At 70.9% G+C, this 57,671-nt stretch carries 47 protein-coding genes and 1 tRNA gene (2 of these 48 cut by a window edge); 33 read left to right on the top strand and 15 right to left on the bottom strand.

Annotated features, from left to right (window positions below; genetic code table 11):
* Positions 1–403, top strand: partial view of a bifunctional helix-turn-helix transcriptional regulator/GNAT family N-acetyltransferase gene (locus ACY34M_RS01250; protein WP_462719157.1) — the 3' end only. 533 nt of this gene lie to the left of the window's left edge; only the last 403 of its 936 coding nucleotides appear in the window; its start codon lies beyond the left edge, outside the window; its stop codon occupies positions 401–403.
* Between the two features lie 17 nt (positions 404–420).
* Complete coding sequence (locus tag ACY34M_RS01245; RefSeq protein WP_462719156.1) at positions 421–1,221, top strand: sugar phosphate isomerase/epimerase family protein; 801 nt, start codon at positions 421–423, stop codon at positions 1,219–1,221.
* Here the strand turns inward: ACY34M_RS01245 and ACY34M_RS01240 are convergent.
* On the bottom strand, positions 1,218–2,207 hold the full coding sequence (locus ACY34M_RS01240) for an EamA family transporter (RefSeq protein ID WP_462719155.1): 990 nt from the start codon (positions 2,205–2,207) through the stop codon (positions 1,218–1,220). The genes ACY34M_RS01245 and ACY34M_RS01240 overlap by 4 nt on opposite strands.
* Before the next feature lie 98 nt (positions 2,208–2,305).
* On the opposite strand from ACY34M_RS01240, the gene ACY34M_RS01235 reads away from it, so the two are divergent.
* The 3 genes from ACY34M_RS01235 to ACY34M_RS01225 all read left to right on the top strand — a co-directional run bounded on the left by ACY34M_RS01235 (position 2,306) and on the right by ACY34M_RS01225 (position 6,129).
* A complete protein-coding gene (locus ACY34M_RS01235) occupies positions 2,306–3,229 on the top strand; it encodes a LysR family transcriptional regulator (RefSeq protein ID WP_462719154.1) in 924 nt (307 codons plus the stop codon).
* 415 nt (positions 3,230–3,644) lie between these two features.
* Positions 3,645–5,396 carry a glycoside hydrolase family 3 protein gene (locus ACY34M_RS01230; RefSeq protein WP_462719219.1) on the top strand — a complete coding sequence of 584 codons (1,752 nt, stop codon included), beginning with the start codon at positions 3,645–3,647 and terminating at the stop codon, positions 5,394–5,396.
* 127 nt (positions 5,397–5,523) lie between these two features.
* A complete protein-coding gene (locus ACY34M_RS01225; protein ID WP_462719153.1) occupies positions 5,524–6,129 on the top strand; it encodes a hypothetical protein in 606 nt (201 codons plus the stop codon).
* Positions 6,130–6,197: 68 nt separating this feature from the next.
* Here ACY34M_RS01225 and ACY34M_RS01220 read toward each other — a convergent pair whose 3' ends face one another.
* Positions 6,198–6,623 (bottom strand): hypothetical protein, encoded by a 426-nt coding sequence (locus tag ACY34M_RS01220; protein WP_462719152.1) that lies wholly within the window; start codon positions 6,621–6,623, stop codon positions 6,198–6,200.
* A 101-nt stretch (positions 6,624–6,724) separates the two neighbouring features.
* On the opposite strand from ACY34M_RS01220, the gene ACY34M_RS01215 reads away from it, so the two are divergent.
* Positions 6,725–7,204: a hypothetical protein gene (locus ACY34M_RS01215; protein ID WP_462719151.1), complete on the top strand. Its 480-nt coding sequence runs from the start codon at positions 6,725–6,727 to the stop codon at positions 7,202–7,204.
* Here ACY34M_RS01215 and ACY34M_RS01210 read toward each other — a convergent pair.
* Positions 7,188–10,904, bottom strand: coding sequence for an ABC transporter ATP-binding protein (locus tag ACY34M_RS01210; protein ID WP_462719150.1), 3,717 nt, complete (start codon positions 10,902–10,904; stop codon positions 7,188–7,190). The genes ACY34M_RS01215 and ACY34M_RS01210 overlap by 17 nt on opposite strands.
* A 74-nt stretch (positions 10,905–10,978) precedes the next feature.
* Positions 10,979–12,013: an esterase-like activity of phytase family protein gene (locus tag ACY34M_RS01205; protein ID WP_462719149.1), complete on the bottom strand. Its 1,035-nt coding sequence runs from the start codon at positions 12,011–12,013 to the stop codon at positions 10,979–10,981.
* A gap of 159 nt (positions 12,014–12,172) precedes the next feature.
* On the opposite strand from ACY34M_RS01205, the gene ACY34M_RS01200 reads away from it, so the two are divergent.
* The 3 genes from ACY34M_RS01200 to ACY34M_RS01190 all read left to right on the top strand — a co-directional run bounded on the left by ACY34M_RS01200 (position 12,173) and on the right by ACY34M_RS01190 (position 16,141).
* Positions 12,173–14,458, top strand: coding sequence for an ArnT family glycosyltransferase (locus ACY34M_RS01200; RefSeq protein WP_462719148.1), 2,286 nt, complete (start codon positions 12,173–12,175; stop codon positions 14,456–14,458).
* Between the two features lie 152 nt (positions 14,459–14,610).
* Positions 14,611–15,405, top strand: coding sequence for an endonuclease I family protein (locus ACY34M_RS01195; RefSeq protein WP_462719147.1), 795 nt, complete (start codon positions 14,611–14,613; stop codon positions 15,403–15,405).
* A gap of 265 nt (positions 15,406–15,670) precedes the next feature.
* Complete coding sequence (locus ACY34M_RS01190; RefSeq protein ID WP_462719146.1) at positions 15,671–16,141, top strand: hypothetical protein; 471 nt, start codon at positions 15,671–15,673, stop codon at positions 16,139–16,141.
* A gap of 90 nt (positions 16,142–16,231) precedes the next feature.
* Here ACY34M_RS01190 and ACY34M_RS01185 read toward each other — a convergent pair whose 3' ends face one another.
* The 3 genes from ACY34M_RS01185 to ACY34M_RS01175 all read right to left on the bottom strand — a co-directional run bounded on the left by ACY34M_RS01185 (position 16,232) and on the right by ACY34M_RS01175 (position 20,492).
* Positions 16,232–17,911: a thiamine pyrophosphate-binding protein gene (locus ACY34M_RS01185; protein ID WP_462719145.1), complete on the bottom strand. Its 1,680-nt coding sequence runs from the start codon at positions 17,909–17,911 to the stop codon at positions 16,232–16,234.
* Between the two features lie 32 nt (positions 17,912–17,943).
* Positions 17,944–18,936 (bottom strand): agmatinase, encoded by a 993-nt coding sequence (speB, locus tag ACY34M_RS01180; protein WP_462719144.1) that lies wholly within the window; start codon positions 18,934–18,936, stop codon positions 17,944–17,946.
* Positions 18,937–19,016: 80 nt separating this feature from the next.
* Entirely contained in the window at positions 19,017–20,492 is a 1,476-nt protein-coding gene (locus ACY34M_RS01175; RefSeq protein ID WP_462719143.1) for a sodium:solute symporter family protein, read from the bottom strand.
* 204 nt (positions 20,493–20,696) lie between these two features.
* Here ACY34M_RS01175 and ACY34M_RS01170 point away from each other — a divergent pair, with 204 nt between their 5' ends.
* Together ACY34M_RS01170 and ACY34M_RS01165 are read left to right on the top strand one after the other, a co-directional pair.
* On the top strand, positions 20,697–22,109 hold the full coding sequence (locus tag ACY34M_RS01170; RefSeq protein WP_462719142.1) for a PucR family transcriptional regulator: 1,413 nt from the start codon (positions 20,697–20,699) through the stop codon (positions 22,107–22,109).
* A gap of 70 nt (positions 22,110–22,179) precedes the next feature.
* A complete protein-coding gene (locus ACY34M_RS01165; RefSeq protein ID WP_462719141.1) occupies positions 22,180–22,980 on the top strand; it encodes a phosphatase in 801 nt (266 codons plus the stop codon).
* Positions 22,981–23,078: 98 nt separating this feature from the next.
* On the opposite strand, the gene ACY34M_RS01160 is transcribed toward ACY34M_RS01165, so the two are convergent.
* The 4 genes from ACY34M_RS01160 to ACY34M_RS01145 form a co-directional block, all read right to left on the bottom strand.
* Entirely contained in the window at positions 23,079–24,065 is a 987-nt protein-coding gene (locus ACY34M_RS01160; RefSeq protein ID WP_462719140.1) for a cation diffusion facilitator family transporter, read from the bottom strand.
* A 20-nt stretch (positions 24,066–24,085) separates the two neighbouring features.
* On the bottom strand, positions 24,086–24,958 hold the full coding sequence (locus ACY34M_RS01155) for an acyl-CoA thioesterase (protein ID WP_462719139.1): 873 nt from the start codon (positions 24,956–24,958) through the stop codon (positions 24,086–24,088).
* Between the two features lie 35 nt (positions 24,959–24,993).
* Complete coding sequence (locus tag ACY34M_RS01150) at positions 24,994–26,151, bottom strand: acyl-CoA dehydrogenase family protein (protein WP_462719138.1); 1,158 nt, start codon at positions 26,149–26,151, stop codon at positions 24,994–24,996.
* Between the two features lie 128 nt (positions 26,152–26,279).
* Complete coding sequence (locus ACY34M_RS01145) at positions 26,280–26,873, bottom strand: SACE_7040 family transcriptional regulator (RefSeq protein ID WP_462719137.1); 594 nt, start codon at positions 26,871–26,873, stop codon at positions 26,280–26,282.
* Positions 26,874–26,958: 85 nt separating this feature from the next.
* Here ACY34M_RS01145 and ACY34M_RS01140 point away from each other — a divergent pair, with 85 nt between their 5' ends.
* The 11 genes from ACY34M_RS01140 to ACY34M_RS01090 all read left to right on the top strand — a co-directional run bounded on the left by ACY34M_RS01140 (position 26,959) and on the right by ACY34M_RS01090 (position 40,922).
* Entirely contained in the window at positions 26,959–28,581 is a 1,623-nt protein-coding gene (locus tag ACY34M_RS01140) for a carboxyl transferase domain-containing protein (RefSeq protein ID WP_462719136.1), read from the top strand.
* Between the two features lie 15 nt (positions 28,582–28,596).
* The gene (locus ACY34M_RS01135; protein ID WP_462719135.1) at positions 28,597–30,531 is read left to right on the top strand and encodes an acetyl/propionyl/methylcrotonyl-CoA carboxylase subunit alpha; all 1,935 of its coding nucleotides are present in this window, start codon (positions 28,597–28,599) and stop codon (positions 30,529–30,531) included.
* Complete coding sequence (locus tag ACY34M_RS01130) at positions 30,528–31,487, top strand: hydroxymethylglutaryl-CoA lyase (protein WP_462719134.1); 960 nt, start codon at positions 30,528–30,530, stop codon at positions 31,485–31,487. Before ACY34M_RS01135 ends, ACY34M_RS01130 begins: the two co-directional genes overlap by 4 nt.
* Before the next feature lie 7 nt (positions 31,488–31,494).
* Entirely contained in the window at positions 31,495–32,655 is a 1,161-nt protein-coding gene (locus ACY34M_RS01125) for an acyl-CoA dehydrogenase family protein (RefSeq protein WP_462719133.1), read from the top strand.
* A gap of 167 nt (positions 32,656–32,822) precedes the next feature.
* A complete protein-coding gene (locus ACY34M_RS01120; RefSeq protein WP_462719132.1) occupies positions 32,823–33,869 on the top strand; it encodes an ABC transporter substrate-binding protein in 1,047 nt (348 codons plus the stop codon).
* Positions 33,870–33,873: 4 nt separating this feature from the next.
* Positions 33,874–34,734 carry a siderophore-interacting protein gene (locus ACY34M_RS01115; protein WP_462719131.1) on the top strand — a complete coding sequence of 287 codons (861 nt, stop codon included), beginning with the start codon at positions 33,874–33,876 and terminating at the stop codon, positions 34,732–34,734.
* Between the two features lie 180 nt (positions 34,735–34,914).
* Positions 34,915–36,357 (top strand): lysine decarboxylase DesA, encoded by a 1,443-nt coding sequence (gene desA / locus ACY34M_RS01110; RefSeq protein WP_462719130.1) that lies wholly within the window; start codon positions 34,915–34,917, stop codon positions 36,355–36,357.
* Positions 36,341–37,615, top strand: coding sequence for a lysine N(6)-hydroxylase/L-ornithine N(5)-oxygenase family protein (locus ACY34M_RS01105; RefSeq protein ID WP_462719129.1), 1,275 nt, complete (start codon positions 36,341–36,343; stop codon positions 37,613–37,615). Before desA ends, ACY34M_RS01105 begins: the two co-directional genes overlap by 17 nt.
* Positions 37,612–38,181 carry a GNAT family N-acetyltransferase gene (locus ACY34M_RS01100; protein WP_462719128.1) on the top strand — a complete coding sequence of 190 codons (570 nt, stop codon included), beginning with the start codon at positions 37,612–37,614 and terminating at the stop codon, positions 38,179–38,181. Before ACY34M_RS01105 ends, ACY34M_RS01100 begins: the two co-directional genes overlap by 4 nt.
* Positions 38,178–39,953, top strand: a complete 1,776-nt coding sequence (locus tag ACY34M_RS01095; RefSeq protein ID WP_462719127.1) for an IucA/IucC family protein — start codon at positions 38,178–38,180, stop codon at positions 39,951–39,953. The genes ACY34M_RS01100 and ACY34M_RS01095 overlap by 4 nt, the downstream gene beginning before the upstream one ends.
* A gap of 78 nt (positions 39,954–40,031) precedes the next feature.
* Positions 40,032–40,922, top strand: coding sequence for a DUF4429 domain-containing protein (locus tag ACY34M_RS01090; RefSeq protein ID WP_462719126.1), 891 nt, complete (start codon positions 40,032–40,034; stop codon positions 40,920–40,922).
* A gap of 38 nt (positions 40,923–40,960) precedes the next feature.
* Here ACY34M_RS01090 and ACY34M_RS01085 read toward each other — a convergent pair whose 3' ends face one another.
* Positions 40,961–42,553 carry a purple acid phosphatase family protein gene (locus tag ACY34M_RS01085; RefSeq protein ID WP_462719125.1) on the bottom strand — a complete coding sequence of 531 codons (1,593 nt, stop codon included), beginning with the start codon at positions 42,551–42,553 and terminating at the stop codon, positions 40,961–40,963.
* A 219-nt stretch (positions 42,554–42,772) separates the two neighbouring features.
* On the opposite strand from ACY34M_RS01085, the gene ACY34M_RS01080 reads away from it, so the two are divergent.
* Together ACY34M_RS01080 and glmS are read left to right on the top strand one after the other, a co-directional pair.
* Positions 42,773–43,030, top strand: coding sequence for a hypothetical protein (locus ACY34M_RS01080; protein ID WP_462719124.1), 258 nt, complete (start codon positions 42,773–42,775; stop codon positions 43,028–43,030).
* 36 nt (positions 43,031–43,066) lie between these two features.
* Positions 43,067–44,884 carry a glutamine--fructose-6-phosphate transaminase (isomerizing) gene (glmS, locus tag ACY34M_RS01075; protein ID WP_462719123.1) on the top strand — a complete coding sequence of 606 codons (1,818 nt, stop codon included), beginning with the start codon at positions 43,067–43,069 and terminating at the stop codon, positions 44,882–44,884.
* Positions 44,885–45,368: 484 nt separating this feature from the next.
* On the opposite strand, the gene ACY34M_RS01070 is transcribed toward glmS, so the two are convergent.
* A complete protein-coding gene (locus ACY34M_RS01070; protein ID WP_462719122.1) occupies positions 45,369–45,941 on the bottom strand; it encodes a GPR1/FUN34/YaaH family transporter in 573 nt (190 codons plus the stop codon).
* A gap of 142 nt (positions 45,942–46,083) precedes the next feature.
* The gene (locus ACY34M_RS01065; RefSeq protein ID WP_462719121.1) at positions 46,084–46,608 is read right to left on the bottom strand and encodes a universal stress protein; all 525 of its coding nucleotides are present in this window, start codon (positions 46,606–46,608) and stop codon (positions 46,084–46,086) included.
* 344 nt (positions 46,609–46,952) lie between these two features.
* Between ACY34M_RS01065 and ACY34M_RS01060 the strand changes: the two genes are divergently transcribed.
* From ACY34M_RS01060 to ACY34M_RS01045, 4 genes are all read left to right on the top strand, one after another.
* Complete coding sequence (locus ACY34M_RS01060; protein WP_462719120.1) at positions 46,953–47,345, top strand: hypothetical protein; 393 nt, start codon at positions 46,953–46,955, stop codon at positions 47,343–47,345.
* A 399-nt stretch (positions 47,346–47,744) separates the two neighbouring features.
* Entirely contained in the window at positions 47,745–48,953 is a 1,209-nt protein-coding gene (locus tag ACY34M_RS01055) for a GlxA family transcriptional regulator (RefSeq protein ID WP_462719119.1), read from the top strand.
* A 79-nt stretch (positions 48,954–49,032) separates the two neighbouring features.
* Positions 49,033–49,635, top strand: a complete 603-nt coding sequence (gene orn, locus ACY34M_RS01050) for an oligoribonuclease (protein ID WP_462719118.1) — start codon at positions 49,033–49,035, stop codon at positions 49,633–49,635.
* Positions 49,636–49,757: 122 nt separating this feature from the next.
* Positions 49,758–49,830, top strand: a tRNA-His gene (locus tag ACY34M_RS01045).
* A 67-nt stretch (positions 49,831–49,897) separates the two neighbouring features.
* Here ACY34M_RS01045 and ACY34M_RS01040 read toward each other — a convergent pair.
* On the bottom strand, positions 49,898–50,953 hold the full coding sequence (locus ACY34M_RS01040) for a LacI family DNA-binding transcriptional regulator (RefSeq protein WP_462719117.1): 1,056 nt from the start codon (positions 50,951–50,953) through the stop codon (positions 49,898–49,900).
* A gap of 357 nt (positions 50,954–51,310) precedes the next feature.
* Between ACY34M_RS01040 and ACY34M_RS01035 the strand changes: the two genes are divergently transcribed.
* From ACY34M_RS01035 to aspT, 5 genes are all read left to right on the top strand, one after another.
* Complete coding sequence (locus ACY34M_RS01035; protein ID WP_462719116.1) at positions 51,311–52,663, top strand: ABC transporter substrate-binding protein; 1,353 nt, start codon at positions 51,311–51,313, stop codon at positions 52,661–52,663.
* 110 nt (positions 52,664–52,773) lie between these two features.
* A complete protein-coding gene (locus ACY34M_RS01030; RefSeq protein ID WP_462719115.1) occupies positions 52,774–53,775 on the top strand; it encodes a carbohydrate ABC transporter permease in 1,002 nt (333 codons plus the stop codon).
* A 3-nt stretch (positions 53,776–53,778) separates the two neighbouring features.
* The gene (locus ACY34M_RS01025; protein ID WP_462719114.1) at positions 53,779–54,663 is read left to right on the top strand and encodes a carbohydrate ABC transporter permease; all 885 of its coding nucleotides are present in this window, start codon (positions 53,779–53,781) and stop codon (positions 54,661–54,663) included.
* A 124-nt stretch (positions 54,664–54,787) separates the two neighbouring features.
* Positions 54,788–56,224 (top strand): GH1 family beta-glucosidase, encoded by a 1,437-nt coding sequence (locus tag ACY34M_RS01020; protein ID WP_462719113.1) that lies wholly within the window; start codon positions 54,788–54,790, stop codon positions 56,222–56,224.
* Between the two features lie 162 nt (positions 56,225–56,386).
* Positions 56,387–57,671, top strand: partial view of an aspartate-alanine antiporter gene (gene aspT / locus ACY34M_RS01015; RefSeq protein ID WP_462719112.1) — the 5' portion only. 392 nt of this gene lie beyond the right edge of the window; 1,285 of the gene's 1,677 nt are visible here — the first part of the coding sequence; the start codon lies at positions 56,387–56,389; its stop codon lies off the right edge, out of view.

Genomic DNA, 57,671 nt, shown 5'->3' with positions numbered 1-57,671 from the left:
CGACTACGAAGGCCTGGTCGCGCGCATCGTCGCCGACTTCGCCGAGGACCACGACCCGCACCTGGAGCGGGTGTGGATCGCCGAGCTGGACGGCCGCCCCGTGGGCTGCGTGATGTGCGTACGCGACGAGGCTCCGGGCACCGCGCGCCTGCGGCTGCTCCTGGTGGAACCGGAGGCACGCGGCCTGGGCATCGGCGACCGGCTCGTGCGGGCCTGCATCGACTTCGCGCGGGGCGTCGGGTACCGGGAGATGACGCTGTGGACGAACGACGTGCTGAAGGCGGCCCGTTCCCTCTACCAGCGCCACGGCTTCGTCCTGGTCGGCGAGAAACCGCACCGCTCCTTCGGCGCGGACCTGCTCGGCCAGGACTGGAAACTCGCCCTCCATAGGACGGCCGAGTGACGGGTAGGGTCCCGCCCATGAAGCTGGCGTTCTCCACCCTTGGTGTCCCCGGTCTCCCGCTCGACGACGTGCTCGCGCTCGCCACCGCGCACGGCTATCACGGTGTGGAGCTGCGCGCCCACCCCGAGGAGCCGGTGCATCCGGGGATCGGGAGAGATCAAAGGGCCGATGTCGTGGCCCAGTTCAAGAAGGCCGGGGTGGAGGTCCTCGGCGTGGCCGGGTACGCGCGCGTGGCGGCGCCCGGCGAGGACGGTCCGGTGCTCGACGACGTGCGTGCCCTGGTGGACCTGGCCCGCGACCTCGGCGCCCCGTACGTGCGGGTCTTCCCCGGCGGAGGCGAGGAGCAGGGCCCCGAGGAGGCGGACGCGACCGCGGCGCGGCGGCTCGGCGTCGCCGCCGAGTACGCGGCCGACCGTGGGGTGCGGGTGCTGCTGGAGACGCACGACTCGCATCGCACCGGGGCGGCGGCGTCCCGCATCCTCGGTCTCGTCGGGCACCGCAGCGTGGGGGCGCTGTGGGACGTGATGCACACGTGGCTCGGCGGCGAGCAGCCCGTGGTGTCGTACGCGGCGCTTTCTCCGTACCTCGGCTACGTACAGGTCAAGGACATCGCCGGGGCCGATGACACCACGCCGCTCGGGCTCGGCGACGGGGTGCTGCCGCTGGCGGACTGCGTGGAGGTGCTCAGCCGGGAGGGCTGGGACGGGTGGCTGTGCTGGGAGTACGAAGCCCGTTGGTATGAGGCCGCGGTTCCGTTGCCGGAGGTGCTCGGGGCGGGGCGGGAGCACCTGGGGCGGCTGCTGAACGAGTCGGCCTAGCCCGCGGTTTCCGTTGCGGCGACCGTGCCCGACGCCTCGGGGCTCCGCCCCGGACCCCGCGCCTCCATCGCCGGCGGGGCTTGAATTGGCCACCCACGATGAAGCCCCTGCGGCGATTGAGTAGCGGGGGCCGGGGCGGAGCCCCGTGACGTCAACGCCACTCCGGCCACCAGGAGCGTCGCCGCGCACCACCTGAGCGGGCTCACCGGTTCGCCGAGGAACAGGGCGGCCGACGACATCCCGAAGACCGGGACCAGCAGGGAGTACGGGGCCACCGTCGACGCGTCGTAGCGGCGCAGGAGGCGGCTCCACGCGGTGAAGCCGAAGAGGGTGGTGACCAGCGCCACGTAGAGGATCGCGCCCGCGCCCGGGAGGTCGAGGGACGTCAGCGCCTCGGCGTCGCGCCGCGGGCCCTCGAACACGAACGACAGGGCCAGGAGCGGGAGTACCGGGACCGCGCTCGACCAGACCATGAACGCGAAGGGGGCCTCGGGCGACGCCTTGCGGGTCAGGACGTTCGACACGCCCCAGAAGGCCGCCGCGACCAGGACGAGCGCGAACGCGCCGAGCGGACCCGAGCCGCCCTCGTCGACCGCCGCCACGGCGATGCCCGCGAGCGCGACCGCCATGCCCAGGACCTTGACGGGGCCGGGGCGTTCGCGCAGGAACGCGAAGGCGATGCCCGCGGTGAAGACCGCCTGGACCTGGAGGACCAGGGAGGACAGGCCCGCCGGCATCCCCGCGTTCATGCCGACGAAGAGCAGCCCGAACTTGCCGACGCCGAGCGCGAGCCCCACCCCCACGACCCAGCGCCACGCCACCCGCGGCCGTCCCACGAGGAAGATCGCGGGCAGCGCCGCGAGCAGAAAGCGCAGGGCGCAGAAGAGGAGCGGCGGGAAGTGGGCGAGGCCGATGTCGATGACGACGAAGTTGACGCCCCAGAGAGCCGCCACGAGTACGGCGAGGGCGGTGTGCGTGGGTTTCATGCGTCGAGGATCACCGGCCGCGACCATGTAGCACCAGCGATGATTGCTGCATGGTTGGATGAAGCTCTGCTAATGGGAGACGCGGGGAGGACCGGGCGATGTTGGATCTTCAGCGGTTGCGTGCCCTGCACGCCGTCTCCGTGCACGGCACCGTCGGCGCCGCCGCGACGGCGCTCGGTTACACGCCGTCCGCCGTCTCGCAGCAGATCGCGAAGCTGGAGCGGGAGACCCGCACGGTGCTGCTCGAACGGGAGGGGCGGGGCGTCCGGCTCACCGACGAGGCGCTGCAACTCGCCGACACCGCTCATGAGTTGATGGCCATCATGGAGCGCGCCGAGACCGGCCTGGAGGAGCGGCGCGGGGTACCGGCGGGGCGGCTGACGATCGCCGCGTTCGCCTCGGCTGCGCGGGGGCTGCTGCCCGGCGCGCTCGCCGATCTGGCCGTGCGGCATCCCGCGCTCGACACCCGGCTCTCCGAGGTCGATCCGCATCTGTCGGTGGACCTCGTGGCGAAGGGCGCCGTCGACCTCGTCGTCGCGCACGACTGGGACATCGCGCCGCTGCCGGCTCCCGTCGGGGTCGAACAGGCGGTCATCGGGGACGACTTGTGCGATCTGGTGGTGCCCGCGGGGCATCCGCTGGCCGGGCGGGCATCGGTGCGCCGCGAGGAGCTCGGGGGCGAGCGGTGGGTCTCGCAGCCGCCGGGCCGGGTCTGTCACGACTGGCTGCTGCGGACGATGCGCTCCGCGGGCCACGAGCCGCTCATCGCGCATCAGGCCGAGGAGAATCCGACGCTGGCCGCGCTCGTGGCGGCGGGTCTCGGCATCGCGGTGCTCCCCCGGCTCGGCCGCGGCCAACTGCCCGGGGGCGTGGTGGCGGTGCGGCTCGATCCGGTACCGCGGCGGCGGTTGTACGTGCTGTGGCGTGCCGGGACGTCGCGCCGCCCCGCGGTCCGGGCGGTCGTCGAGGCGCTGCGCGTACAGGGTGACGCCTGCCTGGTGTCGGCGACGGCGGGAGAGTGAGGCGGACCCACCACGGCCGCCACGTTCACCACTTGCGCACCGATTTCACGAAATCCTCGAATTCCGGGAACCCCTGCCAGCATGCTTCCGTCAGAAGGACACGCTGCCGGAGAGTCACCGCAGCGCGGTGTCGGCATCGCTGCTGGCTGCGAAGGCTGACAAACCCTCTCCGCCGCCTGCGGCCGGCAGCGTCGCCGTCACCGGTGCGCCCCCTCCAAAGTGCCGGTGACGGCCCCTCTCCCCGATGCGCGCACTCCAACTCCCTTCGCTGCGCGGACTCTTGACCGGCAGAAATTTTCCGGATATCCGTTGCGCTCGGAAGTTATTTTCAGGCTCCGCACCTCCTCCGGAAGGAGCGAACGTGCCACTGTCCAGACGTTCCGTGCTCGCCGCCGCCACGGTCGGCGCCACCGCGATGGGACTGAGTGCCCCCGCCGCGAGGGCCGTGGGCGCCCCCGCGTCCGACCGGTCCCTGAAGCGGATCATCTCCGGGATGTCCCTGGAGGAGAAGGTCGGCCAGCTCTTCGTCATGCGGGTGTACGGCCACTCGGCCACCGACCCCGACCAGGCCGACATCGACGCCAACCTCAAGGAGATCGGCGTCCGCACCGCCGCCGAGCTGATCGACACGTACAAGCTCGGCGGGATCATCTATTTCGCGTGGGCGCACAACGTGCGCAATCCGCACCAGATCGCCGACCTGAGCAATGGGATTCAGCGGGCCGGGCTCCAACAGCCTTCCCGCATACCCCTGTTGATATCCACCGACCAGGAGCACGGCATCGTCGCGCGGGTCGGCAAGCCCGCGACCCTGTTCCCCGGCGCGATGGCCCTCGGCGCGGGCCGCTCCCGCGACGACGCACGCAGGGCGGGCCAGATCGCCGGGGCCGAGCTGCGCGCCCTCGGCATCCGGCAGGACTACGCGCCCGACGCCGACGTCAACGTCAACCCGGCCAACCCCGTGATCGGCGTACGGTCCTTCGGCGCGGACCCGCAGGCCGTCGCCGGGATGGTGGCGGCAGAGGTCAAGGGCTACCAGTCCTCGCACATCGCCTCGACGGCCAAGCACTTCCCGGGGCACGGCGACACCGCCACGGACAGCCACACCGGGATCCCGTACATCAGCCACACCCGCGAGCAGTGGGAGCAGTTGGACGCGCCGCCGTTCAAGGCGGCGATCGCGGCCGGCATCGACTCGATCATGACGGCCCACATCGTCGTCCCGGCCCTGGACCCGTCCGAGGACCCGGCGACCCTCTCCCGCCCCATCCTCACCGGCATCCTGCGCGAGCAGCTCGGCTACGACGGCGTCGTGGTCACCGACTCGCTCGGCATGGAGGGCGTTCGCACGAAGTACGGCGACGACCGGGTGCCGGTGCTCGCCCTGAAGGCGGGTGTCGACCAGCTGCTCAACCCCCCGGACCTGTCGGTCTCCTGGAAAGCGGTGCTCGCGGCCGTGCGCGCCGGGGAGCTGACCGAGGCGCGGCTGGACGAGTCGATCCTGCGCATCCTGCGCCTGAAGTCGAAGCTGGGGCTCCTCAAGGATCCGTACGTCTCCTCTTCCGGGGTCGACCGGACCGTCGGCACGGCCGCGCACCTGGCCGCCGCCGACCGGATCGCCGAGCGCACGACGACGCTGCTGGTCAACAAGGACCGGCTGCTGCCGCTGTCCCGCCGCACGCACAGGAACGTGCTCGTGCTTGGCGCCAATCCGGCTTCCCCGTCCCTCAGCGACGGCCCGCCGACCACCGTGATCGGCGCGGCGCTCACCGAACTCGGCTTCACCGCCACGGTGCTCGCGACCGGCACGGCGCCCACGCAGGCGACGATCGCGCAGGCGGTGGCGGCGGCGAAGGGCAAGGACGCCGTGGTCGTCGGCACGTACAACGTCACGGCGGGCAGCGCGCAGCAGGCTCTGGTGAACGCGGTGGCCGAGACCGGGGTGCCGGTCGTCACGCTGTCCATGCGCAACCCGTACGACGTGGCCCAACTGCCCGCCGCCGACGCGCACGTGGCGGCGTACTCGTGGATCGACGTCGAACTGCGGGCGGCCGTGCGGGTGCTGGCCGGGAGGGCGGAGCCGCGCGGGAAGCTGCCGGTGCCCGTGCAGCGGGCCGACGATCCGGCGCGAGTCCTCTACCCGATCGGCTACGGGCTGTCGTACTGACCCGTCCGTAGGGGGGCGTACGCCGTGTTCCGCGCACGCCGTCACCAACTGACGCAAAGCCCCCGGCACACCTGGCGTGCGCCCGCCGCCACGGGCCACGCTTGAGCGGTATGCCGGGGGGATTGCCATGGTCGCGCGGTGGGTCGAAGCGGTGTGCGCGGTGCCGCTGCTGGCGCTCGCGCTCGCCGGGTGCCAGGGGGCGCCCGGCTCCTCGGACGACCGCCCCTCCAGTCGCGCGTCCTCCGGGTACGGGGCGGTGTTCCTGGCGGTGGGCGAGTGCAGTTCGCGGGGGCGCACGTCGTTCAACGAGGTGCCCTGCCGCAGCGAGCGGGCCGTCGCCCGCGTCCTCGCCCGGCACGACGGGGAGTCGACGGGCGGCCCCGCCTGCCCGGCCCACACCGACTTCGTGCTGCACATCAGCGAAAAGCGGCCCGCGGCCGACGAGAACGGCGACGGGTCCGTGGCGCGCGGCTACGCCTGCATGCGCAATCTGGATCCCCCGCACCCCGGCGATCCGGGCGGCGGTGGCGGCCCCAGCACGATCGTCGGCGACTGCGTCACGGCCGTGGGCCGGGGCCAGGTCCGGGAGACGGCGTGCGCCGGGACGGGCAGCCGCGCCCCGCGGTACCGGGTGGTGAAGGCCGTGCGGACGCGCTCCGCGTGCCCGCCGGCCACCTCGCTCTACGTGGCCCTGGGCGGCAGCAGGCCGGTGGGATGCGCGGTCACGGTGTAACGGGTGGCGGCGCCGCGCTCAGCGCCTGTGCCGCCGCGGCGCAGACGGGGGGTGTTGTGCACAGGCTTTCAGCACAGGATCCAGCCGGTGTGCACCGAGTCCGAGCCCACGGCGCCCTTTATCCGCACACAGCGGTGTCCCGCGTGCACGGTGACCGGGCCCGCGTGCCGCGTGTAGCGGCCCTTGTCCACGACGGCCCGGTTGCCGCGTGCCTGGACACTCACCGACATGGTGCGGCGGGCACCCGGTCGTTTGGCGTAGGTGACGGCGCAGACGTAGCCGCTCTTCTTGTAGAGGACCGTGCGGCCCGTGTCGAAGTGCAGGGTGCGGGCCTGGTGGCCGCCGCACAGCGGGGCGGCCTGCACACCGGTGACCGTGGGGCCGCCGAGGACCAGCAGGGCCGCCGCGACCAGGACGGACAGCGTCGGCGCGAGCACCCGACGGGGCCCGCGCGGCGTGGGTATGCCGCCCTCACCGAGCCCTTGTCCGCGCACCGCAGCCCCTCCCGTCACATCGGCACCAGCGTACTGTTGAACTGACGCGACAGACCGGCCGGGCGGTTGCGCGCCGGCCCGGCCCGAAAGGCGGGTCCGTCATGACATCCATGCACCGCACCGCACGCTACGTCCTCGGGGCGGGACTGCTCACCGTCGCCCTCGCGGTCCCCAGCGCCGCCGCGCCCCGCACCACCGACAACCCCTCGGGCGCCCCCGCCCGCAGCGGAGATCCGGCCGCCGTCTACGACCGGGTCGCGCACTTCTACGGCGCGTACATCGACGTCGCGAACGATCCCGGCGACAACGCGCTCGCCGCGCAGCTTCGGCAGTTCTACCTGACCTCCGATCTGCGCTCCCGTCTCACGAACTGGGAGAAGCAGCACGACGCCGACGGTGTGCTGCGCGCGCAGAACGTGCCGAACGCCTGGAGGGTGACGGCGGGCGACAGCGGCATGGGCAAGACGTACTCCACGGTGCGCCTCACCTGGGGCACCGGGAAGCACGTCTCGTACACCTATCTGACGGTCCAGTCGGAGCTGGCGACCAAGAAGATCTCCGACATCACGTCGAAGAGCTGACCTCCACGGGCTCGCCGAGGAACGTCCGCCACAACGCGGCGTACTTCCCGTCCAGTTCCAGCAGCTCGTCGTGCGTGCCGTCCTCCGCGACCCGGCCGTGGTCCATCACGATCACCCGGTCCGCGCGGGCCGCCGTCGTGAGGCGGTGGGCGACGACGAGGGTGGTGCGCTTTCCGGAGATGCGGTCCGTGGCCTGGTTGACCTGGGCCTCGGTGGCGAGGTCGAGGGCGGCCGTCGCCTCGTCGAGCAGCAGGATGTCCGGGTCGACGAGTTCGGCGCGGGCCAGGGCGATCAACTGGCGCTGTCCCGCGGAGAGGTTGCGGCCTCGCTCGGCGACCTCGTGGAGGTAGCCGCCGTCGAGCGTCGCGATCATCTCGTGCGCGCCGACCGCGCGGGCCGCCGCCTCCACCTCGGCGTCGCTCGCGTCGGGGCGGCCGTACGCGATGGCGTCCCGGACGGTGCCGGGGAAGAGGTAGGCCTCCTGCGGGACGACGCCGAGCCGGTGCCGGTACTCGGTGAGGTCGAGTTCGCGCAGGTCGATGCCGTCCACGGCGACCCGGCCGCCCGTCGGGTCGTAGAACCGGGCGACGAGCTTGACGAGGGTCGACTTGCCCGCGCCGGTCTCCCCGACGAAGGCGACGGTCTGGCCCGCGGGTATGTGGAGCCGTACGTCGCTCAGTGCCACCTCGTCGGTCCCGTACGCGAAGTCCACGTCCTCGAAGGCGATCTCGCCGCGCAGCGACGGCACCTCGCGGGGCCGCTCCGCGTTCTTCGTCGACGTCGGCTCGCGCAGCAGCTCCTGGATGCGGCCGAGCGAGACGGTGGCCTGCTGGTAGCCGTCGAAGACCTGGGAGAGCTGCTGCACGGGCGCGAAGAACAGGTCGATGTAGAGCAGGTACGCGACGAGCGCGCCGGTCGTCAGGGTGCCCGCGTCGACCCGGTGCGCGCCCACGGCCAGCACGGCCGCGGTCGCCACCGCCGAGAGCAGCTGCACGAACGGGAAGTACACGGAGATCAGCCACTGGCCGCGGATGCGCGCCTTGCGGTAACTGGCGCTGCCCGCGGCGAACTTCTCGGCGCCGTCCCGCTCGCGCCGGAACGCCTGCACGATCCGCAGCCCCGCGACCGTCTCCTGAAGGTCGGCGTTGACGACGGAGATCCGCTCGCGCGCCAGCTCGTACGCCTTGACGCTGGAGCGCCGGAAGAAGAACGTCCCGATGATCAGCGGCGGCAGCGTCGCGAAGACGACGAGCGCGAGCTGTACGTCGATGACGAGCAGCGCGGCCATGATGCCGAAGAACGTGACGAGGGAGACGAACGCGGTGACGAGCCCGGTCTGCAGGAACGTCGACAGGGCGTCCACGTCGGTCGTCATCCGGGTCATGATGCGCCCCGTCAACTCCCGCTCGTAGTAGTCGAGCCCGAGCCGCTGGAGCTGGGAGAAGATCTTCAGCCGGAGCGAGTAGAGCACCCGCTCGCCGGTCCGGCCCGTCATCCGCGTCTCGCCGAACTGCGCGGCCCACTGCACGAGTACGGCGACCAGCGCGAGCGCGGACGCCGACCACACCGCGCCGATCGCGAGCTGTGTGACGCCCTCGTCGATGCCGTGCCGGATCAGGATCGGCAGCAGCAGGCCGACGCCCGCGTCGACGGCGACCAGGGCGAGGCTGATCAGCAGCGCCGCCCCGAATCCGCGCAGCAGCCTGCGCAGGCCGTACGACTCCTCGGCCGTGACGGCCCGCGCCTCGTCGATGTCCGGGGTGTCGGTGGCCGGCGGCAGCGCGTCGACCCGGGCGAGGAGTCCGGGCGACGCGGGCATCCCGGCGAGCGCGGTGTCGCGCGGCTCGCGGTCGCCCGTCCACAGGCTGGGGGTGACGCCCCGCTCGGCGTCGAACTCGGCGTCGAGCTCCGCGCGCACGGAGGTGTCCTCCGCCGGCTCCCCTGCGGGGGCGGTGTGGCCGGGCGAGACGCCGCCCAGCTCGTCGGGGTCGGTGAGCAGGCGCCGGTACAGCGGCGAGTCCGCCTCCAGCTCCGCGTGCGTGCCGATCGCGGCGAGCCGCCCGCCGTCGAGGACGGCGATCCGGTCGGCGAGGCCGAGCGTGGAGCGGCGGTGCGCGATCAGCAGCGTCGTACGGCCCGCCATCACCTGTGCGAGGGCCTCGTGGATCTCGTGCTCGACGCGGGCGTCCACGGCGGACGTCGCGTCGTCGAGGACGAGCAGGCGCGGGTCGGTGAGGATGGCGCGGGCGAGCGCGACGCGCTGGCGCTGGCCGCCGGAGAGGGTGAGGCCGTGCTCGCCGACCCTGGTGTCGTAGCCCTCGGGCAGCGCCTTGATGAATCCGTCGGCCTGCGCGGCGCGCGCGGCCTGCTCGATCTGCTCCTGCGTCGCCTCCGGGAAGCCGTACGCGATGTTGGCGCCCACGGTGTCGGAGAACAGGAAGGAGTCCTCGGGCACGAGCCCGATCGCGGAGCGCAGCGACGCCGTGGTCAGCTCGCGCACGTCGTGGCCGCCGACGAGGACGGCGCCGTGCGTGACGTCGTAGAAGCGCGGCAGCAGCAGCGAAACGGTGGACTTGCCGGAGCCGGAGGAGCCGACGACGGCGAGGGTCTCACCGGCCCGGATCTCGAAGGAGAGGCCGTCGAGGACGGAGTGCTCGGCGTCCGCGTACGTGAAGCTCACGTCGTCGAACTCGACGGTCGCGGGGGCGTCGGCCGGCAGTTCCTTGGTGCCGTCGACGAGGCTCGGCTCGGTGTCGATCAGTTCGAGGACGCGCTCCACACCGGCGCGGGCCTGCTGCCCGACGGTGAGGACGACCGCGAGCATCCGGACGGGGCCGACGAGCTGGGCGAGGTACGAGGAGAACGCGACGAACGTGCCGAGCGTGACCTGCCCGCGCACCGCGAGCCAGCCGCCCAGCGCCAGCATGGCGACCTGCCCGAGAGCGGGCACGGCCTGGAGCGCGGGGGTGTACTTCGCGTTCATCCGGATGGTGCGCAGGCGGCCCGCGAAGAGCCGGCGGCCGACCGTCTTGAGCTTGCCGGTCTCCTGCTCCTCCTGCCCGAAGCCCTTCACGACCCGGACCCCGCTGACCGCCCCGTCGACGACCCCGGCCACCGCGGCGGCCTGCGCCTGCGCGTACCAGGTGGCGGGGTGCAGCCGGGAGCGGCTGCGCTTGGCGATGAACCAGATGGCGGGGGCGACGGCCAGCGCGACCAGGGTGAGCGGCGGCGAGAGCCACGCCATGATCACCAGGGACATGAGGAACAGCAGGACGTTCCCGATGGTCATCGGGAGCATGAACAGCAGGCTCTGGATCAGCTGAAGGTCACTGGTGGCGCGGCCCACGACCTGCCCCGTCGACAGCTCGTCCTGGCGCCGGCCGTCGAGCCGGGTGATCGAATCGAACATCCCGGTGCGCAGATCGTGCTGGACGTCGAGGGCGAGCCGCCCGCCGTAGTAGCGGCGGACGAACGCCATGACGTACACGACGACGGCCGCGCCTATGAGCGCGCCCGCCCACACGGCCATGGACCGGGAGTGGTTCCCGATCACGTCGTCGATGATCACCTTCGTGATCAGCGGGACGAGCGCCATGACGCCCATTCCGCCGAGCGAGGCCCCGAGTGCGAGCACGACGTCCTTGGGATGCCGCCATGCGTACCCCCCTAGACGCTTCGCCCAGCCCCGTTTCTCCGCCACGCCCTGCCCGCCTCCCGCTCACTCGGCCCTCTCGCCCTGACCTGCCGAAGGGCCAACGCGAGCGGGGTCGGATTTCATCCCGTCGTAACAATCCGCAGCGAGTAGAAGCGGGTGATCTGGTTCGCGCTCTGGTTGTCGTCGCTCGCGAGGAGCAGCCGGAGCGTGCCGTGCGGGCCGCGGCCCGTGACCGTCATCGCCTCGATGTTGTCGAGCAGCGGATTCGGCTGCGGCTGGTGGGCCGGGGCGCCGAGCGACGGGCAGTCGCCCAGGTCGGCGAGGAGCCTCTTGTGGGCGAGGCGGACACCGGTCTCGGAGCCGGTGAGGGTGGCGCGCCCCGAGGTGTCGGTGGCGCCGCGCAGCTCGGCGGCGTACAGCCGGATCGTGTTGCCCACGCCGCTGGTGAAGCCGCGCTCCAGGACGAGGAGGCGGCCGTCGGGGGCCGCGGTGACCTCGGAGATCCCGAGGTTCGCGTCGGCGCGGTAGCCGTACTGGGCGGCGGGCGCGAAGGAGCCCGTGGGCGTGCGCCGCCAGGTCTGGAGCCGGTCGACCTGATCGCCTGTGAGCGGGGACTCCATGGAGGCGAGCAGGGTGCGGCCGCCGGGCAGCAGCGTCAGGCCCTCGAAGGAGGCGTTGTCGCGGGCCCGGTCCTGAAGCATCGCCGGGACGGGGAGCCGGTCGCGGATGCGGGCGCCCGAGCGGTCGTAGCGGCGGATGGAGGGCTCGGTCTCCGACGTGACGAGGTACGTACCGTCGCGGTCGACGACCAGGCCCTCGGAGTCGAGCGCGGCCCCCTTCTCGTCGGCGAGCGGCGCCACGGAGCGGGGCGCGAGCGTGCTCCCGTCCAGGCCGAACAGGGACGAGCGGTCGGAGAGCGCGGCGATCCGGCCGCCCCGGTCCGTGGCGAGCGCGGAGATGTTCCCGACGAACGTGCCGTCGTACGTCGTCTTGTCGAGGGCGTCCGAGTAGCCGGTGATCGAGACCGCCGGGGAGCAGCGTCCGGGGGCGCCGGTGTCGGCGGCGGTGGCCTGCTGCGCCGGAACCGAGACCGTCAGGCAGGCGGCGGTCAGGGCGACGGTGGCGAGCACGGAGCGTACGGGTCTGCGCGACATGGAGTCACCGTAGAGCGCGACCCGTGACGCCCGCGCGGACTTTCCCTTTCCATGAACGACGCACGCCACCGGCCGGTATACCGGTGTCCCGTCGGCATCCACAGGTGGCACCCAGCTTCGCCACAGCGCGCGCCCACCGTGGCCGTGCACGGTGCACTGGTGACCACTGCGACCGAACCGCTCTCCCCCGCTCCCGCGCCGCCGCCCCCGGCGGACCCGCCGACGGCGCACCGCGCGCCCCGCTGGTCCCTGCCGGCGCTGCTGGCGATCCTCGTGCTCGCCGGAGCGCTGTACGCCTGGAACCTGTCCTCGTCCGGCCTCAACAGCTTCTACAGCGCCGCCGTCTACAGCGGCACGCAGAGCTGGAAGGCCTGGTTCTTCGGCTCCATCGACGCGGGCAACTTCCTGACCGTGGACAAGCCGCCGCTCTCGCTGATGACGATGGGCCTGTCCTGCCGGATCTTCGGCTTCGGCACCTGGCAGATGATGCTGCCGCAGATCGCCGCCGCGCTCGGCACGATCTGGATCCTGCACTCCTCCGTGAAGCGGGTGTGGGGCCACGCGGCCGCGGCGGTCGCCGCGCTGGTGCTCGCACTGACCCCGATCACCGTCGCCATCAACCGGGACAACAACCCGGACACCCTCCTGGTGCTGCTGATGGTGGGCGGCGCGGCCCTCGCGCTGCGCGCCACCCGCGACGGCAGGCTGCTGCCGCTGCTCGCGTCGGCGGCGTGCTTCGGTCTCGCCTTCAACACGAAGATGCTCCAGGGCTACATCGCGCTGCCGGTGGTCTTCGCCGTGTACGTGTACGCGTCGCGGCTCGGCTGGGCGAAGAAGGTCCGCAACCTGGTGCTCGCCGCCGTGGTGCTCGCGGTCTCCAGCTTCTGGTGGGCCACGGCCGTCTCCCTCGTCCCGGCCGACGAGCGCCCGTACATCGGCGGCTCGACGGACGGTTCCGCCTGGGACCTGATCATGGGCTACAACGGCCTGGGCCGGATCCTCGGCGGCGAGGGCAACGGCGGGGGCGGTGGCGGCGGAGGCGGCGGCTTCTCCGGCACGGCGGGCCTCGGCCGGCTCTTCAACGACACGCTCGGCGGCCAGATCTCCTGGCTCATCCCGTTCGCGGTGATCGCTCTCATCGGCGGCCTGGTGCTGCGCGGCCGCGCCCCGCGCACCGACGTCACGCGCGCCGCGCTGGTGCTGTGGGGCGGCTGGCTGGTGCTGCACTACGTCACGTTCGCGACGGCCGAGGGCACCATGCACCCGTACTACACGACCGCGGTCGCCCCCGGTATCGCGGCGCTGTGCGGGGGCGGCGGCGTGATGCTGCTGCGCGCCTTCCGCACGGACAAGCGGTGGGCGTGGGTGCTGCCCGTGGCGCTCGGCGTCACCGGGATCTGGTCGGTCGTGCTGCTGCGCCGCGCCTCCGGCTGGAACGGATGGCTGTGGCCGGTGGTCGCGCTCGTCATGGCGGCGGCCCTCGTGGGTCTGCTGGTCCTCCGTACGGCGTCGGGCCGCAGGCTGCGGTTGTTCGCGGTGGCCGTCGCGGCGGCGGTCGTCGCGTCGGTGGCGGGCCCTGCGGCCTACTCCTTCTCCGAACCGCTCTCCTCCGGCGGGGGCGGCGGCATGGGCGGTACGAACCCGACGGCCGGTCCCTCGACGGGCGGGGGCATGGGCGGTCCCGGTGGGGGCGGTGGCGGTGGCCGCGGCGGGTTCCCCGGTGGGGGCGAGATGCCGGGGGGCGGTTCGCAGCAGGGCGGGGGCTCCCAGCAGGGCGGCGGCTCGATGCCCGGCGGGGGCGAGATGCCCGGTGGCGGCGAGATGCCCGGTGGCGGCGAGGCGCCCGAGGGCGGCTTCCCCGGCGGCGGCTCCCAGCAGGGCGGCGGCATGCCGGGCGGCGGCGAGATTCCCGGCGGCCAGGGCGACGGCAACCAGGGCTCGGGCTCCGGCTCCGGCTCCGGTCGGCAGGAGAGCGGCCGGCAGGGCGGCGGCATGGGTGGTGGTCCCGGTGGCATGGGCGGCGTCGACAGCGACCTGATCTCGTACCTGGAGAAGCACCAGGACGGCGCCAAGTGGCTGCTCGCGGTGTCCAATTCGCAGTCCGCCGCGCAGACCATCCTGAGCACGAAGAAGCCCGTCATCTCGATGTACGGCTTCACCGGCTCCGACAAGGGCATGACCGTCGCCAAGCTCAAGAAGCTGGTCAAGAGCGGCCAGCTGCACTACATCCAGGTCGGCGAAGGCGGCATGGGCGGCCCCATGGGCGGCGGCAACGACGTCAGCTCCGCGGTCACCAAGTGGGTCAAGAAGCACGGCACGGCGGTGAAGGAGAGCGAGTACAGCAAGAGCAAGAACAGCAAGAGCAAGTCCTCCGACTCTGCCGGCTCCTCCGACTCCTCCACCTCGCAGTCGATCTACCGACTGGACCCGTCCGACGTGAACTGATCCCGTAACTCCACCCGCGACAAGGGCCCCTGACAACCAGTCAGGGGCCCTTGTCGTCACACGATCGACGCCCCGCATTCACCCAATCCATACGTGTTCATGTCACGCTCCGTTCCACCAGTCAACCCGCGTAGAACGGACGGACACCCCACATGCCCGGAATCCACATACGCACCGTCGCCCTCACCACCGCGGCCGTACTCGCCGCCTTCGCCCTCCCCACGGCGACAGCGACGGCCACGGCGAACCCGACCGCCGCGTACGACGACACGTACTACCAGGACGCCGAGGGCAAGACCGGCACCGAGCTGAAGAGCGCGCTGCACACGATCATCAGCGACCAGACGAAGCTCTCCTACGACGCGGTCTGGGACGCCCTGAAGGCCACCGACCAGGACCCGGCGAACAGTTCCAACGTGATCCTGCTGTACAGCGGCGTCTCCCGCGCCAAGTCGGCCAACGGCGGCGACAGCGGCGACTGGAACCGCGAGCACGTCTGGGCCAAGTCGCACGGCGACTTCGGCACCGCGACCGGTCCCGGCACGGACCTGCACCACCTGCGCCCCGAGGACGTCACGGTCAACTCGATCCGCGGCAACAAGGACTTCGACAACGGCGGCAGCGCGGTCGACAACGGCGGCGGCAGCCTCACCGACGACGACTCGTTCGAACCGCGCGACGCCGTCAAGGGCGACGTCGCACGGATGATCCTCTACATGGCGGTCCGCTACGAGGGCGACGACTCCTTCGCCGACCTGGAGCCCAACGACTCGGTGGACAACGGCAGCGCGCCGAACATCGGCAAGCTCTCGGTCCTGAAGACGTGGAGCGCCGAGGACCCGCCGGACGCCTTCGAGAAGAACCGCAACGACGTCATCTACGACACCTACCAACACAACCGCAACCCGTTCATCGACCACCCGGAGTGGGTCGACTCGATCTGGTAGACGCCCGGCCAGTGCGCCGCTGCTCCGCTCGCACGGGAGCAGCGGCGCACTGCTCAAGATGAGGCGACTTTCGGCCATGGCCGCGGACCACATCCCGAGAGCACGTACGCGTACTCCTGACCCGCCCTACACTCGGCGACCGCAGTGCTGATGACGATCATCGGAAGCGGGGGCTTCGCACATGCTCACGGGCTCATCGGTTGGACATCGCCTTGCCCGCAGGGCGGTTGCTCTGTGCGCCGTGCTGCTGATGACTGGAGGGTGCGTGTCCCAAGACGACGGCCGGAACGACCCACTGCCGCGCATGGAGCAGGATGCGGCCCTGAAGCGGGCCAAGGAGTACACCACTCATCTGGCCAAGGCGGCCGGGGTCGAAACCATCGCATCCACCGCCAAAACACACTTCGAGGCGTGCATAGGGGCGAATGACGAGGTGGCAGAGGACGGCCGGTACAGCCTCTTCTACTACATCTACTCGTCGGCTCCGTCGACGGATCACACCCGTATCGTGCGTACCCTGCGGTCCAAACTCACCAAGCAAGGATACGAGATCACCTCGTATCGGGAATTCAAGAGCGCTTACGAATCGTCGATACTGAGCGCCCGGAACAAGAAGAACGATTACGTGGTGGAGGCGGACACCGTAGGTTCCGGAAAGACGAAGCCCCAACGCTTCTCCTTCGCGGTGCGCACTCCCTGCATGCTCCCGCCCGGCGCAAAGCAGCAGCAGTTCTGAAAGCCCTGGCCGGCTGGCAAGGCTTTCAAGGAGGCTGATACGGCGGGGATTTCACTCATCGGCATGCCTCCGGCACCCCGCTACGCGGGGTCAGTCCTCACCCAGGTGGGTCGGCGCGAACATCCTGAGCAGCGCCGGGAGCACGACCACGTGCGGCCCCGGCGCGGCCAGCGCCTTCGCCAGGTCGTCGCGGAGCGTCTCCGGCGTCGTACGCACACCGGGGACGCCGAAGGACTCGGCGAGTGCCACGAAGTCGGGGCGGGCCAGCTCGGTCGCGGTGGCCTCGCCGAAGGCGTCCGTCATGTACTCGCGGAGGATGCCGTAGCCGCCGTCGTCGACGATGAGCCAGGTGACGTTCAGGTCGTACTGCTTCGCCGTGGCCAGTTCGGCGATGGAGTACATGGCGCCGCCGTCGCCGGAGACCGCGAGGACGGGGGTGGTCGGGTCGGCCGCCGCCGCGCCCAGCGCCGCCGGGAAGCCGTAGCCGAGGCCGCCCGCGCCCTGCGCCGAGTGCATGGCGCCGGGCCACGCGGACCACGCCCAGTAGGCGAGGATCGTCATGTCCCAGAAGGACGGGGCGCCGGCCGGCAGGGCCGCGCGCACGGACGCCAACACGTCCTGTTCCAGGGTGAGTTCCTGCGCGTCGATCCGGTCCCGTACAGCCTTCAGGACCGCGGCGACGCGGGCGGGCGCCCCGTCGTCGGGGCGTTCGGCGACCGTCTCGGCCAGCGCCTGGAGCGCGAGGCGGGCGTCCGCGTGGATGCCGAGCGCCGGGTGGTTGGACTCCAGCTTGCCGGCGTCGGCCTCGATCTGGACGACCCGGCCGCGCGGCGTGAACGTGTGGTAGTTCGAGGAGAGTTCACCGAGTCCTGAACCGACGACCAGCAGGACATCGGCGTCCTCAAGGAAGTCCGTCGTGTGCCGGTCCTCCATCCAGGACTGGAGCGACAGCGGGTGCTCCCAGGGGAAGGCGCCCTTGCCGCCGAAGGTGGAGACGACCGGCGCGTTGATCCGCTCGGCGAGCGCGCGCAGCTTGCCCGCCGCGTCCGCGCGGACGACACCGCCGCCCGCGATGATCGCCGGACGCTCGGCGCGCGCGAGCAGGTCGGCTGCCACAGCCGTCAGTTCGGGGCGCGGCACCAGCTCGTGCGGCGTCGCGTCCACCCCCGTGACGACCGGCAGGACCGTCTCGGCGAGCAGCACGTCCTGCGGGATCTCCACCCACACCGGGCCGTGCGGGGCGCTGAGCGCCGACTCCCAGGCCGCGGCGATCGCCGACGGGATCTGGGACTGCGTACGGACCACGTGGACGGACTTGACCACGTCCCGGAACGAGGCCTGCTGGTCGCGCAGCTCGTGCAGATAGCCGTGGCGTCCGCCGCCGAGCCCCGCGACCGGGATCTGGCTGCCGATCGCGAGGACGGGAGCCGAAGCGGCCGCCGCCTCCTGGAGCGCGGCGAGGGACATGAGCGAGCCGGGCCCGGTGGAGAGCAGCAGCGGGGCCACCTCTCCCGTGACCCGGCCGTACGCGTCCGCCGCGAACCCGGCGTTGTTCTCGACTCGCAGCCCCACGTACCTGAGCGACGACCGGCGCAGCGCGTCGAACATGCCGAGCGCGTGCTGCCCCGGCAGTCCGAACACGGTGGACGCGCCGAGCCCGTGCAGGGTCTCGACGACCAGATCGCCGCCGGTGCGCCCGGCAGGCGGGTTGAGCGCCGCCTCCGTCTGCGCGGGCGTGGGCGTCAGTTCAAGGTCGTGGTCGTGCGTCACTTTGTGCCCGTCTCCTTCTCGGCGCGTACCTCTCAGGCGCGCGCTTCGGCGATCTGGCGGGACATGATCGTCGTCAGCTCGTACGCGGTGTGCGAGGCGGCGACGGACGTGATCTCCGCGTGGTCGTACGCGGGCGCCACCTCGACGACGTCCGCGGACACCAGGTTGCACGAAGAAAGGCCGCGGAGGATCTCCAGGAGCTCGCGGGAGGTCATGCCGCCCGCCTCCGGGGTGCCGGTGCCGGGCGCGTGCGCCGGGTCGAGGCAGTCGATGTCGATGGAGATGTACAGCGGGCGGTCGCCGATGCGCTGGCGGAGCTGGTCGGCGACCTCGTCGGCGCCGCGCCGGTAGACGTCGGCCGAGGTGACGATGCCGAAGCCGAGCTTCTCGTCCTCCGTCAGGTCGGAGCGGCCGTAGAGCGGGCCGCGGGTGCCGACGTGGGAGAGGGCGGAGGTGTCGAGGATGCCCTCCTCGACGGCGCGGCGGAACGGGGTGCCGTGCGTGTACTCGGCGCCGAAGTACGTGTCCCAGGTGTCGAGGTGCGCGTCGAAGTGCAGCAGCGCGACCGGGCCGTGCTTCTTCGCGACCGAGCGCAGGAGCGGCAGCGCGATGGTGTGGTCGCCGCCGAGCGTCATCATGCGGGCGCCGGAGCCGAGCAGGTCGTCGGCGGCGGCCTCGATGGTGTCGACGGCCTCGTTGATGTTGAACGGGTTGGCGGCGATGTCACCGGCGTCCGCGACCTGGGCGAGCGCGAACGGGGAGGCGTCCTGCGCCGGGTTGTAGGGGCGCAGGAGGCGGGAGGCCTCGCGGATCGCGTTGCCGCCGAAGCGGGCGCCGGGCCGGTAGGAGACTCCGGTGTCGAAGGGGACGCCGACGACCGCCACGTCGGCGGCGTCCACCTCGTCGAGCCGGGGCAGGCGGGCGAACGTCGCCGGACCCGCGTAGCGCGGGACCCGGGAGGAGTCGACCGGTCCGACGGCTCCCGTGGGGCCGACCGGAACGCGGGGCGTCTCGTTGCTGTTCATAGCGCGCATGCCTTCTTTCCTGCGAGGTTTACTGCGGTGCTGCGGTACTGCGTTGCTGCTGTCTGCCGCGGTGCTGCGGCTTACTGCGCCGCGACGGCGGGAGCCGGCTCGGGCTCCTCGGCGCCGCGCCCGGCGAGCCGCTCGCGCCAGTTGGCGAGGACGGCTGCGTCGGTCGGCCTGGTGGCCAGGGACACGATCACGTAGACGACGAGTGACGCGACCAGGCCGTAGTACACGGGCTCGTTGGCGAGGATGCCGTAGCGCCACATCGCGCCGATGACGGTGAGGCCGCCGACGGCGACGGAGGCGAGGGCGCCCGCGCCGGTGCCGCGCTTCCAGATCAGCCCGCCGAGGATGGGCACGAGGAGCCCGCCGACGAGCAGGTTGTAGGCGACGGTCAGCGCCTCGACGACGTTGTTGAGGAGGATCGAGATGACGATCGCGACGATGCCGAGGCCCAGGATGAACATCCGGTTGCCCTTGACCTCGTCGTGCTCGCTCTCCCCCGCGTCCTCGGGCTTGATGCCGCGCAGCCGCTTCCAGATGTCGTTGTTGGCGACGGTCGCGCAGGCGATGAGCGCTCCGGAGGACGTCGACATGACGGCGGCGAGGGCGGCGGCGAGCACGAGCCCGCGGATGCCGACGGGCAGCTCGTCCTTGACGATCTGCGCGAACGCCTCGTCGGCCTGGCCGAGCCCCTTGGGGTAGAGGACCTTGGCGGCGGTGCCGATGACCGCGCCGCCGATCGCGTAGAGCAGGCAGTAGACACCGGAGACGGTGCCGCCCCAGCGGGCCACCTTGTCGTTGCGGGCGGTGAAGACGCGCTGCCAGATGTCCTGACCGATGAGCATGCCGAACGTGTAGATCAGCACGTACGTGAAGATCGTCTCGCCGCCGATGCCCAGCGGGTCGAAGTACGAGGTCGGCAGCGCGGCCTTCATCTCGCTGAAGCCACCGGCCTTGATGACCGCGACGGGCAGCAGAATGATCAGCACGCCGATGGTCTTCACGACGAACTGGACCATGTCGGTGATGGTGATCGACCACATGCCGCCGAGCGTCGAGTAGGCGACGACGATGGTGCCGCCGACGACGATCGCGAGCGTGCGCGGCACGTCGAAGAGGACGTCGAAGATCGTCGCGTACGCGATGGTGGACGTGACGACGAGCATCAGCGTGTACGCCCACATCACGATGCCGGAGATCATCCCGGCCCGGCCGCCGCCGTAGCGCAGGTCGAGCATCTCGGAGACCGTGTAGACCTTCAGACGGGCGATGCGCGCCGAGAAGAAGACCGACAGGGCGAGGATGCCGAGGCCGATGGTGAAGACCATCCAGGCGCCGGAGAGCCCGTACTGGTAGCCGAGGCCGACGCCTCCGATGGTGGAGGCGCCACCGAGCACGACGGCAGCCATCGTCCCGGAGTACATGGCGGGGCCGAGCCGCCGTCCCGCGACCAGGAAGTCGCTCTTGGACTTGGCGCGGCGCATGCCCCACCAGCCCATTGCCAGCATTCCGGCCAGGTAGACGACGATCACGATGTAGTCGACGGCCATGGGGCGTCCTCCTTGGTCCACCTCGGTGGCGTGTCGTGCAAAGGGAGTGTCCGGCTGCGAAACCTCTGAGGGGCCTCTGGGGTGTCGGGGACATCCGCCCGTACCCGCACCCACCGGTCGCAAGAAATCTAGGTGGCCGAAAAGCAGCACTGAAGTGTACGTTTCATCCACTCATCGGAAATTGAGCAGAGGAATCGTCCACAGGTGACCGTGACCGCACCGCCCACCCAGGGCGTTCCGCTCTCCGCGGTGCTCGCCCGCGCCGACCTCGGCCTGCGCCGGATCGCGGGCCCCGACGCGGCGGCCGTCCTCGTGCACGGGGCGCACACGTCGGAGCTGACGGACCCGGAGCCGTTCCTGCTGGGCGGCGAGCTGCTCCTGACGGCGGGCGTGCACGCGCCCGCGGCGCCGCCCGACGACTACTTCGAGGAGTACGCGGAGCGGGTCGCGCGGGGCGGGGCGGTGGCACTCGGCTTCGGTGTGACGCCGGTCTTCGACACGGTGCCGCCGGAGCTGGTCGCGGCCTGCGAGCGGCGCGGCATCCCGCTCATCGAGGTGCCGCCGCGGACCACGTTCAGCGGGATCGCGCGGGCCGTGTGGGAGCTGATGGCCCAGGCGAGGAACGCGGAGCTGCGCCGGGTGACGGAGGCCCAGCAGGCGCTGGCCTCGGCGGCGGCGCGCCCCGACCCCCTGCCGTCCGTCCTGCGTCAACTCGCCCAGCGCACCGGCGGGTTCGCGGTGGCCGTCACCCCGGAGGGCGACGAGCCGCACCACGCGGGGACCCGTCCGCCGCGCGCGGTGAGCGAGGCGCTCGCCGAGCTGACGGCGGTGGTCCGCCCGCACGCCACGCACCTCTTCCCCACCCCGTCGTCGGCGGCGGACACGGTGGGCGGCACGCATCTGTCGGCGTACGCCCTGAGCACGGGCGGCGCGCTCGGCCTCGCGACGCAGGCCCGCTCGCCGGGCGACCACACGATCGCGGGCGCCGCGGTCGTCCTGCTCTCCCTCCTCACGGGCGAACACCGCTCGACGGGCGACACGCGCCGCGCCGCGACCCTGGTGGACCTCCTCCTCGGCGCGGACCGCGCGCAGACGGCGACGGAGCTCCTGGGCGCCGACACCACGTGGCGGGTCGTCCACGCCCGCCCCGTCACCCCCCGCCCGGCCCCCGACCTGGCGACGCCCCTGACCGCGACCGCCACCGACGGCTCGCTCACCCGCGCCCTGATCCCGTCCGACCAGGACGTCACGGCGCACACGGGCCATGTGCTCGGCGTCAGCGCGCCCGTGCTGCCGCGCGACCTGCCGCTCGCCGACGCCCAGGCGGCCCACGCCCTGACCCGCGCACGGGCGACCCGCACCCCGCTGGCCCACCACCGCCCGGACGACGCCTCCGCGCCGACACCGGCCGCCCTGGCGGACAAGCCGGCCCTCCTGGACACCCTGCGCACCTGGCTCTCCCTGCACGGCAGTTGGGAGGGCACGGCCCTCGCCCTGGGCATCCACCGCAACACGGTCCGCCAGCGCATCGCCCGCTGCGCCACGCTCCTGGACACCGACCTCGACGACCCGGACACCCGCATGGAACTCTGGTTCGCACTCCGCCATCGGCCCTGACGCGGGCGGCCGCGGGTCCACTCCCCGGAACCGATCAACGCCCCGCCGCGGCCACCGGCACAATGGGCACATGCCGATACCCGGAATCCCCAGCGATGTTCCGACCCGCGCCGCCCTGATCGACCACCTCGTCCGCACGCGCATCGCGGGCGACGTGGCCACCCCGCGCGAGAACAACCTTTCGCACTACCAAAGGCTCGCGAACGGCGACCGCCACTACTGGCTGGGCCTGGAACTCGGCGACCGCTGGACCGACGAGCGCGATGTGCTCGCGGTCATGGCCGAGCGCTGCGGAGTCGTGGCCGACCCCGACCACCGCTCGGGCCAGGACACCATCGACGCGGAACTGACGGTCGACGCCCTGGACCGCACGGCGGCGCGGCTGCGCAAGGCGGCGGAGGACAACCAGCGGGTCCTGTTCGCCACGGGCCACCCCGGCGGCCTCCTCGACGTCCACCGGGCGACGGCGGCGGCGCTGCGCGCGGCGGGCTGCGAGATCGTGGTGATCCCCGAGGGTCTGGCCACGGACGAGGGCATGGTCTTCCAGTTCGCGGACGTCGCGATGCTGGAGCGGGGCGCGACACTGTGGCACACCCACTCCCCCGACCCGATGGCGGCGATCCTCGACGGTCTGGCCCGCGAAGGCCGCCCGCTGCCGGACCTGGTGGTGGCCGACCACGGCTGGGCGGGCTGCGCGGCCCAGCGCGGCCTGGACTCCGTCGGCTACGCGGACTGCAACGACCCGGCCCTGTTCGTGGGCGAGTCCGAAGGCACGATGCAGGTGACGATCCCCCTGGACGACCACGTAACAAGCCCCAGGCACTACGACCCGATGACGGCCTACCTGCTGGACGCGGCGGGCCTCCTCTAGCCCTCAGCGCCGGTCGAGCACATCAAGCCCCTGCGGCGATTGAGCAGCGGGGCCCGGGGCAGAGCCCCGCGACCGCACCCCCGGGGTGCCGCAAGCAACTACCAAGGGTTGAGCCCCTCCGTACGACGCGCGGCGAACCCCGGGGTCGGGTCGAGAAAAACCCGCCGCACCGCAGGAAACCGCTCCCGAATCCGCCGCGACGCATCCTCACAGGCCCACTCGATCTGCGCCGCGGTGGACGCATCCCGGAAATCGACCTTCGCCGCGACGAGCGCCTCCCGCGGCCCCTGCACGAGCGTCGTCAGTTCAAGCACGGCCTCGACGTGCGCGACACCGAGCACGATCGTGCGGATCTCGTCCCGGAAGGGCTTCGGCAAGGGCCGCCCCACCAACAGCTCCGCGTTGGACCGCCCGAGCACCCACGCCACCCACAGCAGCAGCAGACCGATGCACAGGGACGCCGCCGCGTCCCACGCCGCCGCCCCGGTGAGCTGCGAGCCGAGCAGCCCGCCGGCCGCGAGCAGCAGACCGGCGAGGGCCGCGCTGTCCTCCAGGACGACCGCCTTCACCGCCGTGTCGGGCGTGTGCCGCAGATACGTGCCGAAGGGCGCCCGCAACCGCGTCGCCTCGCCCCGCGCCTGCTTGAGGGCGGTACGCAGCGAGAACCCCTCCAGCACGAAGGCGACACCCAGCACCACGTACGACACCACGGGGTTGCCCAGCTCCTCGCCCGCGACGAGCGTGTGGATCCCGTCGTACAGGGAGAAGACGGCGCCGCCCACGAACGTGGCGACGGCCGCGAGCAGCGCCCATACGTACCGCTCGCCTCCGTAGCCGAGCGGATGGTCCTCGTCGGCGGGCTTGTCGCTGCGCTTCAGGGAGGTGAGCAGCAGCAGCTCCGTCACGGTGTCGGCGAAGGAGTGCGCGGCCTCGGAGAGCATCGCGCTGGAACCGCTGATGACACCGGCGACGGCCTTCGCGAGGGCGATGCCCAGATTGGCCGCCGCGGCGACGAGCACCGTGAAGACGCTCTCCCCGCCCGCTTCTTCCTTGCCACGCGCACCGTCGTCCACCCGTACATCCATGTACGTGACGGTATGTCCGATCAACGCGGAACGCGAACGACACCCTCCTGGATGACGGTGATCGCGAGCCGTCCGTCCTGCGTGTAGATCCGGGCCTGCCCGAGCCCGCGTCCGCCGGACGTGGACGGCGACTCCTGGTCGTACAGCAGCCATTCGTCGGCCCGGAACGGCCGGTGGAACCACATCGCGTGGTCGAGGGACGCACCCACGACGTCGCCGACGGCCCAGCCGCCCCGCCCGTGGGCGAGCAGCACGGAGTCGAGCAGCGTCATGTCGGAGACGTACGTCGCGAGGCAGACGTGCAGCAGCGGGTCGTCCGCGAGCTTGTCCCGCGCCCGGAACCAGACCTGGGACCGCGGGGGCTGCGGGTCGCCGACGAAGGCGAACGGCGGGGCGTCCACGTACCGCAGGTCGACGGCCTCGCGCGCTTCGAGGAGCCGCTGGACGACGTCGGGCTTCAGCACGTCGTCGACGTAGCGCGGCAGCATCTCCTCCGCGGTCGGCAGCGACTCCGGGTCCGGCGCGGGCGGCATGTCCGCCTGGTGGTCGAGCCCGTCCTCGTACGTCTGGAAGGACGCGGAGAGGTGGAAGATCGGCTGGCCGTGCTGGACGGCGACGACGCGGCGCGTGGTGAAGGAGCGGCCGTCGCGGATCCGGTCGACGGTGTAGACGATGGGCGCGCCCGGGTCCCCCGCGACGAGGAAGTACGCGTGCAGGGAGTGGGCGTGCCGGTCGGCCGGGACGGTGCGCCCGGCCGCGACCAGCGCCTGGGCCGCCACCTGCCCGCCGAAGACGCGCGGGACGACGGAGGACCGGGACTGGCCGCGGAAGATGTCCTCCTCGATCTGCTCGAGGTCGAGCAGATCGAGGAGGGATTCGAGTGCCTGATGCATGGGATCAGTTGTACCGAGCAAAGATTCTCTGCTGGTTACAGGCCCATGTTCTTCGCGATGATCGACTTCATGATCTCGCTGGTGCCGCCGTAGATGCGGTTCACGCGGTTGTCCGCGTACAGGCGGGCGATCGGGTACTCGTTCATGAACCCGTAGCCGCCGTGCAGCTGGAGGCAGCGGTCGATCACGCGGTGCGCGACCTCGGTGCAGAACAGCTTCGCGGAGGCGGCCTCCGCGGCGCTCAGCTCACCGGCGTCGAGGGCCTCCAGGGCGCGGTCGGCGACGGCCTCGGCGGCGTCCACCTCGGCCTGGCAGGCGGCCAGCTCGAACTTGGTGTTCTGGAACGACGCGACGGTCTTGCCGAAGACGGTGCGGTCCTGGACGTACTCCTTGGCGAACCGCACGGCGGCCTTGGCCTGCGCGTACGCGCCGTAGGCGATGCCCCAGCGCTCGGAGGGGAGGTTCTTGCCGAGGTAGTAGAAGCCCTTGTTCTCCTCACCGAGCAGGTCCTCGACCGGGACCTTCACGTCGACGAAGGCCAGCTCGGCGGTGTCGGACGTCTTCAGGCCGAGCTTGTCGAGCTTGCGGCCGATCGAGTAGCCCTCGAGCTTGGTGTCGACGGCGAACAGCGAGATGCCGTGGCGGCGGTCCTCGGCGGTCGGCGCGGCGGTGCGGGCGCAGACGATGACGCGGTCGGCGTGCACGCCGCCGGTGATGAACGTCTTCGAGCCGTTGAGCACGTAGTGCGTGCCGTCGTCGGAGAGCTTGGCCGTGGTCTTCATGCCGGCCAGGTCGGAGCCGGTGCCCGGCTCGGTCATGGCGAGGGCCCACATCTCCTCGCCGGTGACGAACTTCTCCAGGTAGCGCTTCTTCTGCTCGTCGGTGGCGAGCAGCTTGATGTACGGCAGGGCGAGCAGCACGTGCACGCCGGAGCCGCCGAAGGAGACACCGGCGCGGGCGGTCTCCTCGTACTGGATGGCCTCGAACTTGTGGGTGTCGAGCCCGGCGCCGCCGAACTCCTCCGGCACGTTGATGCCGAAGAGGCCCAGGTCGGCCATCTTCGAGTAGAGCTCGCGCGGCACGATGCCCTGCTGGAACCACTCGTCGTAGTGGGGGACGACCTCGGCCTCGATGAAGGCGCGCAGGGTCTCCCGGAACGCCTCGTGGTCCTCATCAAAAACGGTACGGCGCACGGAGAACTCTCCCTCTACGACGAGTGTGCGGACAGCAGCCAAGCGACTAAGCGCTTGCTCAGGGCAGGTTACCCGTGAGTCGCAAGGAGCGTCCAGAGATACAGGTCACTCCGCGGCAGCCGCCGACCTCACTCTGCGGCAGCCGCCGCGAACGCGCCACGCGCCAGCTTGTGGAGCATCCCCGCGGTCGCCGTCCGGCCGGGCAGCGAGCCCGGACGGCTCAGGTGCGGCGTCGAGTTGAGCAGCCCGAAGACCGCGTGCACGGCCACGCGCGCGTGCGACTCCGACAGCTCCGGATAGACCTTGCGCACGGACTCCACCCACAGCTCCACGTACTGGCGCTGCAACTGCCGCACCAGCTTGCGGTCGCTGTCGCGCAGCCGGTCGAGCTCCCGGTCGTGCAGCGTGATCAGGTCGCGGTCGTCGAGCGCGAAGTCGATGTGCCCCTCGATGAGCGAGTCGAGCAGCGCCTCAGGACCGTGCTCCGCCTCGGCGACCCGCCGCTTGCCGCCGGTGAGCAGCTGCCCGCTGATCCCGACGAGCAGTTCGGCGAGCATCGCGTCCTTGCCGGCGAAGTGCCGGTACAGGCCGGGGCCGCTGATGCCGACCGCCGCCCCTATCTCGTCCACGCCCACGCCGTGGAACCCGCGCTCGGCGAAGAGCCGCGCGGCCTCCCTGAGGATCTGCTCGCGGCGGGTGGGGGCGTCGGTTCTGGTGGCCATGAGGCAATTCTAGACAGGGACGTTAGCGAGCGTTAACCTGACCGAAACGGGTTAACGCTCATTAACAACATGAGGGGGCCGCGGGATGCACGAGGCACCGGAGCTGACGAGCGCGGCGGACCCCGCGTCGGAGGCCTGGCGAGCCAACGAGGAGGCCCACCGGGCGCTCGGCGAGGAGCTGCGCGCCAAGCTCGCGGCGGCCCGGCTCGGCGGCGGCGAGAAGGCCCGGGCGCGGCACACCTCGCGCGGCAAGCTGCTGCCGCGGGACCGGGTGGACGCGCTGCTCGACCCCGGCTCCCCGTTCCTGGAGCTGGCCCCGCTCGCGGCGGACGGGATGTACGAGGGGCAGGCGCCGGCCGCGGGCGTGATCGCCGGGATCGGCCGGGTGAGCGGCCGCGAGTGCGTGATCGTCGCCAATGACGCGACGGTCAAGGGCGGCACGTACTACCCGATGACGGTGAAGAAGCATCTGCGCGCCCAGGAGGTGGCCCTGGAGAACCGGCTGCCGTGCGTCTACCTGGTGGACTCCGGCGGCGCGTTCCTGCCGATGCAGGACGACGTGTTCCCGGACCGCGAGCACTTCGGGCGGATCTTCTACAACCAGGCGCGGATGTCGGGCGCGGGCATCCCGCAGATCGCCGCGGTGCTCGGTTCGTGCACGGCGGGCGGCGCGTACGTCCCGGCGATGAGCGACGAGGCGGTGATCGTCCGCAACCAGGGCACGATCTTCCTCGGCGGCCCACCGCTGGTGAAGGCCGCGACGGGCGAGGTGGTGACGGCCGAGGAGCTGGGCGGCGGCGAGGTCCACTCGCGGGTCTCCGGCGTCACCGACCACCTCGCGGAGGACGACGCGCACGCGCTGCGGATCATCCGCACGATCGTCTCGACGCTGCCGGAGCGCGGCCCGCTGCCGTGGACGGCGCGCGCGGCCATCGAGCCGAAGGTGGATCCGGCGGGCCTTTACGGGGCGGTGCCGGTGGACTCGCGCACCCCGTACGACGTGCGGGAGGTCATCGCGCGCGTGGTCGACGGTTCGCGGTTCGCCGAGTTCAAGGCGGAGTACGGGCAGACGCTGGTCACCGGTTTCGCGCGGATCCACGGCCACCCGGTCGGCATCGTCGCGAACAACGGCATCCTGTTCTCCGAATCCGCCCAGAAGGGCGCCCACTTCATCGAGCTGTGCGACCAGCGCGGCATCCCGCTGCTGTTCCTGCAGAACATCTCGGGATTCATGGTCGGCCGGGACTACGAGGCGGGCGGCATCGCCAAGCACGGCGCCAAGATGGTCACGGCGGTGGCGTGCACGCGCGTGCCGAAGCTGACCGTGGTGATCGGCGGCTCTTACGGCGCGGGCAACTACTCGATGTGCGGCCGGGCCTACAGCCCCCGCTTCCTGTGGATGTGGCCCGGAGCCAAGATCTCCGTGATGGGCGGTGAGCAGGCCGCCTCGGTGCTCGCGACCGTCAAGCGCGACCAGCTGGAGGCGCGCGGCGAACAGTGGCCCGCCGAGGAGGAGGACGCCTTCAAGGCCCCGATCCGCGCCCAGTACGAGACACAGGGCAGTGCCTACTACGCGACGGCCCGGCTCTGGGACGACGGCGTGATCGACCCGATGGAGACCCGCCAGGTCCTCGGCCTGGCCCTGACCGCGTGTGCCAACGCGCCGCTGCCGGAGAAGTCCGCCGGCTTCGGCGTCTTCCGGATGTGAGGGGCGGAGTCAGACGTGTTCGAGACGGTACTTGTGGCCAACCGCGGAGAGATCGCGGTGCGTGTCATCCGTACGCTGCGGGCGCTCGGCATCCGCTCGGTGGCGGTGTACAGCGACGCCGACGCGGACGCGCGGCATGTCCGCGAGGCGGACGAGGCGGTGCGCATCGGCCCGCCGGCGGCCACCGAGAGCTACTTGGTGGCGGAGCGCCTCCTGGAGGCCGCGGCGGCGACCGGGGCGCAGGCGGTGCACCCCGGCTACGGATTCCTCGCGGAGAACGCGGCGTTCGCGCGGGCCTGCGAGGAGGCGGGCCTGGTCTTCATCGGCCCGCCCGCCGAGGCGATCGCGCTGATGGGCGACAAGATCCGCGCCAAGGAGACGGTGAGCGCGGCCGGGGTCCCGGTGGTGCCCGGCGGGCGTGATCCGGAACTGGCGGAGGCGGCGCGGAAGTTGGGCGCCCCGGTGCTGCTCAAGCCGAGCGCGGGCGGCGGCGGCAAGGGCATGCGCCTCGTCCGCGACCTGACCGTCCTGGAGGAGGAGATCGCGGCCGCCCGGCGCGAGGCGCGGGCCTCCTTCGGGGACGACACGCTCCTCGTGGAGCGCTGGATCGACCGGCCCCGGCACATCGAGATCCAGGTCCTGGCGGACGGCCACGGGAACGTGGTGCACCTCGGCGAGCGCGAGTGCTCCCTCCAGCGCCGCCACCAGAAGATCGTCGAAGAAGCGCCGTCCGTGCTGCTCGACGAGGCCACGCGCGCGGCGATGGGCGCGGCGGCCGTGGAGGCGGCGCGCTCCTGCGGCTACCGGGGCGCGGGCACGGTGGAGTTCATCGTGCCGGGCGAGGACCCGGCCGCGTACTGCTTCATGGAGATGAACACGCGGCTTCAGGTCGAGCACCCGGTGACCGAGCTGGTCACGGGCATCGACCTGGTCGAGTGGCAACTGCGGGTCGCGGCGGGCGAGCGCCTCGGCTTCGCCCAGGACGACATCGAGCTGACCGGCCACGCGGTGGAGGCGAGGCTCTGCGCCGAGGACCCGGCGCGCGGCTTCCTCCCCTCCGGCGGCACGGTCCTGGCGCTGAGCGAGCCCGAGGGCGAGGGCGTCCGCACGGACTCCGGCCTCACCGAGGGCACAGAGGTGTCCAGCCTCTACGACCCGATGCTCGCGAAGATCATCGCGTACGGCCCCGACCGGGACACGGCGCTGCGCAGACTGCGGGCGGCGCTCGGCAGGACGGTGACGCTCGGCGTGCCGACGAACGCCGGGTACCTGCGGCGCCTGCTCGCCCATCCGGACGTCGTGGCGGGCGAGTTGGACACGGGGCTCGTGGAGCGCGTGACGGACGAGCTGGTCGACGCGGAGGTCCCGCCGGAGGTGTACGCGGCGGCGGGCGTGCTGCGCCAGGAGCGGCTCGCCCCGGCCGCGACCGACGGCTGGACGGACCCGTTCGACCGGCCGAGCGGCTGGCGGCTCGGCGGGGAACCGGCGTGGACCGTGCACCCCTTGCGGGCCGCGGGCCACGATCCGGTCGAGGTCCGGGTGCGCGGCACGGAGGTCCTGGTGGACGGCGAGCCGGCCGTCCCCGCGCGGCTCACCGCGACCGCGGGCGACTGGCTGGCGCGCGACGGCGACGCCTGGCACGTGCGGGACCACGACCCGGTGGCGGCGAGCCTGACCGGGGCGGGGGCCGGCGGTGCGGGCTCCCTGACGGCGCCGATGCCCGGCACGGTGACCGTGGTGAAGGTGGCGGTGGGCGACGAAGTGGCCGCGGGCCAGAGCCTGCTGGTGGTGGAGGCGATGAAGATGGAGCACGTGATCACGTCCCCGCACGCGGGCACGGTGACGGAGCTGGACGTGGCGCCGGGGACGACGGTGGCGATGGACCAGGTCCTGGCCGTCGTGGCCCCCGAGGACGACGGTCCGGCCGACGGGGAGGGGACCGCGCGATGACCGCCGAACTCCCCATGGTCGTCCCCACCCAGGACCTCCCGGCCCGCGTCCGGATCCACGAGGTGGGCGCCCGCGACGGGCTGCAGAACGAGAAGCGGGCCGTGCCCACGGAGGTGAAGGCCGAGTTCATCCACCGCCTCGCGCGGTCCGGCCTCACGACCATCGAGGCCACGAGCTTCGTGCACCCCAAGTGGGTGCCCCAACTGGCCGACGCGGAGGACCTGTTCCCGCGGCTCCAGGACCTCGGGACCGGCGTCCACCTCCCGGTCCTCGTACCGAACGCGCGCGGCCTGGACCGGGCGCTGGCACTCGGCGCGAACCGCGTGGCCGTGTTCGCCAGCGCCACCGAGTCCTTCGCCAAGGCGAACCTGAACCGGACCGTGGCGGAGTCCCTCGCCGTGTTCGAGCCGGTCGTGGCGCGGGCCAAGGAGAACCGGGCGCACGTCCGCGGCTACCTCTCCATGTGCTTCGGCGACCCGTGGGAGGGCCCGGTCCCGGTCCATCAGGTCGTCTCGGTCGCCAAGTCCCTGATGGACATGGGCTGCGACGAGCTGAGCCTCGGCGACACGATCGGCGTGGCCACCCCCGGCCACGTACAGACGCTGCTCGCGGAGCTGAACGAGGAGGGCGTGCCGACGAACGTGATCGGCGTGCACTTCCACGATACGTACGGACAGGCGCTCGCCAACACCCTGGCGGCGCTGCAGCACGGCGTGACGACGGTGGACGCCTCCGCGGGCGGCCTCGGCGGCTGTCCGTACGCGAAGAGCGCCACCGGAAATCTCGCCACCGAGGACCTCGTCTGGATGCTGCGCGGGCTCGGCATCGAGACCGGGGTCGACCTCGGCCGTCTCACCGCCACCAGCAGGTGGATGGCCGGGCATCTGGGCCGACCGAGCCCGTCCCGCACCGTTTCCGCCCTCGCACCCGAGGCCGAGTCCGACCAGGAGCAGTGAGGCAGTCATGGATCACCACCTCTCCCCCGAGCACGAGGAACTGCGGCGCACCGTCGAGGAGTTCGCGCACGAGGTCGTCGCCCCGAAGATCGGCGACTTCTACGAGCGGCACGAGTTCCCCTACGAGATCGTCCGCGAGATGGGCCGCATGGGCCTGTTCGGACTGCCGTTCCCCGAGGAGTACGGCGGCATGGGCGGCGACTATCTGGCGCTCGGCATCGCCCTGGAGGAGCTGGCGCGCGTCGACTCCTCGGTCGCGATCACCCTGGAGGCCGGGGTCTCGCTCGGCGCGATGCCGCTGCACCTCTTCGGTACGGAGGAGCAGAAGCGGGAGTGGCTGCCGAAGCTGTGCGCGGGCGAGATGCTGGGCGCGTTCGGGCTGACCGAACCGGAGGCGGGCTCGGACGCGGGCGGCACCCGCACCACGGCCGTCCGGGACGAGGAGACCGGCGACTGGGTCATCAACGGCACGAAGTGCTTCATCACCAACTCCGGCACGGACATCACCGGCCTGGTGACGGTCACGGCGGTGACCGACCGCACCGCCGACGGCCGCCCGTCGATCTCCTCCATCATCGTGCCGTCCGGGACACCGGGCTTCACGGTGGCGGCCCCGTACTCGAAGGTGGGGTGGAACGCGTCGGACACGCGGGAGCTGCACTTCGACGACGTGCGGGTGCCCGCGGAGAACCTGCTGGGCACCGAGGGCCGGGGCTTCGCCCAGTTCCTGCGGATCCTCGACGAGGGGCGGATCGCGATCTCGGCCCTTGCCACCGGGCTCGCCCAGGGCTGCGTCGACGAGTCGGTGAAGTACGCGAAGGAGCGCCGGGCCTTCGGGCGCAGCATCGGCGGCTACCAGGCGATCCAGTTCAAGATCGCCGACATGGAGATGAAGGCGCACACGGCGCGGCTGGCCTGGCGGGACGCGGCGTCGCGGCTCGTCGCCGGAGAGCCGTTCAAGAAGGAGGCGGCGCTCGCGAAGCTCTACTCGTCGACGGTCGCGGTGGACAACGCGCGGGAGGCCACGCAGATCCACGGTGGGTACGGGTTCATGAACGAGTACCCGGTCGCCCGCATGTGGCGCGACTCCAAGATCCTGGAGATCGGCGAGGGCACGAGCGAGGTGCAGCGGATGCTGATCGCGCGGGAGCTGGGGTTGACCACCTGACGTGCGGTTGCGGTCGCGGGGCTCCGCCCCGGACCCCGCGCCTCAATCGCCGGCGGGGCTGATTTTTACTCGGCCCCACCCTCTGGACACGCCGGGAACTTAGGTTAACCTACCCTGAGTTTACGTCCCGTCCGGCCGACGCCCCGGCACGTCCGAAAGTAGTCCGCATGCGCAACGCCCGACTGTCCCGCCCCAGCCGCCGCGGCATCCTCGCCGCGACCGGCGCCATCGGTCTCGGAGCCGCGCTCGCCGCCTGTGGCGACGGTGGCTCCAAGGACGGGGGTTCGAGCTCGGCGGGTGCCGCGAAGAAGTCCGGCCCCTGGTCGTTCAAGGACGACCGCGGCAAGACCGTGAAGCTGGACAAGGTCCCGACGGACATCGTGGCCTTCACGGGCATGGCCGCCGCCCTCTACGACTACGGCGTCGAGGTCAAGGGCGTCTTCGGCCCGACCACGACGAAGGGCGGCAAGCCCGACGTGCAGGCCGGCGACATGCCCGTCGACAAGGTCACGGTCATCGGCAACGAGTGGGGCCAGTTCAACATCGAGAAGTACGCGGGCCTGTCCCCGCAGGTGCTGATCACCACGATCTTCGACGGCGCGGGCACCCTCTGGTACGTCCCCGAGGAGTCCGCCAAGAAGGTCGCCAAGCTCGCCCCGAGCGTCGGCATCTCCGTCTACGACCGGCAGCTCACCACGCCGCTCGAGCACGTCTACAAGCTGGCCGAGTCGCTCGGCGCGGACCTGAAGGACGACAAGGTCGTCAAGGCCAAGAAGCGCTTCGAGGACGCCGCGGCCCGGCTGCGCAAGGCCGCCAAGGCCAACCCCGACATCAAGGTGATGGCGGGCAGCGCGAGCCCCGACATCTTCTACGTCTCGGGCACGAACCTCTCCATCGACCTGGAGTACTTCAAGGCGCTCGGCGTGAACTTCGTGGAGCCCTCGGAGGCTTCGAAGAAGGCGTCCGGCGGCTGGTTCGAGAACCTGAGCTGGGAGAACGTCAACAAGCACAAGGCCGACATCATCATGATGGACGACCGCGCCCAGGCCATTCAGCCCGCCGACATCGACGAGCCGACCTGGAAGAAGCTGCCGGCCGTCAAGGCGGGACAGGTCATCGCCCGCTCCCCCGAGCCGATCCTCTCCTACGACAAGTGCGCTCCGATGCTGGAGAACCTCGCGAAGGCCATCGAGACGGCGAAGAAGGTGTCCTGATCCCATGACGACGACGGCCGAAGCCCCCGCTGTTGCCCCTTTCCGATTCTTCGATCTGCAAGTGGTCCGCACGCGGCGGCTCGGCCCGTCGCTCCTCAGGGTCACCTTCACCGGTCCCGACCTCGCCGACTTCCACGGCGGCGGCCGGGACCAGTCCCTCTCCCTCTTCCTGCCGCACCCGGGCCAGGACGCCCCCGTGCTCCCGCCGATCACCCCCGGCGACGACGGCCGCGGCTGGCACACGGCGTACCGGGCGATCCCGGACGACGAGCGCGCGATCATGCGCTCGTACACGCTGAGCGGCCAGCGCCGCTTCCCTGCGGAAGAGGTCGACATCGACTTCGTCCTGCACGACGACGACCCGGCGACCTCGGGTCCCGCCTGCCGCTGGGCCCGCGCCGCGGCCCCCGGAGACCGTGCCGTCGTGCTCGGCCCGGCGATCGCCGACAACGCCGCGGTGCGCTGCCAGCCACAGGACGACTTCGACCACATCCTCATGTGGGGCGACGAAACGGCCCTCCCGGCCGCGCTCGGCGTCCTCGCCTGGCTGCCCGAGCACGTCTCGGCGCACGTCTATCTGGAGGTCCCGCACCGCGAGGACATCCAGCCGATCATCACGCTCGCCGATGTCACCGTGACCTGGCTGGTTCGCGACGAGGGCGCCCCCTCGGCCGTCGACGCGGTGCGCGCCGCGCGGCTCCCGGAGGCCGCCAGTCCGTACGCCTGGCTGGCTGGCGAGTCCGGGACGATGAAGGAGATGCGGCGGCATCTCGTGCGGGAGCGCGGCTACGACAAGCGCGCGGTGACGTTCGTCGGGTACTGGCGGCGCGGCGTGAGCGAGGACGCGCTGCGCGCCGCCGCGTAAGCGCGGCACAGCCTCACAAACACCATAGGAACCAGCCCGTTTCGGCCCTTTCCGGCCATGAACAGGGGGCGGGGTCGCGGGCCAAAATTAGGTTAGGCTAACCTAATCCTCGGGTTCGCGACCTCGCCCTTTTTCCTGCCCCACCCGGGAACCACCTCACCCCACCCGGAGGAACCGTTCATGCGCTCGCACCTGCTCAATGACACCACCGCGGAGCTCTACCGCAGTTCCGTGACCGAGGGAGTCGAGCGGGTGGCGGCCAAACTCGCCACCACCACACGGCCGTTCACCGGTGTCACCCCCGACGCCCTCGCCCCCACCGTCGACGCCGTCGACCTGGACGAGCCCCTCAAGGACACCATCGCCGCCCTGGACGAGCTGGAGGACGTCTACCTCCGCGACGCCGTCTACTTCCACCACCCCCGCTATCTCGCCCACCTCAACTGCCCGGTCGTCATTCCCGCGGTGCTGGGCGAGGCGATCCTCGCCGCGGTCAACTCCTCGCTCGACACCTGGGACCAGTCCGCGGGCGGCACCCTCATCGAGCGCAAGCTCATCGACTGGACCACCGGGCGGATCGGCCTCGGCCCGGCCGCCGACGGCGTGTTCACCTCCGGCGGCTCGCAGTCCAACCTCCAGGCGCTGCTGCTGGCCCGCGAAGAGGCCAAGTCGAAGGACCTGGCCACACTCCGCGTCTTCGCCTCCGAGGTCAGCCACTTCAGCGTCAAGAAGTCCGCGACGCTGCTCGGCCTCGACCCGGACGCGGTCGTCTCCATCCCGGTCGACCGCGAGAAGCGCATGCAGACCGTGGCCCTCGCCGCCGAGCTTCAGCGCTGCCGGGAGAACGGCCTCGTCCCCATGGCCGTCGTCGCGACCGCCGGGACGACCGACTTCGGCTCCATCGACCCGCTGCCGGAGATCGCCGAGCTGTGCGCCCAGTACGACACCTGGATGCACGTGGATGCCGCGTACGGCTGCGGGCTGCTCGTGTCGAACAAGAACCGCGAGCGGCTCGGCGGCATCGAGCGCGCCGACTCGGTCACCGTCGACTACCACAAGTCGTTCTTCCAGCCCGTGAGTTCGAGCGCCATCCTGGTCCGCGACGGGGCCACGCTGCGGCACGCCACGTACCACGCCGAGTACCTCAACCCGCGCCGCACGGTCGCCGAGCGGATCCCCAACCAGGTCGACAAGTCCCTGCAGACCACGCGCCGCTTCGACGCGCTCAAGCTGTGGCTGACGCTGCGCGTGATGGGCGCCGAGGGCATCGGCGGCCTCTTCGACGAGGTCTGCGACCTGGCGTACGAGGGCTGGCAGCTGCTCGCCGCCGACCCGCGCTACGACGTGGTCGTGGAGCCGAGCCTGTCCACGCTCGTCTACCGCTACATCCCGGCCGACGTCACCGACCCGGCGGAGATCGACCGCGCCAACCTGCACGCCCGCAAAGCCCTGTTCGCCTCCGGTGACGCCGTCGTCGCGGGCACCAAGGTGGGCGAGCGCCAGTACCTGAAGTTCACCCTGCTCAACCCCGAGACGACGCTCGCCGACATCTCGGCCGTCCTCGACCTCATCGCCGGCCACGCCGAGCAGTACCTGGGAGACACCCTTGACCGCGCATCCTGACCGTTACGACTTCATCGGGATCGGCCTCGGCCCCTTCAACCTGGGCCTGGCCGCGCTCACCGAACCGATCGACGAACTCAACGGCCTGTTCATCGAGTCCAAGCCGGACTTCGAGTGGCACTCGGGCATGTTCCTCGACGGCGCCCACCTCCAGACCCCGTTCATGTCGGACCTGGTGACGCTCGCCGACCCCACCTCCCCGTACTCCTTCCTCAACTACCTGAAGGAATCGGGACGGCTGTACTCGTTCTACATCCGCGAGAACTTCTATCCGCTGCGCGTCGAGTACAACGACTACTGCCGCTGGACGGCCGCCAAGCTGTCCTCCATCCGCTTCTCGACGAGCGTCACCGAGGTCCGCTACGACGAGACGGCCGAGCTGTACGTCGTGCACACCGACAAGGGCGAGACGTACCGCGCCCGCCACCTGGTCCTCGGCACCGGCACCCCGCCGTACATCCCCGAGGCCTGCCAGGGCCTGGGCGGCGACGGGATGATCCACAACTCCCGCTACGTGCAGCACAAGGAGCAGCTCAAGAAGAAGAAGTCGATCACGCTGGTCGGCTCCGGGCAGTCCGCCGCCGAGATCTACTACGACCTCCTCAGCGAGATCGACGTGCACGACTACCGGCTGAACTGGGTGACGCGCTCGCCCCGCTTCTTCCCGCTGGAGTACACCAAGCTCACGCTGGAGATGACGTCCCCGGACTACATCGACTACTTCCACGCGCTGCCGGAGCAGACCCGCTACTCCCTGGAGGAGCGGCAGAAGGGCCTGTTCAAGGGCATCGACGGCGAGCTGATCGACGCCATCTTCGACCTGCTGTACCAGAAGGGCCTCGACGGCCCCGTGCCCACGCGCCTGCTCACCAACTCGGCGCTGCGCACGGCAAGCCACGAGGACGGCACGTACACCCTCGGCCTGCACCAGGAGGAGCAGGACAAGGAGTTCGAGCTCGAGACCGAGGGCCTGATCCTCGCCACCGGCTACAAGTACGCCACCCCCGCCTTCCTGGAGCCGGTCAAGGACCGTATCCGCTGGGACGGCCGGGGCCGCTACGACGTCGCCCGCAACTACTCGATCGACACCACGGGCCGCGGCATCTTCCTGCAGAACGCGGGCGTGCACACCCACTCGATCACCAGCCCCGACCTGGGCATGGGCGCCTACCGCAACAGTTACATCATCGGCGAGCTGCTCGGCACCGAGTACTACCCCGTCGAGAAGACCATCGCGTTCCAGGAGTTCGCAGCATGAGCACTACAAGCACCACGCACGGGACCTTGGGGAAACTGTCCCTCCGTCCCGTCGACCCGCACGCCGACGCCGAGCTGCTGCACCGCTGGGTCACCGACCCCAAGGCCGCCTTCTGGCTGATGCAGGAGGCGAAGCTCCAGGACGTCGAGCGCGAGTACATGTCCATCGCGGCGCACGAGCACCACGACGCCTTCCTCGGACTGCACGACGGTGAACCCGCCTTCCTGATGGAGCGCTACGACCCGCGCCACGTCGAGCTCGTCGGCCTGTACGAGCCCGAGCCCGGCGACATCGGCATGCACTTCCTCACCGCGCCCTCCGACGTGCGGATCCCCGGCTTCACCCGCGCCGTGATCACGACGGTGATGGAGCACCTCTTCGCCGACCCGTCGGTCGAGCGCGTGGTCGTCGAACCGGACGTACAGAACAAGGCAGTGCACGCCCTGAACGAGGCCGTCGGCTTCGTCCCCGAGCGTGAGATCGACAAGCCCGAGAAGAAGGCGCTGCTCAGCTTCTGCACGCGCGCCCAGTTCGAAGCGGCCACGGGAAGGACGACCGCAGCATGACCATCGCCGACGCCGCCACCCACCTCTCCCCCGAGCGCTGGACCGAGGCGGGCCGCCTCCTCATCCGCAAGGCCTTGGCCGAGTTCAGCCACGAGCGGCTCCTCATACCCGAGGCCGCACCGGGCCAGGACCGGTTCGCCGTGCTCAGCGACGACGGGCTGACCCGCTACGAGTTCACCGCGCGCCGACTGCGCCTCGACCACTGGCAGGTGTCCGCCGACTCGATCACCCGCCACCGGGACGGCGCGGAACTCCCGCTGAACGCCCTGGAGTTCTTCATCGAGATGAAGGACAGGCTGGGCCTGAGCGAGTCGGTCCTGCCGGTCTACCTGGAGGAGATCTCCTCCACGCTCTCCGGCACCTGCTTCAAGCTGACGAAGCCCCGGGTGACGTCCGCCGAACTCGCCGCCTCCGGCGACTTCCAGGCGATCGAGACGGGCATGACCGAGGGCCACCCCTGCTTCGTCGCCAACAACGGCCGGCTCGGCTTCGGCGTCCACGAGTACCTCTCGTACGCGCCGGAGACGGCGAGCCCCGTCCGGCTGATCTGGCTGGCGGCGACCCGCGAGCGCGCCGCGTTCACGGCCGGTGCGGGCATGGAGTACGAGTCGTTCCTCCGCGCCGAGCTGGGCCGGGCCACCCTGGACCGCTTCGACGGCGTGCTGCGCGACAAGGGCCTCGACCCGGCGGACTACCTGCTCATCCCCGCCCACCCGTGGCAGTGGTGGAACAAGCTGTCCGTCACGTTCGCCGCCGAGGTCGCCCAGCAGCACCTGGTGTGCCTGGGCGAGGGCGACGACGAGTACCTGGCGCAGCAGTCGATCCGCACGTTCTTCAACAAGAGCGAGCCCACGAAGCACTACGTGAAGACGGCCCTCTCCGTCATCAACATGGGCTTCATGCGCGGCCTTTCGGCGGCGTACATGGAGGCGACGCCGGCGATCAACGACTGGCTCGCCGGGCTCATCGAGAACGACGAGGTCCTCAAGGACACCGGCCTGACGATCATCCGCGAGTGCGCGGCCGTCGGCTACCGGCACCTGGAGTACGAGGCCGCCACCGACCGCTACTCGCCGTACCGCAAGATGCTGGCGGCGCTGTGGCGCGAGTCGCCGGTGAACTCGCTCGCCGACGGCGAGCGCCTGGCGACGATGGCCTCGCTGCTGCACGTGGACCGCGAGGGCAAGTCCTTCGCGGGCGCGCTCATCGAGCGCTCGGGCCTCACCCCCCGCGAGTGGCTGAAGCCCTACCTGAAGTCGTACCTCACCCCCCTCCTCCACAGCTTCTACGCCTACGACCTGGTGTTCATGCCGCACGGCGAGAACGTCATCCTGGTCCTGGACGAGCAGGGCGTCGTCAAGCGGTCGATCTTCAAGGACATCGCCGAGGAGATCGCGGTGATGGACATGGACGCGGTCCTGCCGCCCGCCGTGGAGCGCATCAAGGCCGAAGTCCCCGACGACATGAAGCTGCTCTCCATCTTCACGGACGTCTTCGACTGCTTCTTCCGCTTCCTCTCGGCGAACCTCGTCGAGGACGGCGTCGTGGACGAGGAGACGTTCTGGTCGGCGGTCGCGGAGTGCGTGCGCGACTACCAGGAGTCGATGCCCCAACTGGCCGAGAAGTTCGAGCGGTTCGACATGTTCGCCCCGAGCTTCTCGCTGTCCGCCCTGAACCGGCTCCAGCTGCGCAACAACGAGCAGATGGTCGACCTGGCGGACCCGTCGGGCGCCCTGCAGCTGGTGGGCGACCTGGAGAACCCCATCGCGTAACGGGGTCTGTCCGGTCCTACGGACCAGGGGCTCGGGAGACGGTCCTCCCGAGCCCCTTTCCCGTACGAGAATGTCGGCATGGCGGAAATCATCCAGCGCGACGGCACATGGACGTTTCTCGGGGACTCGCTGCGGCTGGTCCCGGGGCGGGACAAGAACGTGAACCTGCTCCGCAAGGCGCTGGGCGAGCTGACGGTGCCGCTGACGGCGCTCGCGGGCGCCTCCTTCGAACAGGGAAAGAAGACGGGCCGGCTGCGGCTGCGGCTGCGCGACGGCGCCGATCCGCTGATCCAGGCGACGGGCGGGAAGCTGACCGAGGGCGCGGACCCGTACCAGCTCACCGTCGAGTCGGACCGCTACGGCGTCGCCGAGTACTTCGTGGACGAGGTGCGCAACGCGCTGCTGCTCGACGAGGTGCCCACGTCGCCCTGCGACACGTATCTGCTGCCCGGGCCCGCCGTACCGCTGTCCTGCTCCGCCGGGGACGGCACGGCCAGCTTCGACGGCGAGCGGGTGCGCCTGGAGTGGAACTGGAAGACGGAGGACGCGAAGTCCTCCGCGGGCACGCGGGAGCTCGCGCTCGGCGACATCACGGCGGTCGAGTGGCAGCCGGCGCTCGGCCTGGAGAACGGCTGCCTCCGCTTCACCGTCCGCTCGTCCCCCACGAAGGCGCCGCCGAAGTACGACCCCAACTCCATCGAGCTGTGGGGCTTCAAGAAGGACTCGCTGATGGCCCTCGTCGCGGCAGCGGTCCAGGCGCGCCTCCCCCACGCGACCTCGACCCCCGCCCTGGAGAAGCCCCAGCCCGCCCCACTGCCCCCGGCGCCCGCGGAGGACGACCACGACGCCCTCCTCCGCCGCCTCCGCGAGCTGGGCGACCTCCACCGCGAGGGCGTCCTGACGGAGGAGGAGTTCACCTTGGCGAAGACAGCGATCCTGAAACGCCTTTCAAGCCCCGCCGGCGATTGAGGCGCGGGGTCCGGGGCAGAGCCCCGAGACCGCAACCACTACGCCCGCACGCGCCGCGCCACCACGAACCGGTCGACCTCCGCCCCCGTCTCGGCAAGCCCCCGCACGGTCAACCTCGCCGTACGCCCCACAGGCGCAGGCTCCACATCGACCCGCAGGAACGAGTAGTTGGTGTACCGGACCCGCGACCAGTCGACGGTCACCGCCTTCTTGCCGCCCCCCTTCTGCGTCACGTACGAGGCGAACGGATCGCTCTTCTTCTCGTTGCCCTCGTACGTGTCGTCGACCGGGAACTCGTACAGCCCCTTGCCCGCCGCACCGGCGGTGACGTACACGACGCCGTCGGTCTCCGGGTACGCGGTGCCGCCGATCGGCAGCTCCTTGGTGACCTTGTCGCCCTTCAGCACGTCCGTGCGCTCGTAGACGTGGTTGTGCCCGTTGATCACGAGGTCGACGGTGTACTTCTCGAACAGCGGCACCCACTCCTGTCGCACGCCCCCCTCCGAGGCGTGCGCGGTGGCGGTGCAGTACGCGCAGTGGTGGAAGAACACCACAACAAAATCAATCCCGGACCCGGCGGCCCGGAACTTCTTCAGCTGCCGCTCGAACCACGTGGTCTGCGTACCCCCACTGATCCCCAGGTTCGCCGGAATCTCGTACGAGACATCATTCGCGTCGAGCGAGATGACGGCAGTGTTCCCGTGCACGAAGGAGTAGGCACCCGGCAGGTTCTTCGGATCGGGTCCATTCCGGGGCGGCGCAAACCGGGCCTCCTGGCTCCCGTACCCGTTCGGCGAGTACCAGGCCTCCATGTCGTGGTTGCCGTACGACACCATCCACGGCACGGACTTGGCGACGGTCTCGGTCTGCGCGAGGAACTGGTCCCAGGTCCGCGCGTCGAACGTGTCCGTCGTCTTCCCCTGCCCGGAAGGGTCGGCGTACGCGATGTCACCGGCGTGCAGGTGGAAGGACGGCCCCTGCGCGAGGATCAGGCTGTCGTTGGCGAGCGCGTGGTAGCTGACGCCCTGGTCGCCGAAGGCGGTGAACGTGAAGCGCTCCGAGCGGGCGGGCGCGGTGGTGAAGGTGCCGATGGTGCCCGCGAACTTCGGCGACGCCGGGTCGAAGCCCTTGTGCCCGACCCCGTAGAAGTACGTCTTGCCGGGCTTGAGGTGGGTCAGCTTGGCGTGCACGTAGTACTGGGTGTGGTCGGCGCTGGTGCCGACGCCCGCCGGGGTGTACAGCGCCCGCAGCTCCGCCGGGATCTTCCGCGACAACTCACCGGCGCTCGCACCCACCCGGATGAAGGGGTCCTTCACCGCGACCGGCACCTGCCAGGACACGGTCATCTCGGTGCGCGCGTCGTCGCCGTACGAGAGGTGCCGGCCGAAGGGGGCGACGAGCGCGCCGTCGACGGCCTCGGCGGCCGGGGCGCCCGCGGTCGTGGCGGTCGCCGTCGCCGGTGCGGCGCTCGCGGCCCCCGGCACGAAGACCCCGCCCGCGACCGCGCCCAGGGTGACGGCCCCGCCGCGGATCATCGTGCGCCGCGAGAACCGGCTGCGCAGGTACTCGTGCTGCTCGGCGAGGGACCGGTCGGCGAGCTCGGCGGGTACGCCCATGCGTGGAATGTCCATGCCCGGAAAGATGCTTGAGGCACCTATCCTCCAGGGGTACGCCAGGTGAACGCGGCCGCAACTAAGCCCCACCGGCCACAATCAAGCCCCGCCGGCGATTGAGGCGCGGGGCCCGGGGCAGAGCCCCGCGACCGCAACCACGACCACCCGAGCGAATTCCCTGCCCGATATCGGGCAGAATTCTTGCGAAACGACCCCGAAACCCCGAGGATCGTCCTCGTGCACGAGGAACTCGTCGATCACCTGACGCGCAGCACCGCCCTCAGCAAGGGCGAAGCGCTGCGGGTGGTCCAGGACGTGCTCGCCTACTTCGACGAGTCGACGGAGGACTACGTCCGCCGCCGACACCGCGAGCTCCAGGGTCAGGGCCTGGTGAACGCGGAGATCTTCGAACAGATCACGGCGGACCTGCGGTACCGGGCGGTGGCGCCGCCGGAGCTCTCGCTCCGGCAGTTGCGCCGCATCGTCTACGGCTGACCGCGGACCCACTACCCGAGGGGATCAACACCACATATGTGCGGAATCGTCGGTTACATCGGCAAGCGTGACGTCGCGCCGCTCCTTCTCGAAGGGCTGCAGCGCCTGGAGTACCGGGGTTACGACTCCGCGGGCGTCGTGATCACCGGCCCCAAGGCGGCCGGTCTGAAGATGGTCAAGGCCAAGGGCCGGGTGCGCGACCTGGAGGCGAAGGTCCCGGCCCGCTTCAAGGGCACCACGGGCATCGCCCACACCCGCTGGGCCACGCACGGCGCCCCCTCCGACGAGAACGCGCACCCGCACATGTCGGCCGACGACAAGGTCGCGGTGGTCCACAACGGCATCATCGACAACGCCTCCGAGCTGCGCGCCAAGCTGACCGCCGAGGGCATCGAGTTCCGCTCGGAGACGGACACCGAGGTGCTCACCCACCTCGTCGCCCGCTCCCAGCAGACCGAGCTCGAGGACAAGGTCCGCGAGGCCCTGCACCTGGTCGAGGGCACGTACGGCATCGCGGTCGTGCACGCCGACTTCCCGGACCGCATCGTGGTGGCCCGCAACGGCTCGCCGGTCGTCCTCGGCATCGGCGACAAGGAGATGTTCGTCGCCTCGGACATCGCCGCGCTGATCACCCACACCCGCCAGATCGTCACGCTCGACGACGGCGAGATGGCCACGCTCAAGGCCGACGACTTCCGTACGTACACCACGGCCGGCACCCGCACCGCCAACGAGCCGACCACCGTGGACCTCGAGGCCGCCTCCTTCGACATGGGCGACCACGACACGTACATGCACAAGGAGATCTCCGAGCAGGCCGACGCCGTGGACCGCGTGCTGCGCGGCCGCATCGACGACCGCTTCTCCACCGTCCACCTCGGCGGCCTCAACCTGGACGCCCGCGAGGCCCGCACCGTGCGCCGCGTGAAGATCCTCGGCTGCGGCACCTCGTACCACGCAGGCCTGATCGGCGCCCAGATGATCGAGGAGCTGGCCCGCATCCCCGCGGACGCCGAGCCGGCCTCCGAGTTCCGCTACCGCAACCCGGTCGTGGACCCCGACACCCTCTACATCGCGGTCTCCCAGTCCGGCGAGACGTACGACGTCCTCGCGGCGGTCCAGGAGCTGAAGCGCAAGGGCGCCCGCGTCTTCGGCGTCGTGAACGTCGTCGGCTCGGCCATCGCGCGCGAGTCGGACGCGGGCGTCTACGTCCACGCGGGCCCCGAGGTCTGCGTCGTCTCGACCAAGTGCTTCACCAACACCACGGTCGCCTTCGCGCTGCTCGCCCTGCACCTGGGCCGCATCCGTGACCTCTCGGTCGCCGACGGCAAGCGGATCATCGAGGGCCTGCGCAAGCTCCCGGCCCAGATCACCGCGATCCTCGACCAGGAGGCGGAGATCAAGAAGATCGCCGAGGAGTACGCGGACGCCCGCTCGATGATGTTCATCGGCCGCGTCCGGGGCTACCCGGTGGCCCGCGAGGCCTCCCTGAAGCTCAAGGAGGTCTCGTACATCCACGCCGAGGCCTACCCGGCCTCCGAGCTGAAGCACGGCCCGCTGGCCCTGATCGAGCCCGCGCTCCCGACCGTGGCGATCGTCCCCGACGACGACCTCCTCGAAAAGAACCGCGCCGCGATGGAGGAGATCAAGGCACGCTCCGGCCGCATCCTGGCGGTCGCCCACCAGGAGCAGGAGAAGGCCGACCGCACGATCGTCGTCCCGAAGAACGAGGACGAGCTGGACCCGATCCTGATGGGCATCCCCCTCCAGCTCCTCGCCTACCACACGGCCCTGGCCCTCGGCCGCGACATCGACAAGCCCCGCAACCTGGCAAAGTCGGTCACGGTCGAATAACCCAACCCAGCCCCTGCGCCACTTGAGCCGGCCTTCCAGCCCCTGCGGCGCTTGAGCAGTCCTTTCAAGCCCCTGCGACGCTTGAGCAGGCCTTCCAGCCCTTGCGGCGATTGAGCAGGCCTTCCAGCCCTTGCGGCGATTGAGCAGGCCTTCCAGCCCTTGCGGCGATTGAGCAGTCCTTTCAAGCCCTTGCGGCGCTTGGGCAGGCCTTCCAGCCCCTGCGACGCTTGAGCGGGCCAATCAAGCCCCTGCGGCGCTTGAGCAGGTCTTTCAAGCCCCTGCGGCGCTTGAGCAGCGGGGCCTGGGGCAGAGCCCCACATCAAGCCCCGCCGGCGATTGAGGCGCGGGGTCCGGGGCAGCGCCCCGCGACCGCAACCCCGCCGCAGCGCAACAAGACACGCAAACGGGTCCCGTGCACGCCACCAAGCGCACGGGACCCGTTCCCACGAGGGCCGGGGCCGCCCATTGCCCCGGCCCTTGGCTGTCAGCCGGCGGCCGTCACCCCCCGGCCGGCAGCGCGTCCGGGCAACGCCACCGGCAGCTTCGCCACCGCGGCAGTCGCCCCGTACCAGGCCAGCACCCCGCCCACCGCGGCGCACCAGCCACCGGCCTCCGCGACCCCGTCGAAGCCCCCGAACGAGGCCGCCGAAAGCAGCGCGAGGGCCAGGAACAGCGCCCCGTACATGCCCCTGACGAGGACACCCGCCCCGGCGGAGCCGAGCGTCAGACTGAGCGCCAGCAGCGCGAACAGCGCGAGGAAGAGGCCCGCGGCGTTGGCCGACACGGCGTCGCCCGCCCCCATGCCCCAGGTGAACCAGAAGGCACCGAGCCCGGCGAAGGCGGTGCCGGTGAAGCCGTCCCCGCGCAGGGCGAGCAGCCCCGCAGCGAAGAGGACGACCCCGCCCACGTACGTCGCGAGCGCGACGGCGTCGGCCGCCGTGACGCCGCTTATCACACCGGTGTGACCGAGGCCGAAGGCCAAGAGGGTGAGCCCGAGGGCGAGTTGACCAAGTGTCGATCCAGTAGAGGCGTTTCCCGCGGAGACGTCTTTGTCCACAGCGGGCTCCCTTCGTGCAATGTGCGAGAGCTGTGCGAACGGTATTTACCCTTCACAAGGGCACAAAGCACCTGTACGCGGGAGTAGATTTATCCAAGTGGTACGGGAGCCGCCGCTTCAACTGCCGTCGCCCCGACGGGACTTAGGGAATGACGATGACAGGGCGCTGCGCGCGCCGCGCGAGCCGCCCCGCGACCGAGCCGAAGATCCGCCCGACGAGCCCGTGGGTCGAGCCCACGACGATGGCGTCGGCCGAGTACTCGTGCCCGACCTCCTCCAGCTCGTGGCAGATGTCGCCGCCGCGCTCGACGAGGATCCAGGGCACCTCGGCCAGATAGTCCGCACAGGCGAGTTCGAGACCCAGGACTTCCGTGCGGTGATCCGGCACGTCCACGAACACGGGAGGTTCGCACCCCGCCCACACCGTGGTGGGCAGCCGGTTGGCCACATGGACGATGATCAGCCCCGAGCCCGAGCGGTGGGCCATGCCGATCGCGTACGCCAGCGCCCGCTCGCTCGATGTCGAGCCGTCGAAACCGACGACGACACCGTGCTTGAAAGCGGGATCACAGGCTTGACGTGTCTCTTCCGCCGCTTCGGGCGTCGCCGTCGGGTCGGCGACCTGCCGCTTGCGGTCCGCGGGTTCGGGGAATTCGTGACCGGCCATGAGTGTCTCGGCGTGTACCTCGTGGGCCTCGTGAGAGGGACGACAACTGATCAACGGAGCTGTGTCCGGGAATCATCTTCCCAACCCCATACCCCCAAGGGTACGGCGACACTCCTTCTCTGCCCAGACTCTGACCCCTGGGCCCAGACCCGCGCCTTCTTTGTTCGATGGTCCCGCTCCGCAGCGTTCAGGGGAGCATGCACGAGGGGCGACCGTATGGCAATGGTCGCTGCCCCGTACAGGCGGATTCCGTACTCAACTGGGCGTCTGTCCTCCCCCGGCGAAGTGACCCCGGCGGGGCGGCGGCGTTGAACTCCCGTACCGAAAGACACAGGGAGCGCTCCGTGCCCGGATCGACCATCGCGCATCAGCCCCGCGCCGCGCACCACCACGCCGAGCCCCGGCCCGTGCCACGGCCCGCCGCCGCGCCCGCGGAGCCCACGGAGGCCGCGCGGGCCGACGGGGTGGGCGACGTGGTCCGCTGGGCCGCGTTCAGTTGCTTTCTGGTACCGCTCGTACTCGTCTGGTACGGAGCGTCGGCCGCGGGCGCGGTCGGCGCCGCCCTGGGTCTCGTGGCGATCACCGCGGCGTGCCGGATGCTCCTTCGACAGTCGGAGCGCGGGGCTGCACAGTTGCACAGTGAACAATGCTGCGGACGCTCCGCCCGGCGCCGCCCGACAGCCTCCGGTTCGCGGCGCGGCGGGCGTCGCGCCGGGTCGGATACGCCGGTTGACTGACCGTTTTCAACGCGGCTCTCCGATAATTTTCAGCCAACTTGGGTCACGGGGCCCCGCCTTGCGTTTCGGCTCTTCCAACCCCCGTTCGACCAGGGCGGAAAGCACGAGGAAGGGCGCCTGCGCCCTACGGGGACCGGCCACGGAGTTGAGGCCCACTTCCCAGCAACGCCCCCGAGTGCAACGCTTCGTGATCGAATGCTTCACGCCAAGTTGCCATGTCGACAATCTGTCAGGTTCTTAACTGGTCACGACGGCACCATGGGACGCAGTAGATTCGATCATGACTGTCTGATCTGAAGGCGGCGGGGGACTTCGTGCATCACCGAGGGGAAACGTGCAGGAGCGAACAACCCGTCAAAATATTGAGGGAGCCGCGATCACCGAGGGGGGCTTAGCAGCATGAGCCACGACTCCATCACTGCGCCTGAGGCTGCGGCTCGCAAGCTGTCGGGGCGCCGGCGACGAGAGATCGTCGCGGTGCTGCTGTTCAGCGGCGGACCCATCTTCGAGAGCTCCATTCCGCTCTCCGTGTTCGGAATCGACCGACAGGACGCGGGAGTTCCGCGCTATCGATTGCTCGTGTGCTCGGGTGAAGAGGGACCCCTCAGGACCACAGGGGGACTCGAACTCACCGCACCGCACGGGCTCGAGGCGATATCGCGTGCGGGCACGGTCGTCGTGCCCGCCTGGCGGTCCATCACTTCTCCGCCACCGGAGGAGGCACTGGACGCATTGCGCCGCGCGCACGAGGAGGGCGCGCGTATCGTCGGCCTGTGCACGGGAGCCTTCGTGCTCGCCGCGGCAGGCCTGCTCGACGGCCGGCCGGCCACCACGCACTGGATGTACGCACCGACACTCGCGAAGCGGTACCCGTCGGTCCACGTGGACCCGCGGGAGCTGTTCGTGGACGACGGCGACGTACTGACCAGCGCCGGCACCGCGGCCGGAATAGATCTGTGTCTGCACATAGTGCGCACGGACCACGGAAACGAGGCGGCCGGAGCGCTCGCCCGCCGACTGGTGGTCCCACCGCGCCGCACCGGCGGCCAGGAGCGCTACCTCGACAGGTCTTTACCCGAGGAGATCGGCGCGGACCCGCTGGCCGAGGTCGTCGCCTGGGCCCTGGAGCACCTCCACGAGCAGTTCGACGTGGAGACGCTGGCCGCCCGCGCCTATATGAGCCGCCGCACCTTCGACCGCCGTTTCCGGTCGCTGACGGGGTCCGCCCCACTCCAGTGGCTGATCACGCAGCGGGTGCTCCAGGCGCAGCGGCTCCTGGAGACGTCCGACTACTCGGTCGACGAGGTGGCGGGCCGCTGCGGCTTCCGCTCCCCCGTCGCGCTGCGCGGGCACTTCCGGCGGCAGCTGGGCTCGTCCCCGGCCGCGTACCGGGCGGCCTACCGGGCGCGCAGGCCGCAGCCGGGCGAGGGCCACGCCAAGCCGGACAAGCCCGAGAGGGCGATCGATCTCGCGGGCGTGCCGGGTCCCGAGGGGGCTCCGGTCCCCGCACAGGCCCGGCGCACGGCGGCCGCGACCGCGCTCGGGCCGCCCGCGGCCTCGATGCCGATGGGGCCCGCGGGACTGCCGGGTCCCCGCACGGCTTCGTAGGCGTGTGACGTAGCACTGTGAACAGGAGCTGACGCCCGTCGTCTGCCAGCGAGAAGGTCCGACCCGTAGGGTTGGGCGCATGAACGATCGCATGGTGTGGATCGACTGCGAGATGACCGGACTCTCGCTGGCGAACGACGCGCTCATCGAGGTGGCCGCACTGGTCACCGACTCGGAGCTGAACGTACTCGGCGACGGAGTGGACATCGTGATCCGCCCGCCGGACGAGGCCCTGGAGCAGATGCCCGAGGTGGTGCGCACGATGCACACCGCCTCGGGTCTCCTCGACGAGCTGGCGGGCGGCACGACGCTCGCGGACGCCGAGGAGCAGGTCCTGGCTTACGTACGTGAGCACGTCAAGGACGCGGGCAAGGCCCCGCTGTGCGGGAACTCGGTCGGTACCGACCGCGGATTCCTGCTGCGTGACATGCCGACGCTGGAGGAGTACCTCCACTACCGGATCGTCGATGTGTCCTCGGTCAAGGAGCTCGCCAGGCGCTGGTACCCGAGGGCGTACTTCAACAGTCCGGAGAAGAACGGCAACCACCGGGCGCTCGCCGACATCCGCGAGTCCATCGCCGAGCTGCGCTACTACCGCGAGGCGGTCTTCGTCCCGCAGCCGGGCCCGGACTCGGACACCGCGAAGACCATCGCGGCGAAGCACGTCCTGCCTGCGGAATAACCCCTCGTAAGCCCCTGTGTACGGGGTCCGGCCCCCTGCGGGAAAAGGTGTGCGCGAGCACCCCTTCGGACCCTGTACACTTTTTCTCGGCCGGTCGGAAGAAAGACAAACGACCGGGCATGGTGGGTGTAGCTCAGTTGGTAGAGCACCTGGTTGTGGTCCAGGTGGCCGCGGGTTCAAGTCCCGTCACTCACCCTGAAGGGTCCGAAGGCCCCGGTTCGAGAGAACCGGGGCCTTCGGCGTGTACGGACACACCCCGCGGCTACGACGAGGCGCGGACCACCAGCTCCGTGGGCAGCACCAGCTGCGGGCAGTCGAGCCCCCGCGACGCCGCGGGGCGCCGGTCGGCGATCTCGGCGAGCAGCAGATCCGTCATCGCGCGCCCCATCTCCTCCATCGGCTGGCGCACGCTGGTCAGCGGCGGGTCCATGTGCCGGGCGATCGCCGAGTCGTCGAAGCCGACCAGCGCCACGTCCTCGGGGATCCGCCGTCCCGCCTCCCGCAGCACCTGCCGCGCGCCCGCCGCCATCACGTCGGAGGCGGCGAAGACCGCGTCAAGGTCCGGACGGGTGTCGAGGAGCTCGGCCATCGCGCGCCGGCCGCCCTCCTCGCTGAAGTGGCCCTCGACGATCAGCCGCTCGTCCACCTCCTGGCCCGCGGCCTCCAGGGAGTCCCGGTAGCCGTCGACGCGGCGCTGCGCACCGTAGACGTCGAGGCGGCCCGCGATGGTGGCGATGGCGGTGCGGCCCCTGGACAGGAGGTGCTCGACGGCCGAGCGGGCGCCCGCGTAGTTGTCGGAGTCGACCGAGGGCAGGGACTCGTCGGCCGAGCGGCGGCCGCTGACCACCGCGGGGATCTCCAGCTGTCCGAGCAGGTCGGGCAGCGGGTCGTCGGCGTGCACGGAGACCAGGAGCACCCCGTCGACCCGGTGCGCCGCGAGGTACTGGGCGAGGCGCTGCCGCTCGCGGTCGTTGCCCGCGAAGGTCAGGATCAACTGCTTCTCGGTGTCCGCGAGTTCGGCCCCGACGCCGCGGAGCACGTCGGAGAAGTACGGCTCGGTGAAGAAGCGGGTCTCCGGCTCGGGCACGACGAGGGCGATGGCGTCCGTGCGGTTGGCCGCGAGGGCACGCGCCGCCGTGTTCGGTACGTAGCCGAGCTCGGCGACGGCCGCCTCGACGGCCGCCCGCGTCGCCTCGCTCACCCGCGGCGATCCGTTGATGACCCGGGAGACCGTGCCGCGGCCGACGCCCGCGCGCGCCGCGACCTCCTCCAGAGTGGGCCGACCGCCACTACGGTGCCGCATTCCGTGAGCTGCCATGGTCCGCCTCCCGTTGCCCCTGGCCCGGCCAGGAATCTAACAGCCTGATCTTCGCCCGGCACTCGCGTCCGACGCCCGGAGCGGAACGCCCACCGCCCCGCTCCGACCCCCCTCGGCCGGGTCCGACGCCCCATAACAGGCTGATAACTGAAGACACATCAGTCTGCACGGGACCTTGACACCCCCATCCCGAGGCACGAGTCTTCAACTCATCACTTGTGGGAGCGCTCCCACAGTACCCCACGCGTACACATCCCGCACGTTCCCCGAGCGAGCCGCAGCACCAGAACCGCGGGCCCATTACCGCAGTTGGCCGGGGTCGGCACCCTCACAGCAGTTGAGTCATTGGAGGACGCAATGCGCACTTCTGGCACCTCGCGCGGCCCAGCCCGCCGCACCGCACTGGCCTCGGCCGCCGGCCTCGCCGCCGCCGCACTCCTGGCGACGGGTTGCAGCGCCAGCGACACCGACTCGGGCTCGGACACGAGCTCGGGTGGGAAGATCACCCTGCACGTCGGCACGTTCGGTGTGTTCGGCTTCGACAACGGCAAGGACAGCGCCAAGCTCTACGCCGCGTACGAGAAGTCGCACCCGAACATCAAGATCGTCGAGGACCATGTCACCGACGGCCAGAAGTACTGGGACGCCCTCAAGCTGCGCATGTCCCGCAACAGCGGTCTCGCCGACATCCAGGCCATCGAGATCGGCTACATAGCCGAGGCCACCGGCCCCACCATGGCGAACAAGTGGGAGGACCTGTCCAAGGCGGGCGGCGACCACACCGGCGACTTCCTCGACTTCAAGACCAAGCAGGCCACGACGTCCGACGGCAAGGTGATCGGCTTCGGCACCGACATCGGCCCGATGGCCGTCTGCTACAACAAGGACCTCTTCAAGAAGGCCGGACTGCCCACGGACCGCGAGGCGGTCGCGAAGCTGTGGAAGGGCGACTGGTCGAAGTTCCTCGACGTCGCGGCCGACTACAAGAAGAAGGCGCCGAACGGCACCGTCTTCACCGACTCCGCGGGCGGTCTGTTCAACGCCGTCCTCTCCAGCCAGCCGGTGCAGTACTCCGACAAGAGCGGCAAGCTGATCTACGACACAAGCCCCGGCGTGAAGACCGCCTGGGACCTGTCGACCAAGGCCGCCCAGGACGGCTACACCGCGAAGCTGCGGCAGTTCGACGAGAAGGGCACCTGGGCCGCCGGCTTCAAGAACTCGAAGTTCGCGACCGTCGCCTGCCCGAGCTGGATGCTCGGCCAGATCCAGGACCAGGCGGGCGCCGGGAACAAGGGCAAGTGGGACGTCGCCCTGCCCCCGCAGAACGGCAACTGGGGCGGTTCCTTCCTCGGCGTCCCGGCCTCCGGCAAGCACGTCAAGGAGGCCACCGAGCTGGCGGCCTGGCTGACCACCGCGGCCCAGCAGGAGAAGGTCTTCACGGCGATCGGCAACATCCCGTCCACCAACGAGGGTCTGGCCTCGGACACCGTGAAGAACGCGAAGATCAACTACTACGGTGACGCCCCCATCGGGCAGATCTACTCGACGATCGCCGAGGGCATCAAGCCGGCGCCGATCGGCGCCAGCGACGGCCAGGTGAAGACCTTCATCACCGACAACGGCGTCCTCGACGTCGAGCAGCGGGGCACCGACCCCAAGAAGGCGTGGGAGAACGTCAAGAAGCTGGTCGACGACAAGATCGAGCAGTGACGGACGGCCGATGACCGCGGTCCCCGCACCCGTCCACCGGACGCGGGGACCGCGCCCGTCGGCCAAGCCCAGCGCATTCCCCGCACCTCGAAACCGGAAGGAAAGCCCGCGTGGCCACCTCCGTCAAGGCGGACGCCGGCGGCAGCCCGCCGTCCGCCCCACCCTCCGCCGGCCCGGCCCGGCAGCCCGCACCGTCGAACTGGCGCAGCAGGTTCTACCGCTGGGACCTCAAAGGGTCCCCGTACGCGTTCATCGCCCCCTTCTTCCTCTGCTTCGCGGCCTTCGGTCTCTTCCCGCTGATCTACACGGGCTGGCTCTCGCTGCACAGCGTCCAGCTCGGCGCGGAGGACCAGGCCCAGTGGGTCGGCCTGGACAACTACACCCGCCTCGCGGACAGCGAGTTCTTCTGGCGGGCGCTGTCCAACACGTTCACCATCGGTGTGATCTCGACCGTCCCGCAGCTGCTCATGGCCCTGGGGCTCGCGCATCTGCTCAACTCGCACCTGCGCGGCCGCGGTTTCCTGCGCGTCGCGGTCCTCACCCCGTACGCCACCTCGATCGCCGCGGCGACGCTGGTCTTCGCCCAGCTGTTCAACACCGACTACGGCATGATCAACTCGCTGTTCGACGCGATCGGGATCGGCCCGATCCAGTGGGAGTCGGGCAAGTGGCCTTCCCAGATAGCCATTTCGACGATCGTGACCTGGCGCTGGACCGGCTACAACGCGCTCATTTACCTGGCCGCGATGCAGGCCGTGCCGAACGACCTGTACGAGGCCGCCGCGCTCGACGGGGCCTCCCGCTGGCGGCAGTTCGTCAGCGTGACCATCCCCTCGATCCGGCCGACGATCCTGTTCACCATCGTCGTCTCCACCATCGGCGCCACCCAGCTGTTCGGTGAGCCGATGCTGTACGGCGGAAGCGTCGGCATCGGCGGCGGCAGCGGCGGGCAGTACCAGACGCTCTCGCTGCTCATGTACCAGACCGGCTGGACCAACAACTCCCTGGGCCGCGCCTCGGCCATCGCCTGGGTGATGCTGCTGATCCTGCTGCTCGTCGGCGCGATCCAGGCACTCGTGGCCCGCCGCAACCGCAAGACGCTGGGAGGCTGATCCATGACCGTCCAACTCCCGGCGCCCCCTGCCGCGCGGCGCCGCTTCGCGCCCGGCGCGGGCGACCAGCGCAAGGCGGGACCGCTCACCTATGTGCTGCTGATCGTGGCGGCGTTCGTCTCGCTGTTCCCGCTGTACTGGAACGTGGTGGCCGCCTCCCACGACAGTCAGCGGGTGCAGCAGGCCCCGGCGCCGCTGCTGCCCGGATCCCACCTGATGGAGAACCTGTCCGTCGCGTGGAACCAGGTCCACATGGGCGTGGCCCTGATCAACACCACCGTCGTGGCGAGCGTGATCAGCGCCAGCACGGTCGTCTTCGCGACCCTCGCCGGCTTCGCCTTCGCCAAGCTCCGCTTCAAGGGCCGCAACATGCTGCTGGCCCTGGTCGTCGCCACCATGACGGTGCCGCCGCAGCTCACCGTGATCCCGCTGTACCAGATCATCACGGACCTGAAATGGACGGACACCCTTCAGGCGGTCATCATGCCGTCGCTGGTCGCGGCGTTCGGCGTGTTCTTCATGCGGCAGTTCCTCGTGGAGGCGCTGCCGGTCGAGCTCGTCGAGGCGGCCCGGGTGGACGGCGCGAACAGCTTGCGAGTCATCTGGCACGTGGTCTTCCCCGTGGCGCGGCCCGCGATGGCCGTGCTCGCGATGCTCACCTTCGTGCAGGCGTGGAACGACTTCTTCTGGCCGTTCATCGTCCTCACCGACACGGGCACGCCGACGCTCCAGGTCTCCCTGGCGAACCTCGGCGCGGGCAGCCACACAGTGGAGACGTCGATCGTGCTGACCGGTGCGCTGATCTCCACCGTGCCGCTGCTGCTCGTCTTCGCCTTCCTGGGCAAGCACATCGTGGGCGGGATCACCGCGGGCGCGGTCAAGAGCTGAACCGCGGCAACCCGCCCTCCGGGGTCTCTGCGCGCGGGGCGGAGCCGCCGCCTCACCCCGCGCGGCCCCGCCGTGCCCGCCCCTCCTGTCCTTTTCCTGTCCCCCACCTCATGGGAGCGCTTCCATGCCTGAATCGATCACCTTCCCGGACGGCTTCCTGTGGGGCGCCGCCACCTCCTCGTACCAGATCGAGGGCGCCGTACGGGAGGACGGCCGCACCCCCTCCATCTGGGACACCTTCAGCCACACCCCGGGAAAGACCGCCGGCGGCGACACCGGTGACATCGCCGTCGACCACTACCACCGCTACCGCGACGACGTGGCGCTCATGGCGGACCTGGGCCTGCAGTCGTACCGCTTCTCCGTGTCCTGGTCCCGGGTGCAGCCCACCGGGCGCGGGCCCGCCGTGCAGCGCGGCCTCGACTTCTACCGGCGCCTGGTCGACGAGCTGCTCGGCCGGGGCATCAAGCCGTTCCTGACCCTCTACCACTGGGATCTGCCGCAGGAGTTGGAGGACGCGGGCGGCTGGCCGGAGCGGGAGACCGCGTACCGGTTCGCCGAGTACGCGTCGATGGTCGGCGAGGCCCTCGGCGACCGCGTCGAGAACTGGATCACCCTCAACGAGCCCTGGTGCAGCGCCTTCCTGGGCTACGGCTCCGGGGTGCACGCCCCCGGCCGCACCGAGCCGCTCGCCGCCCTGCGCGCCGCCCACCACCTCAACCTCGGCCACGGCCTCGCCACTTCGGCCCTGCGCTCGGTGCTGCCGCCGCGCGCGAACATCGCGGTCAGCCTCAACTCGGCCGTGGTTCGCCCCCTTTCGCAGGACCCGGCCGACCTCGACGCGGCCCGCCGCATCGACAACCTGGCCACCGGCGTCTTCCACGGACCGATGCTGCAGGGCGCCTACCCACAGGGCCTGTTCGCCGACACGGCCCGGATCACCGACTGGAGCTTCGTGCAGGACGGTGACCTGGCCGCCGCCCACCAGCCGCTGGACGCGCTCGGCCTCAACTACTACACGCCGTCCCTGGTGTCGGCCGCCGAGAACGCCCCGAGCGGGCCGCGCGCCGACGGCCACGGCGAGAGCGAGCACTCCCCGTGGCCGGGCTCGGAGGACGTCGCCTTCCACCAGACGCCGGGCGAGCGCACCGAGATGGGCTGGTCCATCGACCCGACCGGCCTGCACGAGCTGATCACGCGCTACGCCGAGGTGACCGGCGGACTGCCGCTGTACGTCACCGAGAACGGCGCCGCCTACCCCGACAAGCCGGACGCCGACGGCCGGGTGCACGACCCGGAGCGCATCGCGTACCTGCACGGCCACCTCGCCGCGGTGCGCCGCGCGATCACCGACGGCGCGGACGTGCGCGGCTACTACCTCTGGTCGCTCATGGACAACTTCGAGTGGGCGTACGGCTACGAGAAGCGGTTCGGCGCCGTCTACGTCGACTACGCGACGCAAGCGCGTACCCCCAAGTCGAGCGCGCTCTGGTACGGCCAGGCCGCCCGCGCCGGCGTGCTGCCCGCCGTGGACGCGGTGCTCGGGGACGCACCCCGGTAGAGCCCCTGGCAGGAGAAGGCCAGGAGGGAAAGTGCGGCGCGGCGGCGGAGGGGGCCGCCGCGCCGTGCGCCCCCGCGCGGTGTTCGCGTGGCAGCACTCGGGGAGCGCCCTTATTTTTCCTCTATGTGTCATATGCCGCTTTATGAGACGACCTGAGCCGCCATGGGTGTGCTCAAGGACCATCCGGAACTCGTCCTGTTCGTGAGCCTCGCGCTCGGCTACCTCGTCGGGAAGCTGCGCGTGGGGCCGCTGACGCTGGGCGGCATCTGCGGGACGCTGATCGTCTCGCTGCTGCTGGGGGCCTGGACGAAGGCCCACGTCTCCGACGACGTGAAGACAGTGTTCTTCGCGCTGTTCATCTTCGCGCTCGGCTACATGGCCGGGCCGCAGTTCTTCCGCAACCTCAACCGGAAGAGCCTGCGCTTCTTCGTGCTGTGCGGCATCGAGCTGGTCTGCGTCATCGGCATCGCGCTCGGTCTCGCCGACTGGTTCGACCTGGACGTGGGCACGGCCTCCGGCATCCTGGCCGGCGCGGCCACCGAGTCCGCCGTGGTCGGCACCGCCACCGAGTCCATCGGCAAGCTGGGCAACCTCACGGCCGCCCAGATCACCGAGTACCAGGGCAACGTCGCCACCGCGTACACGGTCTGCTACCTCTTCGGCCTGATCACGATCGTGCTCTACACGAGCCAGATCATGCCGATGATGATGCGCATCAACCTGCGCGACGCCGCCCGCGAGCTGTGGGAGCGCACGCGCAGCCGCGGCAGCCTGGAGGCGGACGAGCGCCCCGCCCTGCCGGGCATGGTGGGCCGCACGTACCTGGTGACCACCGCTGACGGCCGTACGGTCGGGGATCTGCAGTCCGCGCTCGGCGAGCGGGTCACCGTCGAGGCGGTCAAGCGCGGCAGCAAGGTCCTCGACGTCGCGCCCGACCTGGAGCTCACCCTCTCCGACCTGGTGCTCCTGGTCGGCCGCCGGGCGAACGTGATCGAGGCGGGCCGGGTCATCGGCCCGGAGACACCGGGCGTGCCGGGGCTCGACTCGCCGCTCGCCTCCCGCGAGGTCTCCGTCACGGACAAGGCGCTCGACGGGAAGACGATCGACGAACTGCAGAAGACCCACCCCGAGTTCCACCGGGACGGCGTCTACGTCACCGACATCACCCGCGGCGACCAGGCGATGCCCGCCAACGGGGACACGACGGTGCAGCGCGGCGACGTGCTGACCCTGGTGGGCGCCCGCTCGGGCCTGAACAAGCTGGTCGCCAGGATTGGCTCGGTCGTCAAGAACGACGCCACCGACTTCATCTATCTGGGGCTCGGCATCGCGGCCGGTTCACTGCTCGGGCAGGTCGTGGTCAAGTTCGGCGACATCCCGATGTCGCTCGGCACGGGCGGCGGCTGTCTGATCTCCGGGCTGCTCTTCGGCTGGTTCCGCTCCCGCT

Source organism: Streptomyces sp. EDA2-14 (assembly GCF_054963755.1).
Note: the sequence above shows the minus strand (reverse complement) of the source record. Positions and strands in the feature narration are given on the sequence as shown.

Bases quoted from the DNA above. Each gene is read 5' to 3' on its own strand.
- ACY34M_RS01245 (WP_462719156.1), top strand. From the start codon at position 421: ATGAAGCTGGCGTTCTCCACCCTTGGTGTCCCCGGTCTCCCGCTCGAC.
- ACY34M_RS01240 (WP_462719155.1), bottom strand. From the start codon at position 2,207: ATGAAACCCACGCACACCGCCCTCGCCGTACTCGTGGCGGCTCTCTGG.
- ACY34M_RS01235 (WP_462719154.1), top strand. From the start codon at position 2,306: ATGTTGGATCTTCAGCGGTTGCGTGCCCTGCACGCCGTCTCCGTGCAC.
- ACY34M_RS01230 (WP_462719219.1), top strand. From the start codon at position 3,645: ATGGGACTGAGTGCCCCCGCCGCGAGGGCCGTGGGCGCCCCCGCGTCC.
- ACY34M_RS01225 (WP_462719153.1), top strand. From the start codon at position 5,524: ATGGTCGCGCGGTGGGTCGAAGCGGTGTGCGCGGTGCCGCTGCTGGCG.
- ACY34M_RS01215 (WP_462719151.1), top strand. From the start codon at position 6,725: ATGACATCCATGCACCGCACCGCACGCTACGTCCTCGGGGCGGGACTG.
- ACY34M_RS01205 (WP_462719149.1), bottom strand. From the start codon at position 12,013: ATGTCGCGCAGACCCGTACGCTCCGTGCTCGCCACCGTCGCCCTGACC.
- ACY34M_RS01195 (WP_462719147.1), top strand. From the start codon at position 14,611: ATGCCCGGAATCCACATACGCACCGTCGCCCTCACCACCGCGGCCGTA.
- speB (WP_462719144.1), bottom strand. From the start codon at position 18,936: ATGAACAGCAACGAGACGCCCCGCGTTCCGGTCGGCCCCACGGGAGCC.
- ACY34M_RS01175 (WP_462719143.1), bottom strand. From the start codon at position 20,492: ATGGCCGTCGACTACATCGTGATCGTCGTCTACCTGGCCGGAATGCTG.
- ACY34M_RS01165 (WP_462719141.1), top strand. From the start codon at position 22,180: ATGCCGATACCCGGAATCCCCAGCGATGTTCCGACCCGCGCCGCCCTG.
- ACY34M_RS01160 (WP_462719140.1), bottom strand. From the start codon at position 24,065: ATGGATGTACGGGTGGACGACGGTGCGCGTGGCAAGGAAGAAGCGGGC.
- ACY34M_RS01155 (WP_462719139.1), bottom strand. From the start codon at position 24,958: ATGCATCAGGCACTCGAATCCCTCCTCGATCTGCTCGACCTCGAGCAG.
- ACY34M_RS01145 (WP_462719137.1), bottom strand. From the start codon at position 26,873: ATGGCCACCAGAACCGACGCCCCCACCCGCCGCGAGCAGATCCTCAGG.
- ACY34M_RS01140 (WP_462719136.1), top strand. From the start codon at position 26,959: ATGCACGAGGCACCGGAGCTGACGAGCGCGGCGGACCCCGCGTCGGAG.
- ACY34M_RS01130 (WP_462719134.1), top strand. From the start codon at position 30,528: ATGACCGCCGAACTCCCCATGGTCGTCCCCACCCAGGACCTCCCGGCC.
- ACY34M_RS01125 (WP_462719133.1), top strand. From the start codon at position 31,495: ATGGATCACCACCTCTCCCCCGAGCACGAGGAACTGCGGCGCACCGTC.
- ACY34M_RS01120 (WP_462719132.1), top strand. From the start codon at position 32,823: ATGCGCAACGCCCGACTGTCCCGCCCCAGCCGCCGCGGCATCCTCGCC.
- ACY34M_RS01115 (WP_462719131.1), top strand. From the start codon at position 33,874: ATGACGACGACGGCCGAAGCCCCCGCTGTTGCCCCTTTCCGATTCTTC.
- desA (WP_462719130.1), top strand. From the start codon at position 34,915: ATGCGCTCGCACCTGCTCAATGACACCACCGCGGAGCTCTACCGCAGT.
- ACY34M_RS01100 (WP_462719128.1), top strand. From the start codon at position 37,612: ATGAGCACTACAAGCACCACGCACGGGACCTTGGGGAAACTGTCCCTC.
- ACY34M_RS01095 (WP_462719127.1), top strand. From the start codon at position 38,178: ATGACCATCGCCGACGCCGCCACCCACCTCTCCCCCGAGCGCTGGACC.
- ACY34M_RS01090 (WP_462719126.1), top strand. From the start codon at position 40,032: ATGGCGGAAATCATCCAGCGCGACGGCACATGGACGTTTCTCGGGGAC.
- ACY34M_RS01085 (WP_462719125.1), bottom strand. From the start codon at position 42,553: ATGGACATTCCACGCATGGGCGTACCCGCCGAGCTCGCCGACCGGTCC.
- glmS (WP_462719123.1), top strand. From the start codon at position 43,067: ATGTGCGGAATCGTCGGTTACATCGGCAAGCGTGACGTCGCGCCGCTC.
- ACY34M_RS01065 (WP_462719121.1), bottom strand. From the start codon at position 46,608: ATGGCCGGTCACGAATTCCCCGAACCCGCGGACCGCAAGCGGCAGGTC.
- ACY34M_RS01055 (WP_462719119.1), top strand. From the start codon at position 47,745: ATGAGCCACGACTCCATCACTGCGCCTGAGGCTGCGGCTCGCAAGCTG.
- orn (WP_462719118.1), top strand. From the start codon at position 49,033: ATGAACGATCGCATGGTGTGGATCGACTGCGAGATGACCGGACTCTCG.
- ACY34M_RS01040 (WP_462719117.1), bottom strand. From the start codon at position 50,953: ATGGCAGCTCACGGAATGCGGCACCGTAGTGGCGGTCGGCCCACTCTG.
- ACY34M_RS01035 (WP_462719116.1), top strand. From the start codon at position 51,311: ATGCGCACTTCTGGCACCTCGCGCGGCCCAGCCCGCCGCACCGCACTG.
- ACY34M_RS01025 (WP_462719114.1), top strand. From the start codon at position 53,779: ATGACCGTCCAACTCCCGGCGCCCCCTGCCGCGCGGCGCCGCTTCGCG.
- ACY34M_RS01020 (WP_462719113.1), top strand. From the start codon at position 54,788: ATGCCTGAATCGATCACCTTCCCGGACGGCTTCCTGTGGGGCGCCGCC.